The 48,892-nt window shown below is 69.6% G+C and carries 44 protein-coding genes and 1 pseudogene; 26 read left to right on the top strand and 19 right to left on the bottom strand.

Features of this window, described 5'->3' with window-relative positions; genetic code table 11:
• The first annotated feature begins 537 nt into the window (after nucleotides 1-537).
• Both EJK15_RS35370 and mgrA read left to right on the top strand, forming a co-directional pair.
• Nucleotides 538-2,628 (top strand): S9 family peptidase, encoded by a 2,091-nt coding sequence (locus tag EJK15_RS35370; RefSeq protein WP_138714830.1) that lies wholly within the window; start codon nucleotides 538-540, stop codon nucleotides 2,626-2,628.
• A complete protein-coding gene (gene mgrA, locus EJK15_RS35365; RefSeq protein WP_138714829.1) occupies nucleotides 2,625-3,620 on the top strand; it encodes an L-glyceraldehyde 3-phosphate reductase in 996 nt (331 codons plus the stop codon). The genes EJK15_RS35370 and mgrA overlap by 4 nt, the downstream gene beginning before the upstream one ends.
• Before the next feature lie 31 nt (nucleotides 3,621-3,651).
• Here mgrA and EJK15_RS35360 read toward each other — a convergent pair whose 3' ends face one another.
• On the bottom strand, nucleotides 3,652-6,027 hold the full coding sequence (locus EJK15_RS35360) for a lysylphosphatidylglycerol synthase transmembrane domain-containing protein (protein WP_138714828.1): 2,376 nt from the start codon (nucleotides 6,025-6,027) through the stop codon (nucleotides 3,652-3,654).
• 234 nt (nucleotides 6,028-6,261) lie between these two features.
• On the opposite strand from EJK15_RS35360, the gene EJK15_RS35355 reads away from it, so the two are divergent.
• On the top strand, nucleotides 6,262-8,280 hold the full coding sequence (locus EJK15_RS35355) for a molybdopterin-containing oxidoreductase family protein (RefSeq protein ID WP_138714827.1): 2,019 nt from the start codon (nucleotides 6,262-6,264) through the stop codon (nucleotides 8,278-8,280).
• Here EJK15_RS35355 and EJK15_RS75020 read toward each other — a convergent pair.
• Entirely contained in the window at nucleotides 8,255-8,716 is a 462-nt protein-coding gene (locus EJK15_RS75020; protein WP_240777422.1) for a GNAT family N-acetyltransferase, read from the bottom strand. The genes EJK15_RS35355 and EJK15_RS75020 overlap by 26 nt on opposite strands.
• 57 nt (nucleotides 8,717-8,773) lie before the next feature.
• Nucleotides 8,774-9,205: pseudogene (locus EJK15_RS75015) on the bottom strand (GNAT family N-acetyltransferase); the annotation flags it as partial.
• Between the two features lie 75 nt (nucleotides 9,206-9,280).
• Between EJK15_RS75015 and EJK15_RS35345 the strand changes: the two are divergent.
• Nucleotides 9,281-9,730: a hypothetical protein gene (locus tag EJK15_RS35345; protein WP_171074706.1), complete on the top strand. Its 450-nt coding sequence runs from the start codon at nucleotides 9,281-9,283 to the stop codon at nucleotides 9,728-9,730.
• A 15-nt stretch (nucleotides 9,731-9,745) separates the two neighbouring features.
• On the opposite strand, the gene EJK15_RS35340 is transcribed toward EJK15_RS35345, so the two are convergent.
• Together EJK15_RS35340 and EJK15_RS35335 are read right to left on the bottom strand one after the other, a co-directional pair.
• A complete protein-coding gene (locus tag EJK15_RS35340; protein WP_138714825.1) occupies nucleotides 9,746-10,129 on the bottom strand; it encodes a VOC family protein in 384 nt (127 codons plus the stop codon).
• Nucleotides 10,130-10,246: 117 nt separating this feature from the next.
• Nucleotides 10,247-11,047 carry a class I SAM-dependent methyltransferase gene (locus tag EJK15_RS35335; protein WP_240777419.1) on the bottom strand — a complete coding sequence of 267 codons (801 nt, stop codon included), beginning with the start codon at nucleotides 11,045-11,047 and terminating at the stop codon, nucleotides 10,247-10,249.
• Nucleotides 11,048-11,150: 103 nt separating this feature from the next.
• Between EJK15_RS35335 and EJK15_RS35330 the strand changes: the two genes are divergently transcribed.
• Complete coding sequence (locus tag EJK15_RS35330) at nucleotides 11,151-12,956, top strand: acyl-CoA dehydrogenase (RefSeq protein WP_138714823.1); 1,806 nt, start codon at nucleotides 11,151-11,153, stop codon at nucleotides 12,954-12,956.
• A gap of 169 nt (nucleotides 12,957-13,125) precedes the next feature.
• A complete protein-coding gene (locus EJK15_RS35325) occupies nucleotides 13,126-13,389 on the top strand; it encodes a hypothetical protein (RefSeq protein ID WP_240777418.1) in 264 nt (87 codons plus the stop codon).
• Here the strand turns inward: EJK15_RS35325 and EJK15_RS35320 are convergent.
• Entirely contained in the window at nucleotides 13,386-13,679 is a 294-nt protein-coding gene (locus EJK15_RS35320; protein ID WP_138714822.1) for a Dabb family protein, read from the bottom strand. The two genes, EJK15_RS35325 and EJK15_RS35320, sit on opposite strands and share 4 nt — an antisense overlap.
• A gap of 80 nt (nucleotides 13,680-13,759) precedes the next feature.
• On the opposite strand from EJK15_RS35320, the gene EJK15_RS35315 reads away from it, so the two are divergent.
• Genes EJK15_RS35315 through EJK15_RS35305 form a run of 3 tightly spaced genes read left to right on the top strand, consistent with a single transcriptional unit; the run spans nucleotide 13,760 to nucleotide 16,582 of the window.
• The gene (locus EJK15_RS35315; RefSeq protein WP_240777417.1) at nucleotides 13,760-14,491 is read left to right on the top strand and encodes an NUDIX hydrolase; all 732 of its coding nucleotides are present in this window, start codon (nucleotides 13,760-13,762) and stop codon (nucleotides 14,489-14,491) included.
• Nucleotides 14,492-14,507: 16 nt separating this feature from the next.
• Nucleotides 14,508-15,401 carry a hypothetical protein gene (locus tag EJK15_RS35310; RefSeq protein ID WP_138714820.1) on the top strand — a complete coding sequence of 298 codons (894 nt, stop codon included), beginning with the start codon at nucleotides 14,508-14,510 and terminating at the stop codon, nucleotides 15,399-15,401.
• Entirely contained in the window at nucleotides 15,398-16,582 is a 1,185-nt protein-coding gene (locus EJK15_RS35305; protein WP_138714819.1) for an adenylosuccinate synthetase, read from the top strand. The genes EJK15_RS35310 and EJK15_RS35305 overlap by 4 nt, the downstream gene beginning before the upstream one ends.
• A gap of 55 nt (nucleotides 16,583-16,637) precedes the next feature.
• Here the strand turns inward: EJK15_RS35305 and EJK15_RS35300 are convergent, their stop codons facing one another.
• From EJK15_RS35300 to pdhA, 3 genes are all read right to left on the bottom strand, one after another.
• Entirely contained in the window at nucleotides 16,638-18,113 is a 1,476-nt protein-coding gene (locus EJK15_RS35300) for a dihydrolipoamide acetyltransferase family protein (RefSeq protein WP_138714818.1), read from the bottom strand.
• A gap of 13 nt (nucleotides 18,114-18,126) precedes the next feature.
• Nucleotides 18,127-19,107, bottom strand: a complete 981-nt coding sequence (locus EJK15_RS35295) for an alpha-ketoacid dehydrogenase subunit beta (RefSeq protein ID WP_138714817.1) — start codon at nucleotides 19,105-19,107, stop codon at nucleotides 18,127-18,129.
• A gap of 66 nt (nucleotides 19,108-19,173) precedes the next feature.
• Nucleotides 19,174-20,265: a pyruvate dehydrogenase (acetyl-transferring) E1 component subunit alpha gene (gene pdhA, locus EJK15_RS35290; protein WP_138714816.1), complete on the bottom strand. Its 1,092-nt coding sequence runs from the start codon at nucleotides 20,263-20,265 to the stop codon at nucleotides 19,174-19,176.
• A gap of 226 nt (nucleotides 20,266-20,491) precedes the next feature.
• Between pdhA and purS the strand changes: the two genes are divergently transcribed.
• The 4 genes from purS (at nucleotide 20,492) to purL (ending at nucleotide 24,412) form a co-directional block, all read left to right on the top strand.
• Nucleotides 20,492-20,737: a phosphoribosylformylglycinamidine synthase subunit PurS gene (gene purS / locus EJK15_RS35285; protein WP_138714815.1), complete on the top strand. Its 246-nt coding sequence runs from the start codon at nucleotides 20,492-20,494 to the stop codon at nucleotides 20,735-20,737.
• 221 nt (nucleotides 20,738-20,958) lie between these two features.
• Nucleotides 20,959-21,345: an ATP-binding protein gene (locus EJK15_RS35280; protein ID WP_138714836.1), complete on the top strand. Its 387-nt coding sequence runs from the start codon at nucleotides 20,959-20,961 to the stop codon at nucleotides 21,343-21,345.
• 140 nt (nucleotides 21,346-21,485) lie between these two features.
• Complete coding sequence (purQ, locus tag EJK15_RS35275) at nucleotides 21,486-22,166, top strand: phosphoribosylformylglycinamidine synthase subunit PurQ (RefSeq protein ID WP_138714814.1); 681 nt, start codon at nucleotides 21,486-21,488, stop codon at nucleotides 22,164-22,166.
• Nucleotides 22,163-24,412, top strand: coding sequence for a phosphoribosylformylglycinamidine synthase subunit PurL (gene purL, locus EJK15_RS35270; protein WP_138714813.1), 2,250 nt, complete (start codon nucleotides 22,163-22,165; stop codon nucleotides 24,410-24,412). Before purQ ends, purL begins: the two co-directional genes overlap by 4 nt.
• A 52-nt stretch (nucleotides 24,413-24,464) precedes the next feature.
• Here the strand turns inward: purL and EJK15_RS35265 are convergent, their stop codons facing one another.
• Entirely contained in the window at nucleotides 24,465-25,271 is an 807-nt protein-coding gene (locus EJK15_RS35265) for a collagen-like protein (RefSeq protein WP_240777415.1), read from the bottom strand.
• A gap of 195 nt (nucleotides 25,272-25,466) precedes the next feature.
• Between EJK15_RS35265 and EJK15_RS35260 the strand changes: the two genes are divergently transcribed.
• Genes EJK15_RS35260 through EJK15_RS35250 form a run of 3 tightly spaced genes read left to right on the top strand, consistent with a single transcriptional unit; the run spans nucleotide 25,467 to nucleotide 29,702 of the window.
• The gene (locus tag EJK15_RS35260; RefSeq protein ID WP_240777414.1) at nucleotides 25,467-27,491 is read left to right on the top strand and encodes an adenylate/guanylate cyclase domain-containing protein; all 2,025 of its coding nucleotides are present in this window, start codon (nucleotides 25,467-25,469) and stop codon (nucleotides 27,489-27,491) included.
• A 33-nt stretch (nucleotides 27,492-27,524) separates the two neighbouring features.
• Complete coding sequence (locus EJK15_RS35255; RefSeq protein ID WP_138714811.1) at nucleotides 27,525-28,187, top strand: Crp/Fnr family transcriptional regulator; 663 nt, start codon at nucleotides 27,525-27,527, stop codon at nucleotides 28,185-28,187.
• A 45-nt stretch (nucleotides 28,188-28,232) separates the two neighbouring features.
• Nucleotides 28,233-29,702 (top strand): MFS transporter, encoded by a 1,470-nt coding sequence (locus tag EJK15_RS35250; RefSeq protein ID WP_138714810.1) that lies wholly within the window; start codon nucleotides 28,233-28,235, stop codon nucleotides 29,700-29,702.
• On the opposite strand, the gene EJK15_RS35245 is transcribed toward EJK15_RS35250, so the two are convergent.
• Both EJK15_RS35245 and EJK15_RS35240 read right to left on the bottom strand, forming a co-directional pair.
• Nucleotides 29,663-30,409 (bottom strand): methylenetetrahydrofolate reductase, encoded by a 747-nt coding sequence (locus EJK15_RS35245; protein ID WP_206061278.1) that lies wholly within the window; start codon nucleotides 30,407-30,409, stop codon nucleotides 29,663-29,665. The genes EJK15_RS35250 and EJK15_RS35245 overlap by 40 nt on opposite strands.
• A 10-nt stretch (nucleotides 30,410-30,419) precedes the next feature.
• The gene (locus EJK15_RS35240; RefSeq protein WP_240777421.1) at nucleotides 30,420-31,058 is read right to left on the bottom strand and encodes a TetR/AcrR family transcriptional regulator; all 639 of its coding nucleotides are present in this window, start codon (nucleotides 31,056-31,058) and stop codon (nucleotides 30,420-30,422) included.
• A gap of 72 nt (nucleotides 31,059-31,130) precedes the next feature.
• On the opposite strand from EJK15_RS35240, the gene EJK15_RS35235 reads away from it, so the two are divergent.
• Nucleotides 31,131-32,531 (top strand): MFS transporter, encoded by a 1,401-nt coding sequence (locus EJK15_RS35235; protein ID WP_138714807.1) that lies wholly within the window; start codon nucleotides 31,131-31,133, stop codon nucleotides 32,529-32,531.
• Here the strand turns inward: EJK15_RS35235 and EJK15_RS35230 are convergent.
• Both EJK15_RS35230 and EJK15_RS35225 read right to left on the bottom strand, forming a co-directional pair.
• Nucleotides 32,492-34,372, bottom strand: a complete 1,881-nt coding sequence (locus EJK15_RS35230; protein ID WP_138714806.1) for an ABC transporter ATP-binding protein — start codon at nucleotides 34,370-34,372, stop codon at nucleotides 32,492-32,494. The genes EJK15_RS35235 and EJK15_RS35230 overlap by 40 nt on opposite strands.
• 35 nt (nucleotides 34,373-34,407) lie before the next feature.
• The gene (locus tag EJK15_RS35225; RefSeq protein ID WP_206061277.1) at nucleotides 34,408-36,480 is read right to left on the bottom strand and encodes a PhoX family protein; all 2,073 of its coding nucleotides are present in this window, start codon (nucleotides 36,478-36,480) and stop codon (nucleotides 34,408-34,410) included.
• Nucleotides 36,481-36,609: 129 nt separating this feature from the next.
• Here EJK15_RS35225 and EJK15_RS35220 point away from each other — a divergent pair, with 129 nt between their 5' ends.
• Complete coding sequence (locus tag EJK15_RS35220; protein ID WP_138714833.1) at nucleotides 36,610-37,032, top strand: sterol carrier family protein; 423 nt, start codon at nucleotides 36,610-36,612, stop codon at nucleotides 37,030-37,032.
• A 23-nt stretch (nucleotides 37,033-37,055) separates the two neighbouring features.
• On the opposite strand, the gene EJK15_RS35215 is transcribed toward EJK15_RS35220, so the two are convergent.
• Nucleotides 37,056-38,102 (bottom strand): DUF4190 domain-containing protein, encoded by a 1,047-nt coding sequence (locus EJK15_RS35215; protein WP_138714805.1) that lies wholly within the window; start codon nucleotides 38,100-38,102, stop codon nucleotides 37,056-37,058.
• 142 nt (nucleotides 38,103-38,244) lie between these two features.
• Between EJK15_RS35215 and EJK15_RS35210 the strand changes: the two genes are divergently transcribed.
• The 4 genes from EJK15_RS35210 (at nucleotide 38,245) to purM (ending at nucleotide 42,065) form a co-directional block, all read left to right on the top strand.
• Nucleotides 38,245-38,652: a MarR family winged helix-turn-helix transcriptional regulator gene (locus EJK15_RS35210; RefSeq protein ID WP_138714804.1), complete on the top strand. Its 408-nt coding sequence runs from the start codon at nucleotides 38,245-38,247 to the stop codon at nucleotides 38,650-38,652.
• Nucleotides 38,653-38,749: 97 nt separating this feature from the next.
• Entirely contained in the window at nucleotides 38,750-39,496 is a 747-nt protein-coding gene (locus EJK15_RS35205) for an SDR family NAD(P)-dependent oxidoreductase (protein ID WP_138714803.1), read from the top strand.
• Between the two features lie 51 nt (nucleotides 39,497-39,547).
• Entirely contained in the window at nucleotides 39,548-40,984 is a 1,437-nt protein-coding gene (purF, locus tag EJK15_RS35200) for an amidophosphoribosyltransferase (protein ID WP_138714802.1), read from the top strand.
• A 55-nt stretch (nucleotides 40,985-41,039) separates the two neighbouring features.
• Nucleotides 41,040-42,065 carry a phosphoribosylformylglycinamidine cyclo-ligase gene (gene purM, locus EJK15_RS35195; RefSeq protein WP_138714801.1) on the top strand — a complete coding sequence of 342 codons (1,026 nt, stop codon included), beginning with the start codon at nucleotides 41,040-41,042 and terminating at the stop codon, nucleotides 42,063-42,065.
• Nucleotides 42,066-42,093: 28 nt separating this feature from the next.
• Here the strand turns inward: purM and EJK15_RS35190 are convergent, their stop codons facing one another.
• Nucleotides 42,094-42,639, bottom strand: a complete 546-nt coding sequence (locus EJK15_RS35190; protein WP_138714800.1) for a CGNR zinc finger domain-containing protein — start codon at nucleotides 42,637-42,639, stop codon at nucleotides 42,094-42,096.
• An 86-nt stretch (nucleotides 42,640-42,725) separates the two neighbouring features.
• Here EJK15_RS35190 and EJK15_RS35185 point away from each other — a divergent pair, with 86 nt between their 5' ends.
• Nucleotides 42,726-43,604, top strand: coding sequence for an alpha/beta fold hydrolase (locus tag EJK15_RS35185; RefSeq protein ID WP_138714799.1), 879 nt, complete (start codon nucleotides 42,726-42,728; stop codon nucleotides 43,602-43,604).
• A gap of 51 nt (nucleotides 43,605-43,655) precedes the next feature.
• Here EJK15_RS35185 and EJK15_RS35180 read toward each other — a convergent pair whose 3' ends face one another.
• Together EJK15_RS35180 and EJK15_RS35175 are read right to left on the bottom strand one after the other, a co-directional pair.
• Nucleotides 43,656-43,886 (bottom strand): DUF3073 domain-containing protein, encoded by a 231-nt coding sequence (locus EJK15_RS35180; RefSeq protein WP_138714798.1) that lies wholly within the window; start codon nucleotides 43,884-43,886, stop codon nucleotides 43,656-43,658.
• 151 nt (nucleotides 43,887-44,037) lie between these two features.
• The gene (locus tag EJK15_RS35175; RefSeq protein WP_138714797.1) at nucleotides 44,038-45,117 is read right to left on the bottom strand and encodes a Glu/Leu/Phe/Val family dehydrogenase; all 1,080 of its coding nucleotides are present in this window, start codon (nucleotides 45,115-45,117) and stop codon (nucleotides 44,038-44,040) included.
• Between the two features lie 107 nt (nucleotides 45,118-45,224).
• On the opposite strand from EJK15_RS35175, the gene EJK15_RS35170 reads away from it, so the two are divergent.
• Entirely contained in the window at nucleotides 45,225-46,091 is an 867-nt protein-coding gene (locus tag EJK15_RS35170) for a DUF8083 family protein (RefSeq protein ID WP_138714796.1), read from the top strand.
• A 323-nt stretch (nucleotides 46,092-46,414) separates the two neighbouring features.
• The gene (bldC, locus tag EJK15_RS35165) at nucleotides 46,415-46,618 is read left to right on the top strand and encodes a developmental transcriptional regulator BldC (protein ID WP_013133571.1); all 204 of its coding nucleotides are present in this window, start codon (nucleotides 46,415-46,417) and stop codon (nucleotides 46,616-46,618) included.
• A gap of 199 nt (nucleotides 46,619-46,817) precedes the next feature.
• Here bldC and EJK15_RS35160 read toward each other — a convergent pair whose 3' ends face one another.
• Entirely contained in the window at nucleotides 46,818-47,468 is a 651-nt protein-coding gene (locus tag EJK15_RS35160) for a TetR/AcrR family transcriptional regulator (RefSeq protein ID WP_240777413.1), read from the bottom strand.
• A gap of 156 nt (nucleotides 47,469-47,624) precedes the next feature.
• Here EJK15_RS35160 and EJK15_RS35155 point away from each other — a divergent pair, with 156 nt between their 5' ends.
• The gene (locus tag EJK15_RS35155) at nucleotides 47,625-48,674 is read left to right on the top strand and encodes a LacI family DNA-binding transcriptional regulator (protein ID WP_240777412.1); all 1,050 of its coding nucleotides are present in this window, start codon (nucleotides 47,625-47,627) and stop codon (nucleotides 48,672-48,674) included.
• The last annotated feature ends 218 nt before the right edge of the window (nucleotides 48,675-48,892 follow it).

Raw genomic sequence — 48,892 nt, 5'->3', positions numbered from 1 at the left:
AATGCTTGGAAAATCAATCACCTGGCCAACACCCACCAACCGATGGATGTCAACCAAAGGAATCCGTCAAATCAATGACGGGGTTGTGCATCATGCACTGGCTTTTAACACACTGTTGAGTTCTCAAGAAACGGACGCGTACATCCCCACTAGAATCTCTTCCGAGACCCTCGCACGGAGGCGTTCATTTCGTTTTGTTTCGCTCTGTTGTGTCTTAATTCTTTCAGCCGTTCAAGTTCCTGTCAAATTGACCGGACTTGCTCGACCTGCGGGAATTAAGCCACGCCCCGCTTCCGGGACAACCCCTCTAACTTACCAGGCCTTTGACCGATTAGCGAACCGATCTTCAGACTGCCGTGCCAGAAGGGATTGCCGACAACCACGACACAACACACGCCAATGTCACCGGAGTGAAGGAGGAGGGTTGCGCCGCACCGTGTCGGCTTCTAAAGATTAGCAGCGCCCTCGACCACTCGGGACGGGTTCGTCATCATCCATGGCCACAGAACGATCACGGCCGGAACATAGACTCCCCACGTGAGCAGCTACACGCCGCCAGTGGCGAAGAAGGTCCCGACTGAGCGTACGCACCATGGCGACACCGTCATCGACGAGTACGCATGGCTGAGCAACAAGGAAGATCCAGATACGAAGTCCTATCTGGAGGCGGAGAACGAGTTTCTCAAACAGCAGACCGCTCACCTCGCCGACCTCCAGGAGCAGGTGTTCCAAGAGATCAAGGGCCGCACGCAGGAAACCGACCTGTCGGTGCCGAGCCGCAAGGGCAAGTGGTGGTACTTCAGCCGCACCGAGGAGGGCAAGCAGTACGGGGTCTCCTGCCGCGTCCCCGCGGACGGCGACACGCCCCCGGCGATCACCCCGGGCGTCCGGCTCGACCGCGAGCAGACGGTCCTGGACGGCAACGAGCTCGCCGGCGACAGCCCGTTCTTCTCGGTCGGCACCAACTCCGTCACCCCCGACGGCACGATGCTGGCCTACTCCACCGACTACAAGGGCGACGAGCGGTTCTCGCTGAGGTTCAAGAACCTCGAGACGGGCGAGCTACTGCCCGACGAGATCGCGGACATCTTCTACGGGGGCGCCTGGGCGGCCGACGGCTCGGCGTTCTTCTACACGCGCGTCGACGACGCCTGGCGCCCGTACCAGGTCTACCGGCACACCCTCGGCACCCAGGAGGACGTCCTGGTGTACGAGGAGCCCGACGAGCGCTACTGGGTCGGCATCGGGCTGACCCGCAGCGAGCGGTATCTGGTGCTGGGCGCGGGCAGCAAGATCACCAGTGAGGTGCGGGTCCTCGACGCCAACGACCCCACGGGCGAGTTCCGGACCGTCCGGCCCAGGACGACCGGGGTGGAGTACAGCGTCGAGCACGCGGGCGACTTCTTCTACATCCTGCACAACGAGAACGCCGAGAACTTCGAGCTGGCCACGGCCCCGCTCGACGACCCGGGCGCCTGGACCCCGCTGATCGCCCACCGGGACGACACCAGGCTCCTGGAGATCGACGCGTTCTCCGACCACGCCGTGGTGCACTTCCGCCGTGACGGACTGACCGGCCTGCGCGTCCTGCCGTACCCGCGCACGATCGAGGCGTGGCGCGAGCGGATCGAGGCGGCCGAGCAGAACGCGTACGAGATCGACTTTCCCGAGCCTCTCTACGATGTCGGGCCCGCCGGCAACCCCGAGTTCACGACGAGGCGGCTCCGGCTGGCGTACACGAGCATGGTCACCCCGCCCAGCGTGTACGACTACGAGCTGGACACGCACGAGCTGATTCTGCTCAAGCGGCGCCCGGTCCTGGGCGGCTACGACCCGGCCGACTACGAGCAGTTCCGCGAGTGGGCCGTGGCCGAGGACGGGACGAAGATCCCCGTGTCGATCGTGAAGCGGAAAGACTCCGGCAAGCCCGCCCCGACCGTGCTGTACGGGTACGGCAGCTATGAGACCTCCATCGACCCGAGCTTCTCGATCGCGCGGCTCTCGCTGCTCGACCGCGGGTTCGTCTTCGCCGTCGCGCACGTCAGGGGCGGCGGCGAGATGGGCCGCCGCTGGTACGAGGACGGCAAGCTGACCAGGAAGCGCAACACGTTCACCGACTTCGTGGCCGCGGCCAGGCACCTGACGGCGACCGGCTGGAGCGAGCGGATCATCGCCAGGGGCGGCTCGGCGGGCGGCCTGCTGATGGGCGCGGTGGCGAACCTGGCACCGGAGGAGTTCGCGGGCGTGGTGGCCGAGGTGCCGTTCGTGGACGCGCTCAACACCATTCTGGACCCGTCGCTCCCCTTGACCGTGATCGAATGGGACGAGTGGGGCGACCCCCTGCACAACCCTGATGTGTACGCCTACATGAAGAGCTACACGCCGTACGAGAACGTGGACGCCCGGCCGTACCCGCCGATCCTGGCGATCACGAGTCTGAACGACACCCGCGTCCTCTATCACGAGCCGGCAAAGTGGATCGCCAGGCTGCGGTCGACCGCGCGGGGCGGCCCCTTCCTGCTCAAGACGGAGATGGGGGCCGGGCACGGCGGGCGGAGCGGGCGCTACGACGCCTGGCGCGAGGAGGCGTTCGCGCTCTCCTGGATCATCGAAAGGGGCACGTCATGACGTATCAGGCCGACGACCGGCGATATGAGCGCCAGCCGTACAACCGCAGCGGCCGCAGCGGGCTGAAGCTGCCCGCCGTCTCGCTGGGCCTGTGGCACAACTTCGGCGACAACCGGCCGATCGAGAACTCCCGCGCGATCCTGCGGCGCGCGTTCGACCTCGGGGTGACGCACTTCGACCTGGCCAACAACTACGGCGTCCCGTACGGCTCCGCGGAGAAGAACTTCGGCCGCATCCTGCGCGACGACTTCGCGCGCTACCGGGATGAGCTGATCATCTCCACCAAGGCCGGCTACGACATGTGGCCCGGCCCGTACGGCGAGTGGGGCTCGCGCAAGTACGTCCTGGCCAGCCTGGACCAGTCGCTCGAGCGCATGGGCCTGGACTACGTCGACATCTTCTACAGCCACCGCCCCGACCCGGGGACGCCCCTGGAGGAGACCATGGGGGCGCTGGACCGGGCGGTGCGCTCGGGCAAGGCGCTGTACGCGGGCATCTCCAACTACTCGGCCGAGCAGACCACCCAGGCCGCGCGGATCATGCGGGAGCTGGGCACGCCGCTGCTCATCCACCAGCCGTCCTACTCGATGATCAACCGGTGGATCGAGGACGGGCTGCTGGACGCGCTGGAGGAGGCGGGGATGGGCTGCATCGTGTTCTCGCCGCTGGCGCAGGGCCTGCTGACCGACCGCTACCTCGACGGCGTGCCGGCCGACTCGCGGGCGGCCACCAGTCGCTTCCTGAGCGAGGAGAAGATCGACCGGGACCTGGCGCGCGACCTCAACGAGATCGCGAGGGGCCGGGGGCAGACGCTGGCTCAGATGGCGCTGTCGTGGACGCTCAGGGACCCGAGGGTGACGAGCGTGCTGATCGGCGCGAGCAGCGTGCGGCAGCTGGAGGACAACGTGGCCTGCGTGGACGGCCCGGACTTCACCGAGGACGAGCTCCAGGCCATCGACAAGATCACCGGTCCGGCTTCGTCGGCCCGATGATCACGATGCTGCCTCCAATGGTTCGCTCCGCTCACAGGGCGTCGTGCCGCTGGAGGTAGGTGAAGGAGGCCCACCCGGGCAGCACCGGCAGCCAGAACGTGAGCAGCCGGTGCAGCAGCACGGCCGACGTGGCCACCGGGTGGGGCACCCCCGCCGCGATCAAACCCACGATGAGGGCGGCCTCGACCGCGCCGAGGCCGCCGGGCGTGGGGGCGGCCGAACCGATCGCGTTGGCCGTGAGGTAGACGACGGCGACGGCGGTGAAGCTGATCTCGCCGCCGAACGCCGCCACGGATGCGTGGAGGCAGACCACGAACGCAATGGTGATCATGAGGGTGCCGACGCACGCCTCGACCATCTTGCGGGGCGACTGGAGCACGTCGAGCAGCCGGGGCAGCACGTTGGAGAACAACTGGTGCAACCGCGTGGTGAGCATCCTGCGCAGCGGCGGCACTCCGAGCAACACGACGACCAGCAGCGCCACCGCCAGCAGCGCTCCGACGAGCTGGCGCGACGGCGTGAAGGAGGTGGCGGTGCTGGAGCCGGTGATGTAGGCGAACAGCAGCAGCAGCCCGATGTGGAAGACCAGCATGATGAGCTGGGAAGCGCCCACGCTGGCCATCGCGCTCGCCGGCGAGATGCCGCGTTTCTGCAGGTAGCGCGTGTTGATCGCGATGCCGCCCACGGCGGCGGGCGCCACTAGCTTGACGAACGAGGACGCGAACTGCACGAGCACGGTGCGCCACAGCCGTAGCGGCTCGGGGACGAACCCGCGCAGCATCAGCGCGGCCGCCACGAAGCTGACGAACGAGGCGACCAGCGCGAGCCCCGACCAGGCCCAGTTGGCCGTGGTGAGCACCTTGTAGACGTCCACCTGGCTGAGCTGGGAGAGCACGATGTACGCGGCGATCGCGCTGGCGATGATCGTGATCAGCGTGCGCGGCCGGAACCGTTCGAGGCGGACCTCCTCGACCTTGCCCTGCGGCTTGAGCGCGACGATGTGCTCGCGGATCTCGGGCAGCAGCTGCTTGTTCTTGACCACGGCCGCCCGGGTCTCACGGGTGAGCGCGATGCGCTGGAGCAGTGGCAGGGCGGCGGCCAGCGCGTCGGGGCCTATCACGGCCGTCGCGGCGCGGACCGAGCGCTCGGGGCCGACCCGCAGCGCCAGGTAGGTGACCAGCTGCGCGACGTCGAGCCGGAGCAGCAGGTCGCCGGCAGCGATCTCGCCGCTGCGCGCGTCGGTCAGCACCACTTGGCCGGCCCGGTCGAGGTGGATGCTGTCGCCGGTGAGCCGCCGGTGCGCCAGGCGCTGGATCTGCAGCAGCTCTACCTGCTCCCAGATCTGGGCCAGCAGGGCGTCGTCGATCTCCGCGTCGGGCACCTCGTCGAGGGGACGCGTCTCCAGGTGCTCGTAGGCGAGCAGCGCGGCCTCAGTGCCGATCTCGCTGGTGCCGAGCAGCCGGGGGGTGCTCGCGCCGGCCGCCTGGGCGGCGTACGCCATGAGCGCCTCGCGCTCCAGCTCGGCTCTGAGCGATCTGATCGCGCGGCGCCTGGTCTCGGAGTTGAGCCGGATGCGCCGCCACAGCCGGTACGGCAGCCCGGCCACCTGCCGGTCGCGGTCGAGCACGGTGACGTCGAGGCTGGAGCCGTCCCTGAGCCCTATGGCGTAGCGGCGGCTACCCTGGTAGTCGTCCTCGACGCGGCGGGCGGAGACCACGGAGAACGAGAGCTTGCGCAGCGCGGCCACCACGGCGCTGCCCGGCGGCCGGGTGTTGGGGCTGCCGACGCCGTACAGGGTGGCGTAGCCGATGGCCATGCCGACCACCACGGTCACGATGGCGCTCGGCAGGGTGATCTGCCTGCCGGAGAAGAACGCCAGGATGTACAGGGCGACCGTGGTCCACATCAGCATCCGCCACGTGGGGCGGCGGGAGATGCGGACGGCGGTGGCGTACGCGATGACGGAGGTGAGCAGCGTGTTCAGCGGCTCGATGTCGCGGTCGCCGGTCAGCAGCACGCGCAGGTCGTCGAGGTTGCCGCCGACGAGCCACTGGCCGAGCAGGAACGAGCCGGCCATGCCGATGATCGCGGCGATCAGCCCTTCGGCGACGCGCAGCCCGTCGCGGTGGAAGACCCGCTCGACCGCGAACGCCGCGGGCACCACGAGGACGGCCGCGCCGCCGAGGAACGCCGCGATCCGGCTGAGCAGCGGTACGAGCTCCGCGCCCTCCTTGACGTCCTGCTCGAGTCCGATGAGCGTCTGCTTGGCGACCAGAGCGAGCAGGATGACCGCGCCGAGCACGATGAGCGTGGCGATGAAGCGCAGCAGGTCGGAGGGGCGGCGGAGGCGCTGGGGCAGGAGCGGCTCTACTACGTAGACGTCGGTTTCCGCGCGTGACTCAGGCACGGCTGGATCCCCCTCCGCGAGGTCCTCCGTGTCATCTCGTTCCCTGATTTCGGCCACTGACAGCGATTCTGCACCTTCCCGGCCGGACCGTGCGATCTTTAACTTCCAGTGTCCTCAAACGTGCCCACAGTCGTCGCACCGGGTCGCCGACAGGCTGCGCACGCAGATTACACGGTGGGGCTCCAGCCGTTCACCCCCGTTTTCCGCTGGAGCCTGCCACGTAAACTATTTCGCATGTCGGGCGAATTGCGAATTTTGGGGGCATGTCCGCTGGACTGCCCGGACACCTGCTCCTGGATCGTCACCGTCGACAATGGCAAGGCCGTCAAGCTCCGTGGCAACCCCGACCATCCCTACACCAGGGGCGCGCTCTGCGTGAAGGTCAACCGCTACCTGGAGCACACGCAGGCGGCCGACCGCATCCTCCACCCGCTGCGCCGCACCGGGCCGAAGGGCTCCGGCCAGTTCGAGCGGATCACGTGGGACGAGGCGCTGGAGGAGATCTCGGTACGGCTGCGCGGCATCGTCGAGCAGCACGGCGGCGAGGCGATCTGGCCGTACCTGGGCACCGGCACGCTCGGCTACCTGCAGGGCTGCGAGGGCGTGGCGGGCCGGCGCTTCTGGAACGTGCTCGGCGCCTCCAAGCACTGGCTCAACATCTGCTCGGCGGCCGGCAGCAGCGGACTCAACCGCACGAACGGCACCGCGGCCGGCATGGACCCGGAGAACTTCGCACTCGCCAAGCTCGTCCTGCTCTGGGGCACCAACACGCTGACCACCGGCCATCACCTGTGGAAGTTCATCCAGGACGCCCGGGCGAACGGCGCGCACGTGGTCGCCATCGACCCGATCCGCACCAGGACCGCCGACCAGGCCGACGAGTACCTGGCCATCAAGCCGGGCACGGACGCGGCGCTCGCGCTCGGGCTGCTCAACGTCGTGCTCGCGGAGAACGCGCAGGACGAGGAGTTCCTGGCCGGGCACACCGAGGGCTGGGAGGAGTTCCGCCAGGAGATCCTGCGCCACCCGGTCGGGAAGGTGGCCGAGATCACCGGCATCCCGGCCGCCGCCATCCACAGCCTGGGGATGAGGCTCGCCCGCACCCGGCCGACCGCCATCCGCGCCACGCACGGCCTCCAGCGGCACGCGGGCGGCGGCGCCGCGATGCGCACGATCGCCACGATCCCCGGCGTCACCGGCGACTGGCGGCACCCGGGCGGCGGCGTCGCGTTCTCGACCAGCGGCCATGTCCACCTCGACGTCGACATGCGCGACGACCTGCTGGCCAAGCCGGTCCGCACGCTGGTCATGACCAAGCTGGCATCCCAGCTCGACGACGTGAAATGCCTGTGGGTGTACGCGGCCAACCCCGTGGGCTCGACCCCCGACGCGAACGCGATCAGGCGGCAGCTCGCCCGCGAGGACCTGTTCACGGTCGTCATGGAGCAGTTCCCGACCGACACCGTGGACTACGCCGACATCGTGCTGCCCGCGACCATGCAGACCGAGCACTACGACCTGCACGCCGGGTACGGGCACATGTACCTGCTGTGGAACGAGCCCGCCGTGGAGCCGCCCGGCGAGTGCCTGTCCACGACCGAGACGTTCCGGCGGCTGGCGGAGCACATGGGGATGACCGAGCCCGCGCTGTTCGACTCGGACCTGGAGCTGGCCGAGCAGCTGCTGTCCAGCGGGCATCCGTCGCTGGAGGGCATCACGCTCGACCGGCTGCGCAAGGAGAGCTGGGTGCGGATGAACTACCCCAAGCCGTTCGCGCCGTTCGCCGACGGCTTCCCGACGCCGTCGGGGCGGCTGCGCTTCCCGCGGGCCGGCCAGGCGTACGTCCCCTCCTACGTGACGCGGACGGCGGGGCGGTCGGCGTACCCCTTGGCGCTGGTCACGCCCGCGTCGCACACGTTCCTCAACACGATCTTCGGCAACAACCCCGAGCTGCGGCGCCGCGCCAAGGACCCGGTGGTGCTGGTCAACCCGGCCGACGCGGCGGCGCGCGGCCTGGTGGCCGGGCAGCGGGTACGGGTGCACAACGACGGCGGCGAGTTCCTGGCCGACGTGGAGATCAGCGATCGGGTGGCGGCCGGGGTGGTGGCCGCGCCGAAGGGGCGCTGGCCGAAGCTCAGCCCCGGCGGCGCCAACGCGAACGCGGTCGTGGCGGAGCGGGACGCCGACATGGGCAAGGGCCCGGGCTATCACGACAACCTGGTCGAGATCACCCCTGTCCAAGAGACAGCTTGAAGCCCTCGTGGGAGGCCGTGAAACCGAGCGAGCCGTAGAAGCGGTGCGCGTCCGTACGTGACTTGTCGGACGTGAGCTGCACCATGGCGCAGCCGCGCTCCCGGGCCCTGCCGATGGCCCAGTGGATCATCTCGCGGCCGAGCCCCTGGCCGCGCGCGGCGGCGCCGACCCTGACGGCCTCGATCAGGCACCGCTCGGCGCCCAGCCGCGACAGCCCGGCCAGGTACGTGAGCTGCATCGTCCCCACCACCTTCCCGTCGCGCTCGGCCACGATCAGCTCGTCGTAGGGGTTGGCGTCGATCCGGTCGAAGGCCGCCAGGTAGCGCTCGTCGGCGGGGTCGCCCTCGCGGGTGGCGCCGAGCGGGTCGTCGGCCAGCATCGCCACGATCGCCGGCACGTCCTCCTTGCGCGCCCGGCGGAAGATCAGCGACAGCATGTACTGCGACTCCATGAGGGCGGGATTGGACGGCAGCGCCATGACCTCGCCGGTCGGGACGAAGCCCTTGCCGGCGTAGAGCGTACGGGCGGCGTGGTTCTGGTCGACCGCCCAGAGCCGCACCTCCTTCGCCTCGGTGGTCCGCGCCCAGGCGACCGCCTCGTCCACCAGCAGGGAGCCGACGCCGCGCCCGCGCGCCTCCGGGGCCACCCACATGGAGATCAGGTGGGCGTGGGACTCCTCCAGGCGCACGCACACCAGGCCCACATCGGCCCCATCGGGCTCCTCGGCCACCCACCACCGAGAGCCGGTGTTCTGCAGCCGTTCCGCCCATTTTCCTGGCGGGAAGTCGGCCTCCTTGCCGTAAGAGGAGCCGAACGCGTCCGGCGAGTCCTGGAGCGCCCGCAGCCGGACGGACCGCAGCCGCTCTCCGTCTCCCGCGCCGAGTTGCACAATGCTGATTTCCCGCTGTGGGTGACTGCCCGCCATGCTCAAATCATGTCAGGGACAGCTCAGGGTCCGTCCCCGATGCCGTCAGGGGGCCACAAAAGCCACGATTGGCACATGAACGAAATCAGTCGACGCGATGAGGTCTCGCTTTCGGGCGCCGCCCTGCGTGGTGCTCCTTGGAAGGCCGCCGCCATCGGTGGCGGCGCCGTGACCGCGGCCAGCTTCGGGATGGGCCTGCTCACCGGGGGCGGCGATCTGGTGTGGGCGCTGGGCCTCGGCATCAGCCTGTTCGCACTGATCGCCGCGGTCGGGGCGGTCTCCAAGCCGGACGAGGGCGACCGGGTGACCCGCCAGGCCCGCCTGTGGTCGCTGCGGCACCCGTGGAAGTCCGCGCTGCTGCCCGCGGGCATCACGGCGGTGCTGGACTACCCGGTTCAGCTGGTGCTGGACGGTGAAGGGGTGTTCGGCTCGGCCGTGGACGCGCTGTGGCACGGCGCGCTGGTCTACCTGATCGCCAGCATCCTGACGCTCACGATGCAGGGCCGGGCGCGCTCGGCCCGGTGACCCCGCCCGCGAATGTCAGGCCTGCGCCTCCCGCTCGGCCTGGCTCCGGCACACGCAGAACTCGTTGCCCTCGGGATCGAGCATCGTCACCCAGCCGCTGCCGTCGGGCTGGCGCAGGTCGGCATGAACCGTCGCGCCCAGCCCGATGAGCCGCTCGACCTCCTCGTCCCGCGTCCTCCCGTTGGTCCCGTTGACGTCGAGGTGGACCCGGTTCTTCCCGCTCTTGCCCTCGGGCACGCGGATGAACAGCAGGAACGGGAACCGCTCGGTCCGCAGCATGACCTCCTCGTCGCCCGGCTTGTCGCCCTCGCCCAAGGGCAGCCCGGTGGCCTTGCTCCACCAGCTGGCGATCTCGTACGGGTCGGCGGCGTCGATGGTGATGGCGTGGATTTCGATCATGGGGATACCCAACCCGACACCACCAAAGACGTCAAGATGGTGTCTGTCGGCAAGAAACCTGCCACCCCACTCTCGTGCCTGGTCAAGGCCGTAGCGGCAGTCCGCTTCGCGGGTTTCTCATCGGTCCCACCAGATGGTGACCCACCGGTCGCGCGGCATCGGCCACATGCCGAGCTCCAGCACCGTCACCGCGACCTCCTCCGCCCTGGACGGATCGAGGCAGGCGCGCCGGCACGCGCTGGCCGCCAGCTCCTCCAGCGACGTGAAACGTTCCAGAGGGGCTTCCCTCTCCTCCACGTGCACGGCGAAGCCGAGCGCCGCCGCCAGCGCCACGCAGTCCTCCGCGATGGGCCGCACCGGCCGGCTGATGCCGTGGAATTCCTCCCACAGCGGGGTCAGCCAGCTCATGGGATGGCGGTGCGGCAGCTCCAGCACGACCCGCCCCTTCGTGTGGGCGTCGAGAGCCCGCAGGAAGCCGGCCAGATCCGGGACGTTGTAGACCACGTGGGCGGCGATGGACACGTCGGCCACCGGCACCCGGTCCGCCACGTCCGGCCAGCGCCCCTCGATCGCCGTGACGGGGACCCCGAGCTTGTCCGCCCTGAGCGTGAGCCCCTCCAGCATGGGAGCCGAGGTGTCCACCGCGTAGAGGTGCCCGATGCGTCCGCGCAGCGGGAGCGACGACGCGCCGGGGCCCGAGCCCACGTCGAGGAGCGTGCCCCCGTCGGGCAGCGCCTCGGACAGGCGGGTCATCGTGGGCCCGTCGTCGGGCTCGGCCAGCGCCCGGTCGGTACGGGTGCCGAACCGTTCCGGTGAGTGGCTCCACGGATCCACAGGAGCCCTGGCCATGATCTCCTCGGGGATGGCCCAGGATTCCAGTCGCTCTCGCCATCTGGCGGCGAGTTCTTCGGCGTCCATGGAGACGAGCATGCCATGCATGGCGAGGGTTACCCGTGGGTAGCATTTCAGAGTAAGGTTACTCACCAGTACACACGACCTCGGTTCAAGGAGATCGGCACCCATGGGCCACTACAAGAGCAACGTGCGTGACCTGGAATTCAACCTCTTCGAGGTCTTCGGGCGACGCGAAATCCTCGGCACAGGGCCCTTTTCTGAAGTGGACGAGGATGTCGCCCGCAGCATTCTCGACGAGGTCAACAGACTGGCCACCGAGGTCCTCGCGGACTCCTTCGAGGAGGGCGACAGGCATCCGCCGGTGTTCGACGCGGCGACCGGCAGCGTCAAGATGCCCGAGGGCTTCAAGAAGTCGTTCAAGGCGCTGGTAGACGGCGGCTGGGCGCACCTGGACCTGCCCGCCGAGCTGGGCGGCCCCGGCATCCCGCGGACCCTGGCCTGGGCCACGGCCGAGATGGTGCTCGGCGCGAACCCGGCGCTCTACATGTACGGCGCGGGCCCGAACTTCGCCTACACGCTGTGGAAGGTCGGCAACGAGGAGCAGAAGCGCTTCGCCGAGCTGGCCATCGAGCACAACTGGGGCGCCACCATGGTGCTCACCGAGCCGGACGCCGGCTCCGACGTGGGCGCCGGTCGGGCGAAGGCCGTGCGGCAGCCCGACGGGACCTGGCACATCGAGGGCGTCAAGCGCTTCATCACCAGCGCCGAGCACGACATGACCGAGAACATCTTCCACCTCGTGCTGGCCCGCCCCGAGGGCCACGGCCCCGGCACCAAGGGGCTGTCGATGTTCCTGGTGCCGAAGTACCACGTGGACCTGGAGACCGGCGAGCTCGGCGAGCGCAACGGCGTCTACGTCACCAACGTCGAGAAGAAGATGGGCCTGAAGGTCTCCACGACCTGCGAGCTCACCTTCGGCGACAAGCATCCCGCGGTCGGCTGGCTGGTCGGCGACGTGCACGAGGGCATCAAGCAGATGTTCATGGTGATCGAGCACGCCCGCATGATGGTCGGCACCAAGGCCATCGCCACGCTCTCCACCGGCTACCTGAACGCCCTGGAGTACGCCAAGGCCCGGTTGCAGGGCGCGGACATGACGAGGATGACGGACAAGACCGCCCCGCGGGTGTCCATCACCCACCACCCGGACGTGCGGCGCGAGCTCATGCTCCAGAAGTCGTACGCGGAGGGCATGCGGGCCCTGGTGCTCTACACGGCCACGTTCCAGGACGCCATCCTGATCGACCCGGACGACCGGCACGCGGAGCAGATGAACGACCTGCTGCTGCCCCTCGTCAAGGGCGTCGGCTCAGAGCGGTCGTACGAGCTGCTCTCCCGCTCGCTGCAGACCCTGGGCGGCTCCGGCTACCTGCAGGACTACCCGATCGAGCAGTACATCAGAGACGCCAAGATCGACTCCCTGTACGAGGGCACGACCGCGATCCAGGGCCTCGACCTGTTCTTCAGGAAGATCCTGCGCAACCAGGGCGCGGCGCTCGGCTCGCTGCTCGGCGAGATCGGCGAGTTCGCCGGGTCCGAGGCGGGCAACGGCCGGCTCAAGGAGGAGCGCAAGCTGCTCGCCGAAGCCGCCGCCGAGGTCAAGTCCATGGGCGACACCATGGCGGGCTGGGCGCTCGGCTCGCTGGAGACGCCCGCGGAGGTCTACAAGGTCGGCCTCAACACCACCAGGTTCCTGCTGGCGCTGGGCGACCTGGTGATCGGCTGGCTGCTGCTGCGCCAGGCCGAGGTGGCGCTGGCCCGGCTGGCCGAGGGCGAGGACCCGTTCTACCTGGGCAAGGTCGCGGCCGGCTCGTTCTTCGCCAAGACCGTGCTGCCCCGGCTGTCCGCCGAGCGGCGCGTGCTCGCCTCCACCGGGCAGGAGCTGATGGAGCTGCCCGAAGAGGCCTTCTAGACGCTGCCCCCGCGGCGGTCACCGCAGAACGCCCGCCCTCGTGCGGGCGTTCTGTCGTGAACGACACAGTCAGCGGGGTTCCAGACGGGTAACATGATCACGTACAACGGCGGCGAGCCCTGTCGTGCCCGGCGTGAGATCGCACGGGTGTGATCAACGTTAGCCGGGTATGACCGTGGGCGTACTCGCCATTTGCCTGGAGGCCGTCATGGGTGTCGGAGTCAGCATCTTCTTCCTCACGCTTGGCGCCATCCTGAAATTCGCGATCGAGCCCGATGTGTTCGGCCAGAGCGTGCACATGGACATCATCGGCGTCATCTTCATGATCGTCGGTGGCGTGGGCGTGGTGTTGAGCATCGTGCTGGCCCCGAAGCGGGGACGCACCTCTGACGACAGGCTGATGCACCGGGAGAACAACCCGCCGGAGATCTAGACGCTCAACTGCACGGCGGCGCGGGCGGCCAGGATGGGCTTGATGTGCTGGGCGATCACGGCCTGGTGCTGCGGGTGGTCGCGGTAGACCAGGTAGTCGTCGACGCTGTCGAAGTCCGCCACCACCGCGTATTCGTAATTGCCCTGGTTGATGCCGGCGTCCGCGCCCACCGTGTAGGAGCGCAGCTCCTGGATGACTCCGGGCAGCTTGCGCAGCTCGGCCGTCACCGTGGCCTTCTGCTCGTCGGTCGCGTCCTCGGTCCACGTGAACAGCACGATGTGGCGAATCATGGGGAAACCCTATCGACATTCCTTCACGACCAGAGTTATTCTCATATCGAGATTGACTCAAGCTGAGAAGGACTGCTTCTGTGGAGGATTTCCTCGCCGAGTACAACCCGCGGCTCTACGCCCCGGTCGCGGTCACGGTCGACGTGGTGGCGCTGACCATCCGCGGCCGGCGGCTGCACGTCCTGATCGTCGAGCGCGGCGTGGAGCCGTACGCGGGCGCGTGGGCGCTGCCCGGCGGGTTCATCAGGCCGGACGAGGACCTGGCCGAGGCGGCGGTGCGCGAGCTGGCCGAGGAGACCGGCGTGGCCACCAGGCCGGCGCACATCGAGCAGCTCGCCAGCTACGGCAGCCCGGGCCGGGATCCGCGGATGCGCGTGGTGTCGATCTCGTACCTTGCCTTCGCCCCCGACCTGCCCGACCCGCAGGCCGGCACGGACGCGGCCGCGGCCGTCTGGCACCCGGTGGACGACGTGCCGCCGCTGGCCTTCGACCACACCCGCATCCTGGCCGACGGGGTCGAGCGGGCCCGGTCGAAGCTGGAGTACACGCCGCTGGCCACGGCCTTCGCAGGCGAGCTGTTCACCATCTCCGACCTGCGGCTGATCTACGAGACCGTGTGGGGCACGCCGCTGCACGCGGGCAACTTCCACCGCAAGGTCCTGTCGGTGCCCGGGTTCGTCGAGGGCACCGGCGAGACCACCGAGACGGGCGGCCCCAAGGGCGGGCCGCGCGCCAAGCTCTACCGCGCCGGCGACGCGCGGCTGCTCCATCCCGCGCTGCTGCGACCGGCGCGCGAGGACGAAATCCGATGACTCCGAGGAGAAACCCATGGGCAGCGGAATCTGGTCCACCGACGTCTACAGCTCGGCCGCCCACTACCGCGCGGCCACCGGCCGCAGCGCGTTCGCCTACAGCGACGAGGGCGCCCGGGCCGCCCATCCCGACCTCGACCCGTACGGCGTCACGCGCGAGAGCCGCGACTCCGCCGAGCACCCGAACTCGCTGGCCATCTCCGTCCTGTTCGACGTGACGGGCTCGATGGGGCGGGTGCCCCGCATCCTGCAGAGCAAGCTGCCCGACCTGCTCGGGCTGCTGCTGCGCAAGCGGTACGCCACCGACCCGCAGGTCATGTTCGGCGCGATCGGCGACGCCACCTGCGACCGGGCGCCGCTGCAGATCGGCCAGTTCGAGTCCGACAACCGCATGGACGACCAGCTCGGCCTGATCCTGCTGGAGGGCGGGGGCGGCGGGCAGATGACCGAGTCGTACGAGCTGGCCATGTACTTCATGGCCCGGCACACCTCGATCGACTGCCACGAGAAGCGGGGCAAGCGCGGCTACCTGTTCATCATCGGCGACGAGATGCCCTATCCCCGCCTCTCCGCGCGGGCGGCCAGGGACGTCATCGGAGACCGCCTGCCCGGGCGGCTCGGTGTGGCGGACATCGTGGCCGAGCTCACCAGGAAGTACGACACCTACTTCATCGTGCCCCGCGGGGCCAGCCACGCCGGCAACCGCGAGGTGCTGAGCACGTGGCGGTCCCTGCTCGGCCAGAACGTGCTGGAGCTCGACGACCTCGGCGCCGTTTGCGAGACCATCGCGCTCACGGTCGGGCTCGGCGAGAACGCGATCGACCTGGACGAAGGACTGGAGGACATCGCCGAGCTGGGCTCCACGGCCGGCGACTCCGTGTCGAGGGCGCTGGGTGAGCGGCGGATATGACGGATCATGTGATCGTCGTCGACCTCGGGTACGGCGACGCCGGAAAGGGCACCGTCGTGGACTGGCTGTGCGCCACGCGGGACGTGCGCGTGGTGGTGCGGTTCAACGGCGGCGCCCAGGCCGGGCACAACGTGGTGCTGGCCGACGGGCGGCACCACACGTTCGCGCAGTTCGGATCGGGGACGTTACGGGGGGTGCCGACGCATCTGTCGCGGCACGTCGTCGTCGATCCGCTCGCGTTGTCCGCCGAGGCGGAGCAGCTGGTACGGCTGGGCGTGCCCGATCCGTACGGGCTGATCACCGTGGACCGGGACGCGCTGCTCGCGACGCCGTACCACGCGGAGGCCGGGCGGCGGCGGGAGCGGGCGCGCGGGGAGGAGCGGCACGGGTCGTGCGGGATGGGCGTCGGCGAGACGATGGCGTACTGGCTGGAGCACGGGGCGATGGCCCCGCGCGCGGGTGATCCGCCCGGTGTGCTGACGCGCAAGCTGCGGGTGCTGCGGGAGGCGCTCGGCGTCGAAGGGCCGCCTGTGGAGGACTGCGTGGCCGTCTACCGGGCGTTCGCGGAGCGGGTGAGGCTCGTGGGCTCGTCCTTCGTGCAGCGGCTCGTCTCGGCGGGGCCCGTGGTCTTCGAGGGGGCCCAGGGGGTGCTGCTGGACGAGGACTGGGGGTTCGATCCGCACACGACGTGGAGCACGACCACGTTCCGCAACGCGGAGGAGCTGCTCGATGGGGTGGGGGCGATGCGGCTCGGGGTGCTGCGGACGTACACGACCAGGCACGGGCCCGGGCCGCTGGTGACCGAGGATCCGACGCTGGAGCTGCCCGAGCGGCACAACGCGGCCGGGCCGTGGCAGGGGCCGTTCCGGGCGGGGCACTTCGACGCGGTCGCGCACCGGTACGCCGCCGACGCGGCCGGCGGGGTGGACGCGCTCGCGCTCACCCACCTCGACGTGCCGGTTTCGCGGATGTGTGTCGCCTACGATCCCCCGGTGTCCTTCGAGCGTGACATGGAGCGCACCGGGCGGATGATGCGGGCGCGGCCGGTTTATGAGGAGGGTGTATCAGATTGGGGCGCCGCGGTCTCATACGTCATGGGAGCGCCCGTGTGGATCGAGTCGCACGGGCCCACCGCGGAGAGCAAGCGCGGTCTCAGCGCTCTCTTGCCGGATCCGCGGTGATCGCCGGGAGAGGGGTCCTCCCGGCGGTCACCGCCTTTCTCCGGAGCCCTCTTCCCTAGCTCCACGCCATTATGCGGAGCGGGTCCTCCAGCATGTCGCCCACGTCGCGCAGGAACCGCGAGCCCAGCTCGCCGTCCACGATCCGGTGGTCGAAGGAGAGCGACAACGTCGTTGCCTTGCGGACCGCCAGCTCGCCGTCCACCACCCACGGCGTGTCCCTGACCTGGCCGAAGGCGAGGATGGCGGCCTCGCCCGGGTTCAGGATGGGGGTGCCGGTGTCCACGCCGAACACCCCGACGTTCGTGATCGTGATCGTGCCGCCGGACATCTCGGCCGGCTGGGTGCGACCTGCCCGCGCCGTCTCCGTCAGCTCGGCCAGGTGCCTGGCGAGGTCCGGGAGGGTCAGGGCGTGGGCGTTCTTGATGTTGGGCACCACCAGGCCCCTCGGGGTGGCGGCGGCAATCCCGAGGTTCACGTAGTGCTTGACGATGATCTCCTGGTTCTTCTCGTCCCAGGTGGAGTTGATCATCGGGTGGCGGGCGGCCGCTGTCAGGACGGCCTTGGCCACCAGGAGCAGCGGGGAGACCTTGACGTCGGCGAAATCGGGGAGGGCGCGCAGGCGGTGCACCGCCTCCATGGTCCTCGTCACGTCGATCTGGAGGAACTCGGTGACGTGGGGGGCCGTGAAGGCACTGGCGACCATGGCCTGGGCCGTCATCTTGCGGACGCCCTTGACGGGGATGCGCTCTTCCAGCTGTTGCGGCTGTTCGAGGGCCGGCTTCCCGGCCGCGGGAGCCTCCGACGCCGCGTGGACGTCCTCGCGGGTGATCGAGCCCTGGGGTCCGGTGCCGGTGACCTGCGTCAGGTCTACGCCCAGGTCCTTGGCCAGCTTGCGTACCGGGGGCTTGGCCAGCACGGCCACTCGGCCCGCCACCGTGGGCGGTGGGGCGGGTGCGGCCGGTGCGCCCGCCGCGGCGTCGGTGTCCGCGGCAGCGCCTGGCGAAAGACCCGCGACCGGCGCGCTCGGCGCAGGTCCACGCGGTGGGCCGTCCACCCCCACGCGTGACGGGCTGGCCACGGGAGTCTCGGGCGAGGGCTGCTTGCGGGGGCGGCGCTTGGTGGCGCCGGTTTTGACGCCGTAGCCCACCAGGACCGCCTGGCGCTTCTCCTTGGGGGCGGGGGTGCCGTGAACGCCCGGTTCGACGGCGCCCTCCTCCGGCGGCTTGGGAACCATGTCCTTGGCGAGGGCCTTGCCCCGGTCGGCCGGAACGCCTCCGGGCGTGGCGGCCTCCTCACCGGTGTCCACGGCGATGATCGGGACGCCCACCTCGACCGTCCGGCCCTCCTCGGCCAGCAGGCCGGTCACCACCCCGTCCCACGGGATGGGGAGCTCGACGATGGACTTCGCCGTTTCGATCTCCACGACGATCTGGTTGACCTTGACGGCGTCGCCCGCCTTGACGTGCCAGCGGACGATCTCGGCCTCGGTCAGGCCCTCCCCGACGTCCGGGAGCTTGAACTCGCGTCGCATGCGGAGCCCCCTCTCAGTACCCGAAGGTGCGGTCGACGGCGTCGAGCACCCTGTCCAGGTCGGGCAGGTAATGCTCCTCCAGCTTCGACGGGGGGTAGGGCGTGGAGAAGCCGCCGGCCCGCAGGACGGGCGCCTCCAGGTGGTAGAAGCACCGCTCGCTGATCCTGGCCGCGAGCTCGGCGCCGAAGCCGCTGTTGACGGGCGCCTCGTGGACGACCACGACCCGCCCGGTCCGGCGTACGGAGTCCATCACCAGTGGCTCGTCCAGCGGGTTGAGCGAGCGCAGGTCGATCACCTCCAGCGAGCGCCCGTCGTCCTCGGCGGCCGTGGCCGCCTCCAGGCACGTCTTGACCATGGGGCCGTACGCCAGCAGCGTGACATCCGTCCCCGGGCGCACCACCTTGGCCGCATGCAGCGGCGTCCACCAGTCGGTGGAGGTGGTGTCGATCTCGGCCTTCTCCCAGTAGCGGCGCTTGGGCTCGAAGAAGATGACCGGGTCGTCGCTGCGGATGGCCTGCTGGATCATGGTGTACGCGTCGGCCGGGTTGGAGCAGGCGACGACGCGCAGCCCGGCGGTGTGGGTGAAGTACGCCTCGGGGGACTCGCTGTGGTGCTCGACCGCGCCGATGCCGCCGCCGCACGGGATGCGTACGACGACCGGGAGCTTGATCGCGCCCAGCGCGCGCATCGGCATCTTGGCCAGCTGCGTGATGATCTGGTCGGCGGCCGGGAAGACGAAGCCGTCGAACTGGATCTCGCACACCGGCCGGTAGCCGCGCAGCGCCAGCCCGATCGCGGTGCCGATGATGCCGGACTCGGCCAGCGGCGTGTCGATGACCCGGTCCTCGCCGAAGTCCTTCTGCAGGCCGTCGGTGACGCGGAAGACGCCGCCCAGCTTGCCGACGTCCTCGCCCATGATGAGGACCTTGGGATCTTCCTCCATGGCCTTGCGCATGCCCTCGTTGAGCGCCTTGGACAGGCTCAGAACGGTCATCTCGCCTCCTTCGCCGGTGGCGAGATGACGGTCATGCTGCGTCTGATGGTGGTGCCTTCGCTTCGCTCAGTCACGGAACCCCTCCAGGTACGCGGCGAACTGGGCGCGCTCCTGGTCGATCAGGGCGTGGGGCTCGCTGTAGACGTGGTCGAAGATGTCCAGCGGCTCCGGGTCGGGCATGGCCAGGCAGCGCCTGCGCAGGTCGGCTCCGAGCTGGTCGGCCTCCCCGTCGATCGAGTCGAAGAACGCCTGGTCGGCCAGCTCGTTCCGGAACAGGTAGGCCTTCACCCGCTCGATCGGGTCCTTGAGCTTCCACGCCTCCAGCTCGCTGGCCACGCGGTAGCGCGTCGGGTCGTCGGTGGTGGTGTGCGCGCCCATCCGGTACGTGAACGCCTCGATGAGCGTCGGCCCCTGCCCGGTGCGCGCCGCCTCCAGCGCCTTCCGCGTGACCGCCAGGCAGGCGAACACGTCGTTGCCGTCCACCCGGATCCCCGGGAAGCCGAAGCCGGACGCGCGGCGGTAGAGCGGGATGCGGGTCTGCTTCTCCAGCGGCTCGGAGATGGCCCACTGGTTGTTCTGGCAGAAGAACACGACCGGCGCGTTGAACACGCTGGCCCAGATGAACGACTCGTTCACGTCGCCCTGCGAGGTGGCGCCGTCGCCGAAGTAGGCGATCGTGGCGGAGTTGGCGTCGTCGCGCTGGATGCCCATGGCGTACCCGACCGCGTGCAGCGTCTGGCTGCCGATCACGATCGTGTAGAGGTGGAAGTTGTGCTCCTTCGGGTCCCAGCCGCCGTGGTTCACGCCTCTGAACAGGCCGAGCAGCTTCACCGGGTCCACGTCGCGGCACCAGGCCACGCCGTGCTCGCGGTAGGTGGGGAAGGCCATGTCCGCATCGGTCAGCGCGCGGCCCGAGCCGATCTGGGCCGCCTCCTGGCCCAGCAGCGAGGCCCAGATGCCGAGCTCGCCCTGGCGCTGCAGCGCCACGGCCTCCAGGTCGATGCGGCGGACGAGCACGAGGTCGCGGTAGAGCGACCGGACGTCATCCGGGGTCAGGTCGATGTCGTAGTCGGGATGCTCGACCCGCTCTCCCTCGGGGGTGAGCAACTGGACGAGCTCCGGGGGTGCTTCAGCACCACGAGAGGCGTCGACTGTCACGTGCCACTCCTGTGCGATCGGGGCCGGCGCGATGGGGTTGCCACCTTAGGCCAGCCTTCTGTGCGACGAACCATGTGGTGGTGGTTCGTACGCGTTTGGGGACATCGTGGCAGACGTCACAGCCCTGCGCGCAAGCCCCATGTCCTCCCCGTTCCCGTTGTGTTGGCAGCCACACGCCACCGGTAGGCTTGCTTTCCCAACCCCACCCTCATGCAGGAGGAACGCAGTGGCGCGCGTCATCGTGGACGTCATGCTGAAGCCCGAGATCCTCGATCCGCAGGGCCAGGCGATCGCCAGGGCGCTGCCCAGGCTCGGTTTCTCCGGCGTCTCGGCCGTACGACAGGGCAAGCGCTTCGAGGTCGAACTGGACGGCCCGGCCGACGAGGCGGCGCTCGCGGAGGTCCGCAAGATGGCCGAGACCCTGCTGGCCAACACGGTGATCGAGGACTACAGCGTCCGGGTTGAGGAGTAGCAGGGAGATTTGATCCACGGATTTACCCCTGGCCGCTTAAAGCCCGGTTCCGGCGTGCCACAATGCCACGGGCATGCCAACACTGAATAACAACAACGTGATTTTGCGGTTAGCCCCGTTTTCACAGGGAAACCTACTCCAGGTGACATTCTGGCGCCCGGAGGAGTCCGGTGGATATTGAGTTCTCGTTGGCACTGCCTCGGGATGCGATCGGCATACCGATGGTCAGGCGAGTGCTAGGCGATGCCATGCGTTCACTCAACGTGAGCGAAACCTGCATCGCCGACATGCTGCTCGCCGTCTCCGAGGCATGCTCCAATGCGGTGCGGCACGGGGGGCCCGCGAACCGCTACGAGGTCACGGCGTCGATCGGCTACGGCAAGTGCGACGTGCGTGTGGCGGACAACGGCGACGGGGTGCCGTCGATTCCGCCGCACTTCCCCCCTCCTGACACAGAGAACGGCCGCGGCCTGCTGATCATGCGCTCCGTGGTCGACGAGATCTCCTTCGGCATCACGCCCGGCCGTGGCACCACGGTCCACCTGCGCAAGCGGCTCGACTGGGACGAGGGCGCCGACGCCCGCCCGCGGGAGCTCGCAGCCGTCTGACCTGGACCTCCGGCCGACGTACGAGCCGATGCGGACCACGTGACAGCACCCGATAACCTGATTACACCGCCGCAGACCACTGTCCGATCCCGAAGAGACGGTGGCGCGTGCGCGCGCATTCCTCGAAGGGGACGACTGTCATGAGCGCTGCCCGTGTGGGCGTAGTCACGTTTCCAGGAACTCTCGACGACCAGGACGCCGCCAAGGCCGTACGCCTCGTGGGCGCGGAGGCGGTCCCGCTGTGGCACGCCGACCACGACCTGAAGGGAGTGGACGCCGTGTTCCTGCCCGGCGGCTTCTCCTACGGCGACTACCTGCGCTGCGGCGCCATCTCGCGGTTCGCGCCGCTCATGGAGGAGCTCGTCCCGGCCGCGCGGGCGGGGCTGCCCGTGCTCGGCACGTGCAACGGGTTCCAGATCCTGTGCGAGGCGCACCTGCTGCCGGGCGCGCTGACCCGCAACGGGTCGCTGCACTACATCTGCCGTGACCAGAAGGTCAGGATCGAGCAGACCGCGACGGCGTGGACGAACGCGTTCGAGCCCGGCCAGGAGATCGTGCTGCCGATCAAGCACGGCGAGGGCCGCTACGTGGCCTCCGACGACACGCTGGCCGCGCTGGAGGCGAACGGCCAGGTGGTCGTGCGCTATGTCGGCAACCCCAACGGGTCGCTCAACGACATCGCGGGCATCCGGAACGAGGCGGGCAACGTGGTCGGCCTCATGCCGCACCCGGAGCACGCGGTCGAGGAGCTGGTCGGCGCCCCGAGCACCGACGGCCTCGGCTTCTTCACCTCCATTCTCAAGAAGCTGGTGAACGTATGACCGATAGCGTGAAGCGGGCCGCGGAGACGCCCGAGGAGCCGATGCCCTTCGCCGAGCTGGGGATGAAGCAGGACGAGTACGACCGGGTCAAGGAGATCCTGGGGCGCCGTCCGACCGGCTCCGAGCTGGCGATCTACAGCGTCATGTGGTCGGAGCACTGCTCGTACAAGTCGTCGAAGGTGCATCTCAAGCAGTTCGCCACCAAGGCGCCCAAGTCCGAGGCGCTGCTCGTGGGCATGGGCGAGAACGCCGGCGTGGTGGACATCGGCGACGGCTGGGCGGCCACGTTCAAGATCGAGTCGCACAACCACCCGTCTTACGTCGAGCCGCACCAGGGCGCCGCCACCGGCGTCGGCGGGATCGTGCGCGACATCATGTCGATGGGCGCGCGCCCGATCGCGGTCATGGACTCGCTGCGCTTCGGCGCCGCCGACGCCGTGGACACCCGCCGGGTGCTGCCCGGCGTGGTCGAGGGCATCAGCCACTACGGCAACTGCCTGGGCCTGCCGAACATCGGCGGCGAGGTCGTCTTCGACCCCTGCTACATCGGCAACCCGCTGGTCAACGCCCTGTGCGTGGGCCTGCTCCGCAAGGACCAGATCAAGCTGGCCACCGCGCCGGGGCCGGGCAACAAGGTCGTGCTGTTCGGCGCGTCCACGGGCCCCGACGGCATCGGCGGGGCCTCCGTGCTGGCGTCGGCGACCTTCGAGGACGAGTCGCACGCCAAGCGGCCCGCCGTGCAGGTGGGCGACCCGTTCATGGAGAAGCTGCTCATCGAGTGCTGCCTGGAGCTGTACGCGGCCGACGTGGTCGTCGGCATCCAGGACCTCGGCGCGGCCGGCGTCTCGTGCGCCACGACCGAGCTGGCCGCCAAGGGCACCGGCGGCATGCGCGTCGACCTCAACCTGGTCCCGCTCCGCGATCCCTCGCTCGTGCCCGAGGAGATCCTCATGAGCGAGTCGCAGGAACGGATGATGGCCGTGGTCCGGCCCGACGACATCCCCGCGTTCATGGCGATCTGCGAGCGGTGGGACGTCCCCGCCACCGTCATCGGCGAGGTCACCGACACAGGGCGTCTGGTGATGACGTGGGACGGCGAGGTCATCGTGGACATCCCGCCGGGCACCGCCGCCGACGAGGGACCCGTCTACGAGCGCCCCTACCACGAGCCGGCCGGGCAGACCGCGCTCAACTCCGACACCCCCGACCGGCTCGAGCGGCCCGCCGACCTGCGGGCCACCCTGCTCAAGCTGCTCGCCTCGCCCAACCTGGCCTCCAAGGAGTGGGTGACCTCCCAGTACGACCGCTACGTCCGCTCCAACACCGTGCTGGCCCAGCCGGCCGACGCGGGCATGCTGCGGATCTCCGAGGTCATCGCAGGGGCTGAACCGACGACCCGCGGCATCGCGCTGGCCACCGACGGCAACGGCCGCTACGCCAAGCTGGACCCGTACGCGGGGGCGCAGCTCGCGCTGGCCGAGGCGTACCGGAACGTGGCCGTGACCGGCGCCAAGCCGCTGGCCGTGACCAACTGCCTCAACTTCGGCTCCCCCGAGGACCCGGAGGTCATGTGGCAGTTCGCCGAGGCCGTGCGCGGCCTGGCCGACGCCTGCAGGACCCTTGGCGTGCCGGTGACCGGCGGGAACGTCTCCTTCTACAACCAGACGGGCTCGACGGCCATCCATCCCACGCCGGTGGTGGGCGTGCTCGGGGTCATCGACGACGTGGCCAAGCGGGTGCCGTCCGGGTTCGTCGCGGAGGGACTGCGGGTCGTGCTGCTCGGGGACACCCGCGAGGAGTTCGGCGGCTCGGAGTGGGCCCACGTCGAGCACCGCCACCTCGGTGGGTTGCCGCCGCACGTGGTCCTGGAGGCTGAGCGGGCACTGGCGACCGTGCTGGTGGAGGCGGCCAGGCGGGGGTTGCTCGAGGGGTCGCACGACCTGTCGGACGGCGGGCTGGCGGTGGCGCTGGCCGAGTCGTGCCTGGCGCGGGGCGTGGGCGCTTCCGTGGCTCTTCCCGGTGCCGCCTTCACCGACCTGTTCAGCGAGTCGGCCTCGCGGGCGCTGGTCGTGGTGCGGCCGGAGGCGTACGACGAGTTCGCGTCGCTGTGCGGGCGGCATGATGTGCCGTGTTATGGGCTCGGGTACACCGGGGGCGCTTCATTGGTGGTCGAGGACGTGTTCGAGGTGCCGGTCGAGGAGCTGCGGGAAACACACTCGGCGGCGCTTCCCGCGCTGTTCGGCTGACGGCTCTTCCGGAGGGCCGGTACGGGGTTCCCGTGCCGGCCCTTCTCGTGAGTTACGCCTTCTTCATGCAGACCACGTAGACGGTGCCGTCGACCTCGGTGCCGTTGTTGCCGCCCCCGTTAGTCTTCTGGTCGGGCGTGGGGGTGCCGGTGACGCCGGAGGAGTCCTTGTTGCCGTTGTCGTCCTTGGTCACGCTCACGGTCCAGCCGTTGCCGCTCGGCATGCTGCTCATGACAACGGCGTTCTTCAGTTCGCTGAAGCTGAACCCACCGCCGGTCGCCATGGAACCGTAGTGACAGGAGGCCGTCGCCGAGCCGAGCGATTTCAGGGACGCGGTCTTGGTGTAGGTCGTGTAGGTGGCGCCGCTACCGGGCTCGCCCTTGTCGCCCTTCGGACCCTGGTAGCCGCGGTCGCCCTTCGGGCCCTGAGGGCCGGTTGCGCCGTCCTTGCCGGGCAGGCCGTTCTTGCCGTCGTCGCCCTTCGGGCCCTGGTCGCCCTTCGGGCCCTGCTCACCCTGCTTGCCCTGAAGGCCTGCGGGACCTGTCTCGCCCTTAGGGCCCTGCGGGCCGATCGGGCCCGGCTTGCCCTGCGGGCCCTGGTCGCCGTCGTCGCCCTTCGGGCCGGCCGTGACGCTCGTCGTGGTCTCGGTGCCGCCGATCAGGATCCTCACTTCCGTGGTCCTGCACTTCGTCGTCGGGTTGACGATGCGGGCGTAGCGGGACTTCTTGTGCACGCAGGCGTGCACTTCGCCGCCCGCCGACGAGGCGGTGGCAACGCCGCCGACGGCGAGGAGCGAAGCGGCGAGCGCGCCGACTGTGGCGAGAGTGAGAGTACGCCCACCACGAACCTTGATGGCCACGGCTGTCCTTCCAGGGAACGAGTGTTGCTCATGTTGTTCATGAGATTCACGTTTCAAACGTTCCAAGGGGTGACAAGAACTACGTAACGTATTTATCACAGAACATAGAGTTACTGACGGTTTGACCGATTGTCTCCGACTTAGGTGTGTAAAACGACGCATTGGCGGTGGGGATCTCCCATGGATAATCGGTCTGTGCCAACCGCCGAGCCCACCTCGTACCTTCCGCCCGCCACGCAGCCGGTCCGTGGCGTGGTCTGGGGGATCCACCTGGTCCTGCCGCTGCTTGCCCTCTGGCTGCTTCTCGCCGAACCGAAGGCCAACGTTTTCTGGCACCACAACCCCAGCCACTTCTGGATGATCCTCACGGTGGCCGGGATCAACGTGGTGCTCGGCATCATGATCAGCGAGGCGTCGCGGCGGCGCCAGGACGCCAGGCTGTTCCTGGTGTCCATGGTCTTCCTGAGCAGCGCGGGCTTCTTCTTCATGCACGGGCTGGCCACGCCGACGATCATCCTGCAGAAGGGTTCACTGGGGTTCGACCTGGGCCAGCAGGCAGGGCTCTCGATCGCGGCCGTGTTCGCGTTCGCCTCCGCCCTGCCGCTGGGCGAGCGGGCGGCCAAGAGAGTGCTGGACTCGCAGCACTTCGTCCGGGCGGCGCTCCTCGGCTTCATGATCCTTTGGGGGCTCGCGTCGCTGATCCCCGGGCTGACGTCGCTCAGCGAGCCGCCGAACGTGGCGCCGGTCCCCTGGTTCGTCTGGGCGTCCATTCCCGGTCTCGTCCTGTACGGCGCGGCGAGCGTGATGATGTTCCTGCTGCACCGGCGACGCCCGTCGGCCATGCTGATCAGCCTCATCACCGCGTACGCGCTGCTGGCCGAGACCATGATCGCCGGGATGTCGCAGCTCAACTGGCACCTGTCCTGGTGGGAGTGGCACCTGCTGCTCACCCTGGCCTTCGTCTTCGTGGCCTACAGCGCATATCTGCAGTTCAGGCGCGAGGGGTCGAGCGCGGGACTGTTCGACTCGGTGGCGCTGTCGGCGACCGTGCGGCGCATCCGGCAGGACTACGACCGGGCGCTGGAGGAGCTGGTCGAGCACGTACGGCGGGGCGAGCCGCTCGCCGCGACCCGGCTGTCGGGCAAGTTCCGGCTCAACGAGGGCCAGGCGGCGGTACTCGACCGGGCCGGCGAGGCGCTGGCCAGTGAGCGCGAGCTGTCCGAGCGCCTGGCCTCGCTGGTGGACGTCAGCGCCCAGACCAAGGTGGGCCTGCCGGAGCACGAGCTGCTGGCCAGTTCGCTGGAACGGGTGCGGCAGGCGTTCGGCGACGTGAAGATCGCCCTGGTCGCGGAGGGCAAGACGCAGATCGGCTCCCGCGTCTACGCGTTCACCGGCGGCGACCCGATCAGGCGCGAGCACCTGCTGGCCTTCCCCCTGACCGTGAAGGGCAAGCTCGCGGGCGTGCTGGAGGTGCCCGTCGGGCGGACGCGCCACGACGAGGCGCTGGCCTCGACCCTGGCCGGGCAGCTGTCCATCTCCCTGGAGAACGCCCGTCTCTACCAGGAGTTGCACACGCTGTTCCACCAGTACATGTCGCCCGACGTGGCGCACGCGCTGCTGGCCGACCCCGCGCAGGCGGCGCTGGGCGGTGAGCTGAGGGAGCTGACCGCGCTCTTCGCCGACCTCAAGGGCTTCACGACGTTCTCGGAGAAGGTCACGCCCGGCGAGATCGTCGAGATGCTCAACCGCTACCACACGGCCGCCGTCCCCTGCATCCTCAACAACGGCGGCACGGTCGTGCAGTTCGTCGGCGACGCGTTGCTGGCGCTGTTCAACGCCCCCGCCATGCAGGCCGGGCACGCCAGGGCCGCGTGCAAGGCGGCGCTGGAGATGCAGCGGGCCGCGGCCGAGGTGGCCGAGGAGATGGCCTGGAAGCGGGTGGACGACGTCCCGTGGCCGACGTTCCGGATCGGCGTCAACACCGGTCCCGCCCTGGTCGGCAACATCGGCAGCCCTGAGCTGCGCGGATTCAACGCGATGGGTGACTGCGTGAACGTGGCCGCCCGGCTTGAGGGCATCGCCGAGCCGGGGACGGTGGTCATCGGGGAGACGACGCTCAGGCAACTGGGCGGCGGCGCTTCGGTGACACCTCTGGGGCGGCTCAGCCTCAAGGGGAAGGAAGAGCTCGTGGCGGCGTACATTCTGCAGGAAATGACGTAGAAGGGTGGTCCCTGTACCGACATAATCGGGCGCATGGATCCAGAGCCCGGTGAGTTCCTGTCCCTGCTCACCGACGAGGAAGTGCAAGCCCTGCGCGCGGTCGGCCGGATCCGGCGCTGGGACCGCGGCACGGCGGTGATGAGCGAGGGCGACACGTCCGACTGGGTGCTCGTGCTGCTCGAGGGCCGGGTCAAGGTGTCGTCGCACACCAGCAGCGGGACCGAGGTGGTGCTCGCCGTACGCGGCCCCGGAGGGCTGCTCGGCGAGCTGTCGGCCATCGACGGGTCCCCGCGCTCGGCCACGGTGACCGCGCTGGAGCCGATCGCCGGCATCGTGGTGCGCGACTTCCCCACGTTCCTGGAGCAGCACGGGCGGATCGCCGTACTCCTCATGCAGCTCGTCAGCGGGCGGCTGCGGGACGCGGACCGCAAGCGCATCGAGTACGGCGCGTTCGACACCACGGGACGGGTGGCGACGCGGCTGCTGGAACTGGCCGAGCGGTACGGGGAGAAGACCAACAGCGGGGTACGCGTGGCGCTGCCGCTGTCACAGGACGAGCTGGCGGGGTGGACGGGCTCCTCGCGGGAGGCCGTCAGCAAGGCATTGCGCACGCTGCGCGACCGCGGGCTGATCGAGACCGGCAGGCGCCGCGTGGTGATCCACGACCTCGACGGGTTGCGCAAGCGTGCCAGGTAACCCCCATCACAAGACGGACGTACGCCGTACGTCATAGTGGAGGGCATGGTCGCGGTCATCCCCAAAGACGACAGCCGCCTCCGCTATGCCTGGCGCGTGTGCTCGGTCACCAGCCTGGGGCTGATCCTCATCGGCATCGCCGGCAGCACGCTCAACGTCGCGCTGCCGACGGTCGTGCGGCACTTCCAGGCCAGCGCGCTCGAGTCCGGGTGGATCCTGCTGGCGTTCCTGCTGGTCAACACGGCGAGCCTGGTGTTCTTCGGCCGGGTGGCGGACCTGCTGGGCAGGCGGGAGGTGTACCTGGCGGGGTTCGCGCTGTTCACCCTGGCCTCGCTGCTGGCCGGGCTGTCGCCGGACGTGTGGTTCCTGATCGCGATGCGTGTGGTGCAGGCCGTCGGCGCGGCGATGATCCTGGCGAACGGCACTGTGATCATCGCGGACGCGTTCCCGCCCGACCGGCTCAGCCAGGGCATGGGCGTCTACATCGGCACGCTGTCGGTGGCACAGCTGGCCGGGCCCACGCTGGGCGGGCTGATCGCGGAGACCGCGGGCTGGCAGTGGATCTTCTGGGTGAACGTGCCCGCCGGGCTGATCGCGCTCGGCTGGGGCGCGGTGATCTTACGCAAGATGCCCAGGCGGCCGAAGGAGCCGGTGGACGCGCTGGGCAACGTGCTGCTGTTCGCGGCGCTGTCGGCGCTGCTGCTGGCGCTTTCCGAGGCGGGCTCGGGCGGGCTGTCGAGCCCTGTGGTGCTGACCGGGGCGGCGGTGTTCGCGGTGCTGGTGCCGCTGATCGTGGTCGCCGAGCGGCGCTCCGCGAACCCGGTGCTGGACCTGCGGCTGTTCGGCGGGCGGCTGCTGGCGTACGCGAACCTGGCGTCGTTCTGCAACGCGCTCGCCCGGTCGGCGCTGATCCTGGTGGTGGCGCTGTACTTCCAGGCGGTCAGGGGGCTGGACGCCTCCGAGGCGGGGCTGAGTGTGCTGCCGGTGCCGGTCGGGATCGGGCTGGCCTCGCCGCTCGTGGGCATGCTGGGGCGGAAGGTGTCGCCGTACGCGCTGTCCATCGGTGGGGCGGTGCTGAGCGCGGCCGGGCTCGGCACGCTGATGCTGACGGCCGATCCCGGTACGCCGTACTGGGTGATCGGGATCGGCCTGTTCGTCGCCGGCTGCGGCAGCGGGACATTCCTGACCGGCAACACCACGCAGGTCATGCGGGCGCTGCCGGTCGGAAGCCTGGGCGTGGTGAACGGCTTCCGCGTCATGATCATGAACATCGGGGTCGTGATCAGCGTCGGCCTCTCGCTCAGCGTCCTGACCAGCTCCGTGGGGCCGCAATTACGGAACCAGGTGTACGCGGGCACGCTGTCCAAGCTGTCGCCGGTGGCGGTGGGGCAGCTCATGGACGGCTTCCAGCGCGCCTACGCGGTGCTGTTCGCGGTGGCACTGGCAGGCGCGCTGCTGGCTGCCCTGGCGTGGCCTCAGAGGGCGGCGGCCAGCCTGGACTCCACGTCGCGGTAGCGGGAGACCGGGATGAGGTGGACGCCGGTGAAGGCGCCGGAGTCGCGGAGGGCGAGGACCTGCTCGCAGGCCGCCTCCACGCCCGCCATGCGGTCCGCGGCCACCCTCTGGATCAGGTCCTCAGGGATGGCGATGTCCGGGATCGCAGCGGCCAGGGTTCGGGCGTGGCGCTCGCTGGCCAGCACCATGACGCCCGCATAGACGGGCACGTCCACCGGGTGGGCCTCGCGCCAGCGCAGCTGGGCCTCCAGCGAGAAGCTGACCTGGGAGAACAGGAAGTCGGCGGTACGCTTCCATGCCGGCAGCGGACGAAGCCCCGCAGCCGCGCCGAGCCGGAAGCCCGGCGAGAACTCCCTGGCCTCCTCGATCATCGAGCGGACCGTCAGGTCACTGGTGCGATTGCCGCTCGTCGGCTTGTCCCCGTAGACGAACAGGAACTGGTCAACCCCGTACGCCGCCGCCGTCAGCAGGTCGCGGCGGAAGCCGAGCAGGTTGCGGTCGCGCGAGTTGAGGCAGGCGATGCCGCGTCCGCCCATCGACTCGACCTCGTGCGCCACGGCCACGCTCGACACCGTCGCGCGGCCGATGTGGTTGTCGGGGATGAGGAACGAGTGGGCGATCTTGCCCAGCGTGCCGATCTGGTGCCTGACGTGCTTCAGATCAGGCTTGGTCGGGGGTTCGATCTCGCAGATCAGCTCGAAGGTCACGATCAGGACCCTAACGGGTGGCCGCCAGCGCCTCTATGCCGCTGAGCACGAGGTCGACGCCGAACGTGTCGTACAGCTCCGGGTCCATGCCCTCGACCAGCGGTCCTGCCATTTCCACCAGGTTGGGGTACGTCTCGGTGGGCAGGGACTGCAGGCCGAGCCGCTTGGCTCTGACGGCGAGCTCCTTACCGGGCCGGACGTGCACGGGGGCGTCGGCGATGGCTATGGCGCTCTGCAGCAGGTACTTGGTGATCAGGCAGCTCTCCTCGACGCTGAACCCGGCGGTGCGGGCCAGCCTGAGCGCCTGGTCCCACACGGCCAGGAAGTTCGGCACCTCGACCGGGTCGATCTGCTCGATCACGTTCTTCGCGCAGGGGTGCGTACGCAGCGTCCTGATCAGACCCTCCATCAGGTCACGCAGCTGGGCCTGCCATGGGCGCTCGTCGGCCGGTTTGGGCGCGAATCCGCCGATCAGGTGGTCGGCCATGCCGACGATCAGCTGATCCTTGTTCTTGAAGTGCCAGTAGAGGGCCATCGGGGTCACGCCCAGGTCCGTGGCCAGGCGTCTGATCGTCACGGCGTCGAGTCCCTCGGCGTCGCCGATCTCCAGAGCGCGCTCCGCGATCGCCTGCGCGGTCAGTTTTCCCATCACAGTTGACAACTATACGACGTACAAGTTCAACTATACGGCGTACAAGTACAACGTATAGGAGGACATGGCATGCGATGGTGGGCGTTGGTCGCGGTGACCTTGGGCACCTTCATGACCTACCTGGACAACAACGTGGGCAACGTCGCGTTGCCGACGATCCAGCGGGAGCTGGGGCTGACGATCTCCGGACTGGAGTGGATCGTGAGCTCGTACATCCTGGTCTTCGCCGGGCTCATGCTGGCCGGCGGGCGGCTGGCGGACGTGTTCGGGGCCCGGCGGGTGTTCCTCGGCGGATTGGCGATCTTCACGGTGTCGTCGCTGGCCGCCGGGCTCGCCACCAGCGGGGCGGTGCTGATCGCCGCGCGGGCGGTGCAGGGCGTGGGGGCGGCGCTGCTCACGCCGACCGCGCTGGCGCTGATCAGCCAGATCTTCCCCGATCCGGGCGAGCGCGGCCGCGCCGTGGGCATCTGGAGCGCCTCGGGGGCGCTGTCCATGGCGCTCGGGCCGGCGGCGGGCGGCTTCATCAGCGAGCACCTGCACTGGGGCTGGATCTACCTGATCAACGTGCCGATCGGGGTGGTGACGTTCGGGCTCGCGCTGTGGGCGATCAGGCCGGCGTTCGCGAGGGTGCGCCACAGCCTCGACCTGGCCGGGCTGGCCACCTCGGCGATCGCGCTCTTCGCGCTGACGTACGCGCTCATCGAGGGCGGCGGGGCCGGCTGGACCTCGCCGGAGATCCTGGCCGCCTTCGGCGTGTTCGCGGCGGCGGCCGTGGCGTTCGTGCTGGTCGAGACGCGCGCTGCGGAGCCGATGATCGTGATGTCGCTGTTCGGGTCGCGGACGTTCACCGGCGGCCTGCTCACCAGCGGGATCTGGTCGTTCGGCGTGTTCGGCATCTACTTCTTCAGCGCGCTCTGGCTGCAGAACGTGCTCGGCTTCTCCCCCACCGAGGCGGGCGGCTCATTCGTGCCGATGGCTCTGGTCATGGCCGTCGTCGCGATCCTCTCCCAGCGGATCAGCGCGCGGCTCGGCATCGGCCGCACGGTGGCGCTGGGGATGGCGTTCATGAGCGCGGCGATCTACCTGCTCTCAGGGGTCGGCGCCGACGGCGACTACGCGGACGTGGCGCCCTGGTTCATCCTGTACGGCCTCGGCGCCGGCCTGCTGGTGCCGCTGACGGCCGCCATCCTCAGCGGGATGCCCAAGGACAGGTCCGGCGTGGCCTCGGGCATGCTGAACGTCTCACGCGAGGTGTTCGGGCTGCTCGGCATCACCGTACTGGGGGCGATCCTGAACTCCAGGCAGAGCGCCAGCGACCAGCCGCCGCTGCCGGCCTTCCTCGACGCCTATCAGTTCACGCTGGTCGTCGCGGCGGCGGTGGTGCTGGCGGGGATCCCGGTCGCGCTCTATGCCCTGCGATCCCCTGAGCGTCAGGCGGCGGCCTCCGTCACCGTGGGGTCCTCGAACTGAGTGCGGTACAGCTCCTCGTAGCGGCCGCCGGCGGCGAGCAGCTCGGTGTGGGTGCCGCGCTCGGCCACCCTGCCGTCCTCGATCACCAGGATGAGGTCGGCGGCGCGGATCGTGGAGAGCCGGTGGGCGATCACCACGGCGGTCCTGCCCTCGAGCGCCTCGCCGAGCGCCGCCTGCACGGCCGCCTCCGAGGTGGAGTCGAGCGCCGCCGTGGCCTCGTCCAGGATCACCACCCTGGGCCTGGCCAGCAGCAGCCGGGCGATCGTCAGGCGCTGGCGCTCGCCGCCCGACAGGCGGTAGCCGCGCTCGCCCACCACCGTGTCGAGCCCGTCAGGGAGCGATGCGATCAGCGTCGCCAGCCTGGCCCTGGTGAGCGCGTCCCAGATCTCGTCCTCGGTCGCCTCCGGCCTGGCCAGCAGCAGGTTCGCCCGGATCGACTCGTGGAACAGGTGGCCGTCCTGGGTGACCATGCCGAGCGTGTCGCGGATGGCGTCGAAGGTCAGGTCGCGCACGTCCACGCCGCCGAGCCGCACCGCGCCCGAGTCGACGTCGTACAGGCGGGGCAGGAGCTGCGCGATCGTGGACTTGCCGGCGCCCGACGAGCCGACGAGCGCCACCATCTGGCCCGGCTCGGCCCGGAACGAGACGCCGTGCAGCACCTCGGCGCCGCCGCGTGAGTCGAGCACGGCGACCTCCTCAAGGGAGGCGAGCGAGACCTTGTCAGCCGACGGGTAGGCGAAGCGCACGTCGTCGAACTCGACCGAGACCGGCCCGTCGGGCACCTTCCCGGCGTCCGGCCGCTCCTGGATGAGCGGCTCGAGGTCGAGCACCTCGAAGACGCGCTCGAAGCTGACGAGCGCGCTCATCACGTCCACGCGAGCGCTGGCCAGCGCGGTCAGCGGGGCGTACAGGCGGGTGAGCAGCATGGCCATCGCCACGACCGCGCCGGGCGCGAGCTGGTCACGCAGCGCGTAGAAGCCGCCGAGGCCGTACACCAAAGCCAGCGCCAGCACCGAGACCAGGGTCAGCGCGGTGACGAAGGCCGACTGGGTCATGGCGGAGCGCACGCCGATGTCCCGCACCCGCCTGGCCCGGCTCGCGAACTCGGACGACTCGTAAGCGGGCCGGCCGAACAACTTCACCAGCGTCGCGCCCGGCGCGGAGAAGCGCTCGGTCATCTGCGTGCCCATGGCCGCGTTGTGGTCGGCCGCCTCGCGGCGCAGCCGGGCGATCCGGTGCCCCATCCGCCGGGCGGGCAGCATGAAAACGGGCAGGAGCAGCAGCGCGAGCAGCGTGATCTGCCAGGAGATGCCGATCATCGCGATGAGCGTCAGCATGAGCATCACGACGTTGCCGACCACGCCGGACAGGGTGTCGGTGAACGCCCGCTGCGCCCCGATCACGTCGTTGTTCAGCCGGCTGACCAGCGCGCCGGTGCGGGTCCTGGTGAAGAAGGCGATCGGCATCCGCTGCACGTGGTCGAAGACGGCCGTGCGCAGGTCGAGGATCAGGCTCTCGCCGAGGCCCGCGGACAGCCACCGGTTCACCAGCCCGAGCCCCGCCTCGACGACGGCCAGGCCCGCGATGGCGATCGCCACCACGACGACCACCTCCAGCGGCTCCGCGCTGAAGATCGCATCGATCACCCGGCCGGCCAGCAGCGGAGTGGCCACGGCCAGGCCCGACAACACCACGCTGAGCAGCACGAACAGCGCCAATCTCCGGCGGTGCGGGCGGGCGAAGCCGCCGATACGCCGGAGCGTCGCCCTCGACAGGGGGCGGCGCTCCGGGTTGTTGTTCATCGAGTACAGCTGGTGCCACGCGGTCACTTCCATGCTCATGGCATGGAAGGCTAGTTCCTCAAGTTAAGTTGAGGTCAAGCGCCGATCTTCGCGCCCTTGGCGTGCCACGCCACCGCGACCGACGGGCGCGGCTGGTCGCCGTCGGGCCAGCGGCTGACCGGGTTCTCCGGGGACGCGCCGTCGATCTCGCCCGGGTGCTGCACCGCCACGAACACGCTGCGCTGGTCCTGGGTGATCAGCGGGCCGCAGGTCTCGGCGCCGATGGGGACCGTGAGGAACTGGCGCAGGTAGCCGCGCTCCTTGCCGCGGACGGGCATGACGAACAGGCCGTCGTTGGTGCCGAGCGCGTTGCCGTCCGTGGAGATCCACAGGTTGCCGTCGCGGTCGAACGCCAGGTTGTCCGGGCACGAGATCGGCGAGACCTTGGTCTTGTCGAAGCCGGCGAAGTAGGTGGCGGCGTCGTTCGGATCGCCGCAGACCAGCGGCAGCGACCAGCCGAACGTCTTCTCCGCCGCGTCGTTCCGCTTCTCCACGATCTCCAGGACGTGGCCGTGCTTGTTGGAGGGGCGGGGGTTGGCCTCGTCCACCTGGGCGGCGGTGCGGTTGCTGTTGTTGGTCAGCGCCACGTACACGGCGCCGGTGACCGGGTTGCGCTCGACGTCCTCGGGGCGGTCCATCTTGGTCGCGCCCGCCTTGTCGGCGGCCACCCGGGTGTAGACGAGGACCTCTTGAGCGGTCATGCCGTCCACGAACGACTTGTCGCCCGAGACCAGCGGGATCCACTCGCCGGCGCCGTCGAACAGGCCGTCGGAGGGCAGCTTGCCGGATCCGTCGATCTCGGCGGCCGGGCTGTCACCGGTGAACTTGGCCACGTACAGCGTGCCCTCGTCCAGCAGCGCCCTGTTGTGCCGGTCGAATCCGGGGATGTAGCGGTTCTTGGAGACGAACTTGTAGACGTACTCGAAGCGCGCGTCGTCGCCCATGTACGCGACCAGGCGGCCGTCACGGGACAGCGTCGTGGTGGCGGCCTCGTGCTTGAAGCGGCCGAGCGCGGTGCGCTTGATCGGCGTGGAGTCGGGGTCGAACGGGTCGATCTCCACGATCCAGCCGAACCTGTTGGCCTCGTTCGGGTGCTTGGCCAGGTCGAAGCGCTCCTCGACGCGGTCGAACCGGCGACTGCTCGACGGGGTGCCGTTCGTGAGCGTGTAGCGGGTGGCGTACGGCTTCTGCGCGGCGGGCACCTTGTCGGCGTTGACGAAGTACTGGTCGAAGTTCTCCTCGGCGGTCAGCACCGTGCCCCACGGGGTGGTGCCGCCCGCGCAGTTGTTCAGCATGCCGACGGGGGTGAGCCCCTTGGGGTCGGCGGCCGTCTTGAACAGGTCGCTGCCCGCGGCCGGGCCGCTGAACTTCATGGGGGTCTGAGCGGTGATGCGCCGGTTGTAGCGGCGGCGGCCCTTGGTGACCAGCTTCCACTCGCCGGCGCCGCCCGCGCGCTCGATCTCCACGACCGAGCCGCCGTGCGCGGCCAGCGCGATCTTGATCTGCTCCTCGGTCGCGGCGGCGCCGCCGGCGTAGCCGCGGAACATCAGGCTCTCGTCGGTGTACTCGTGGTTCACCCAGAGCAGCCCCCGGTCGCGGCCCATCGGGAACAGCGTCACGAAGTCGCAGTTGTAGCCGAACTGCTTGTTCTGGGCGTCGGCGGACTGGTTGTCGAAGTCGAAGTCCGGCGCGCCGGGCAGCACCGGGTCGCCCCAGCGCACCACCACGGAGGAGCTGTAGCCGTCGGGAACGCGCAACGCGTCTTCCTTGTTCGGCGCCACGGGGGTGAAGCGGAGGTCGCCGCTGCCGCCGCTGGGCCGGCCACTGGTGGTCGCGGCGGACTCGGGGTCGGCGGCGAGCGCCGGGGCCGCACCGGCCACGCCCACGCCCGCCACGAGAGCGCCCAGCGCGCCCGCCCGCAGCATGCCGCGGCGCGACAGCGCCTCCTTCACCACATCGCCGAAGTAGGCGTTGCCGGCGGTGTTGGCCACATCGTGCGCGCACGCGTTGCCGCAGCGGAACTGGCAGGTCAGCGCGGATCGGCCGCCTTTATGGGGGGTGGAAACCAACGGCAGCAGCCGCCGCCCGTCCCCGATGAGTTTCGCCACAGGTCCTCCATATTTGTGCGCGGTTGTACGGCCGGGAGGCTACGGTCACCGTCGAAACCCCAGGTGAACGATGATCTCCATCTTGATGAACGCTTCCCGGGAGACAATGGTGGTGTGCCACCACGCAAGATGGACCAGGAAAAGCTGAGATCGGCCCTGGACGGCCAGCTCGTCGCCCTCGACGAGCCCCCCTACGACGGGCCCGCGGCCGCTCTGCCCGACGCGCTCGTCACGGCCGTGCTGGCCGCCTACGACCGGGGGCTGCGGCCGGAGCGCGACGCGGCCCGGCAGGCCGTGCGCTACCTGCTCGACAAACTGGCGACCGCCGCGCCCGGCCGGACCGTCGAGGTGCGCGTGCCGCCGTACGCCGCCGTCCAGGCGATCGCCGGGCCCCGCCACACGCGCGGCACCCCGCCGAACGTCGTCGAGACCGACGGGCGCACGTGGATCGAGCTCGCGCTCGGCCGGCTGACGTGGGACGAGGCCATGGCCAAAGGCGCGATCTCCGCCAGCGGATCCCGCGCCGACCTGTCAGAGCACCTGCCGCTCTAGCTCTCGCGGCTCCTGCCGCTCTTCTAGCGGCCGCCGCTCATCCAGGGGAACCTGTCCTCGAAGCAGCGATCGGCGAGCTCGCCGGGCAACTGGGCGCATTCCTGGACCACGTTCCAGAACCAGATGGCCACGATCGCGAAGAGGACCAGGGACAGGACGCTGATCACGATGCCGGCGATGGCGCGGCCCTTGCCGGCGCGCCTGGCGAGCGCCACGCAGCCGAACACGATCGACAGGATGGCGGTGATCACGCCCGTGAAGCAGACGAACACGAGGAAGGGGCTGGCCACGCCGAGCACGAGCGCGGCCGTGGCCAGGCCACTGCCGGTCCTGTCCTGCTGGGCGTGCTGGTAGGGGGCGCCCGGCTGGGCGTACGGCGGCGGCGGGCCGTAGCCGGGCGGGCCGCCGTACGGGCTGGACGGCGTGGTGCCGGGCACCACGGGCGGCTCTTGTGAGGGGGCGGCATAGGTTCCGTACGGGGTGAAGGGCGGCTGCTCGCCATGGGCGCCCTGGCGGGGCTGCTCGTACCGGGACGGCGTCGGCCTGCCGGGCCCCTCCTCCTTCGGCGCGCCCTCCCAGCCCGGGTACGGCGGGGTGGCGCCCGGGATCGGGTACGCCTGGGTCGTCCCGGCGTCGCCCTCCGCCGGCTCGGGGATCTCGGGCGCGGTGGGCAGGTCGGGATGCTCGGGCTCGCCGCCCGGCCGCGGCTCGTGCGTGGGCGGCACGTCGGGCCGCGGGACCGTGGGCGGCGCCGGCGCGATGGGCTCCTCCTCCTCACGCCCCGGCGGCTCTTCCCCGGGCGCCGGAATGATCGTCGGCTCTCCGGGCGCCGGCTCCTCCTCCGGGGCCGTGCCGCCGGTTGGGCCGGCGCCGGGCGGGCCGCCCGCCGACCACCCCGGCGGGGTCTCGTCCCCGCCCGTCGGCCCGCTCTCGTACGGCCGGGGCTCGGGCGGGGGTTCCTCCCGCTCCGCCTGACCCTCGCTCCACCACGCGGGCTTGCCTTCTTCCGTACGGTCCTCGCGCGGTTCCCGCCCCGGGCGGGGCTCGTTCGGATCCCCAGATTTGGTCACGTGTGCGTCTCCCGACGGGTTTGCATGCCGGATACTTCACCCTTTCGCGGAGGGCGGCGGCTAAACCACGCGACACGGTAAGAGAACGCTCATCCTTGGGTCACCATGCGCCAAAGCGGCAGGCGGCGGGCAAGATGAGGGCATGCTGGACGAGACCCTGTCGTACGCACTGATCAAACTCATGAAGACCCAGCGCAACCAGCTGGCCGCCGCCCTGGCACCGCTCGGGCTGCACGTGGGACAGGAGATGCTGCTCAACCAGTTGTGGCGGGAGGACGGGCTGACGCAGGGCGAGCTCATCGCCAGGCTCGGCGTCGAGCCGCCGACCGTGACGAAGACCCTCCAGCGACTGGAGCGGGCCGGCTTCGTGTACCGGGCGCCCGACCCCGACCGCCCGCGCGTGGGCCGTGTGCATCTCACCGACGCGGGCAAGGCGCTGCGCGAGCCGGTGGAGGAGATCTGGAGCCGGATGGACGAGGACCTCCAGCGCGGCCTCGACGACGCGGAGCGCGAGCTGCTGGCCCGCCTCGTCCGCGCCAGGCGCCCCTAACCTTTTCACTTCGAGCGAAACACCCTTGCAGAGTCGCCCGCCCATGCAGTTAGCTGGCTAATTAGTCGGCTAATTCACGATTGAGAAGGGCATTTCCATGCATGTGCTCATTACCGGCGGTTCGTCGGGCATCGGCGCCGCGACCGCGCTCGCCTACGCCCAGAACGGCGCCCGCGTCACGATCACCTACAACTCCGGCGCGGACCGGGCGGCCGAGGTGGTCAAGCGCATCGAGGAGGCGGGCGGCGAGGCGGCGGCCGTACATCTGGACCTGGAGGACCACGCGACGATCGCGCCCGCCGTCGCGCAGGCGGGGCCCGTGGACGCGCTCGTGGCCAACGCGGTCCGCTGGGGCACGATCATGCCCAACAGCGTGGCCTTCGAGGAGGTGCCGGCGGCGGAGTGGTCGGCGGCCCTGCACGCCAACGTCGTCGGCAACGCGCTGCTCGTCCAGGCCGTGCTGCCCGAGATGAGACGGCGGAAGTTCGGGCGGATCGTGTTCGTGTCCTCGGGCGCGGCCGAGGAGGGACAGCCGGGGCCGGGACCGTACGGCACCGCGAAGATGGCCCTGCACGGCATGGCCCGCGCCCTCGCCTGGGAGGCCGGCCGGGACGGCGTCCTGGTGAACGTGGCCGTCGCCGGGCTCACGATCACCGGCGTCGCCCGCCCCATTCCGCAACAGGTCCTGGACGGCATCGCCGCCCGCACGCCCAGCCGCAGGCTGTCCACGGCCGAGGACATGGCCGCACTGATCGTCTTCCTCGGCTCCGAGGCCAACCACAACCTCACCGGGGAGGTGCTCCGCGACGGATCCAATGCGGGCAGGTCATCGCACGCTCTGTGATATCGCACCCGAGTGCGCGAGCACGGAAGCGCTCAACCTAGACTGAGTCGTGTGCTGAAGGGCGACGGCCGACTCGGCCATGACCTGGACTCCCAAGATCGCGCACCCAAGGACGCCTGTGGCGTCTTCGGGGTTTGGGCTCCAGGCGAGGAAGTTTCCAAGCTCACCTACTACGGGCTGTATGCGTTGCAGCACCGCGGCCAGGAGTCCGCGGGCATCGCGGTCAGCGAGGGGAGCCGCATTCTCGTCTACAAAGACATGGGCTTGGTCGCCCAGGTCTTCGACGAGTCGGTGCTCGGCACCCTGCGCGGCCACCTGGCCATCGGCCACTGCCGCTACTCCACGACCGGATCGAGCGTGTGGGAGAACGCGCAGCCCACGCTGAGCTCCACCGACGTCGGTGGGCTCGCGCTCGCGCACAACGGCAACCTGATCAACACCCCGGAGCTGGCCCAGCGCCTGACTCCGGGCTCCACCAGGGCCACCACCGACACCGAGGTCCTGACCACGCTGCTGGCCCAGGACCGCACCCGCTCCATCGAGGACTCTGCCGCCGAGCTGCTGCCGCAGGTCAAGGGCGCCTACTCGCTCGTCTTCATGGACGAGACGACGCTCTACGCCGCCCGCGACCCGCAGGGCATCCGCCCGATGGTGCTCGGCCGTCTCGAGCGCGGCTGGGTGGTGGCCTCGGAGACGGCCGCGCTCGACATCGTGGGCGCCACGTTCGTCCGCGAGATCGAGCCCGGCGAGCTGCTCACCATCGACGAGCGCGGCGTCAGGTCCCGCCGCTTCGCGCTGGCCGAGCCGAAGGGCTGCCTGTTCGAGTACGTCTACCTCGCCCGCCCCGACACCACCATCGCGGGCCGCGGCGTGCAGGTCACAAGGGTCGAGGTCGGCCGCGTGCTGGCCCAGGAGCACCCGGTGGAGGCCGACCTCGTCATCCCCACGCCGGAGTCCGGCACCCCGGCCGCCGTCGGCTACGCCCAGGAGAGCGGGATTCCGTACGGGCAGGGGCTGGTCAAGAACTCCTACGTGGGGCGCACGTTCATCCAGCCGTCCCAGACCATCCGCCAGCTCGGCATCCGGCTGAAGCTCAACCCGCTGCGCGAGGTCGTCGAGGGCAAGCGGCTGGTGGTCGTGGACGACTCGATCGTACGCGGCAACACCCAGCGGGCCATCGTCAAGATGCTGCGCGAGGCCGGGGCCCGCGAGGTCCACGTACGCATCTCCTCGCCTCCCGTGGCCTGGCCGTGCTTCTACGGCATCGACTTCGCCACCAGGGCCGAGCTGATCGCGGGCTCGCTGACGGTGGAGGAGATCCGGGCCTCGCTCGGTGCCGACTCGCTCGGCTACATCTCCTTGGAGGGCCTCACCAAGGCCACCACCATCCCCGCCGAACGCCTCTGCAGGGCCTGCTTCGACGGCTCCTACCCCATCCCCATCGACCAGGACAACGTGGGCAAGTTCGTGTTGGAGAGCAAAGCGTGAGCGAGCGAACCTTCAGACACGGCACTGTGCTCGCGCTGCCGGCGAAGGAGGCTGCGTGAGCACGTACGAGGCCGCCGGGGTCGACATCGAGGCCGGCGAGCGTGCCGTCGACCTGATGAAGAACAAGGTGGCGCGGTCGCGGCGGCCGGAGGTGGTCGACGACGCCAGCGGGTTCGCGGGCCTCTTCGACGCCTCGGCCCTGCTGCGCTACGAGCGCCCGCTGCTCGCCACCTCAACCGATGGCGTGGGCACCAAAGTCATGATCGCCCAGCGGTACGGCAAGCACGACACCATCGGCATCGACCTGGTCGGCATGGTTCTCGACGACCTGGTGGTGTGCGGGGCCGAGCCGCTGTTCATGACCGACTACATCGCCTGCGGCAAGGTGGTGCCCGAGCGCATCGCCGAGATCGTCGGCGGCGTGGCCGAGGGCTGCCGCCTGGCCGGGGCCGCGCTGGTGGGCGGCGAGACGGCCGAGCACCCGGGGGCGATGGGGCCGGACGAGTACGACCTGGCGGGGGCCGGCACCGGGGTCGTGGAGGCGGCCGCCATGCTCGGGCCCTCCCTCGTCCGGGAGGGCGACGTGGTCCTGGGGCTCGCCTCGTCCGGAGTGCACTCCAACGGCTACTCGCTCGTACGCCACATCCTGCGCGAGGCCTCGCTGTCGCTCGACACGGTGCTGCCGGAGCTGGCGCGGCCGCTCGGCGAGGAGCTGCTGGAGCCGACGCGCATCTACTCGCTCGACTGCCTGGAGCTGACCCGGTCGGCCGAGGTCCATGCTTATGCGCACATCACCGGCGGGGGGATCGAGAGCAACCTGTCGCGGTCGCTGCCCGGGCACCTGGACGCCCTGCTGGACCGGTCGTCGTGGACCCCTCAGCCGATCTTCGGGGTGCTGGCGGAGTACGGGCGCGTGGCGCAGAAGGACATGGACCGGACGTTCAACCTAGGCGTGGGCATGGCGGCCATCGTCGCCCCTGACGCGGCCGACGCCGCCGTCCGCCTGCTTGGTGACCGCGGGTTGCCCGCCTGGGTCCTGGGCGAGATCGTCCCCGGCACCGGCCGGGCCAACTACCGGTAACCGCCCCCGCGAGGTGCCGGTGCGGTGGTCAGGTGGGCTTGTGGCGTTGGTAGTAGCGGGCCACGCGGACGCGGTTGCCGCAGAGGTCCGGTGAGCACCACCGGCGGCGGGGGTGGGCCGGCAGGAAGAGCATGCGGCACTGCGGGCCCTCACAGGGCCGGATCCGGCCGGCTGCCGGGTCCGTGAGCAGTTCGGTGGCCGCCTCGGCGAGCTGGGCGAGCAGGCGGGCCAGGTCGTCGCCGTCGCGGCGGGTGCCCGTTCTGAAGGTGCCGTCCCGCCACTCCAGGACGCGGTAGGGCGGCGCGGCACGGGCCGCCTCGTTCAGCGCGGTGACCGCTGCGGGCGGCGGCGGCGCGCCCTCCCGGACCGCGTTCAGCGCCGACTCCACGTGGCCGCGCAGCCGGCGAACGGCAGCCAGGCCGGCGGCCGTGAGCGGGCCCGCGGGCGCGGCGAGCCGGTCGGCCTGGAGGGCGAGCCACGTCTGGAAGTCCCCGGGCGCGTCGAGGGCGTCGAAGTCGCGGGCGCGCGTGTTGACCAGGTCCAGCGCGAGCGGCTCGCCGATCAGGAGCTCCATGACGACTAATGGTACATCCGATGATTGACGCATTAGTCGGCACACCGCTATAACTAATGCATCATCGACCAGGAGAGGCATTAGACATGGACGTTCCCCAGGTGCGGCACGGGTTCGTGGACGTGGACGGCGTGCAGGTGTTCTACCGGGAGGCCGGGCCCGAGGACGGGTTGCCCGTGCTCCTGTTGCACGGGTTCCCGTCGGCGTCACACCAGTACAGGCGGTTGATGGATGCGCTGGGCACCCGGTATCGGATGATCGCTCCGGACTATCCCGGGTTCGGGCACACGGAGGCGCCCGATGACTTCGTCTACTCCTTCGACCGGCTCGCGGACGTCGTCGAGGGGTTCGTGCAGAAGATCGGGATTGAGCGTTTCGTGTGGTACGCGTTCGACTTCGGCGGGCCCGTCGGGTTCAGGATGGCGACGCGGCATCCCGAGTGGATCGCCGGGATGATCGTGCAGAACGCCAACGCCTACGAGGAGGGGCTGTCAGAACTGGCGCGGAAGACGATCCATGCCCCGGCCGAAGACCTTGGCGACCTGTTCACCCTGCCCGTCACCCGCAGCCAGTACGTCGGCGGCACGACCGATCCCGCGGCGGTGTCACCCGACGGGTGGACGCTCGACCAGCACTTCCTCGACCTTCCAGGACGAAAGGAAGCGCAACTCGCCCTCGCGCTCGACTACCGCAACAATGTCGCGCTCTACCCCGAATGGCAGGCATGGCTGCGCGAGCACCGGCCGCCCACGCTGATCGTCTGGGGACGCAACGACGTGTTCTTCCCCGAGCCCGGCGCGCACGCGTACACACGTGACGTGCCGGAGGCGGAGGTGCACGTGTTCGACACCGGGCACTTCGCGCTGGAGGAGAAGCTTCCGGAGATCGCGCCGCTCATTGCCGACTTCCTCAGCAGGCAAGCTGACGAAAGCCCCACGGTTGCCCGTGGGGCCCGACGAGTGTGAGCGAGGATCCGGCACTCGCCGGGCCCTCGGCCACGTCAACCAGGAGTACGGCTACCGACGGCCGGACGTACGGCCATCGTCGTCGTCCTCGGCGCCATAGTCATCGGCGTAATCGGCATAGCGATCCGCCAGCTCATCGTTGAGGTCGTCGGCGTCGTCATTGCGGCTGGGATCTCCGACCCCGAGTTCGTCGCGAAGACGCTCAAGATCCGTGCCGCCGCTGTTGTACTTCAGCTGGCGAGCAACCTTGACCTGCTTGGCCTTTGCTCGGCCGCGCCCCATTGGCTCGACCCCCTCGTGTGGGGTCGTCCCCGACCCCTCGTCGCTAACGCACCACACACTGACGCCGCCTGACTTTGGACGTCAGCCTATCGTTCGCCTATTACCGTACCTGTTTTGTGCCCAGCTCGGTACGCCGTATGGGCGTGGGGCGTCAGCCGCCCAGCCAAATGGCCCGAATACGCCCGACTTCCGACATTCTGCGCTCAGCTAGCCTATCCGCTGCGACCGCGGGAGGAACGCCCTCATCGGCCGCGATCGAGAAGATCTTCAGAGTCGTGTCGTAGATCTGGGCCGCTTTGGACCTGGCCCGATCCATGTCGAAGCCGCCGATCTCGTCGGCGACCTGGATCACACCGCCCGAATTGACCACGTAGTCCGGCGCGTACAGGATCCCGCGCTCGGCGAGCTGCTTCTCCACCCCGGCGTGGGCCGGCTGGTTGTTGGCCCCGCCGCACACGATCTTCGCCTTCAGCCGGGCCACGGTGTCGTCGTCGAGCGCGCCGCCCAGGGCGCACGGGGCGAAGACGTCGATGTCGGCGGACGTCAGGGCCCGGGCGTCGGGGAGGACGTCGACGCCCGGGTGGCGCAGGCGTACCCGCTCGACGGCCTTGGGGCTGACGTCGCAGATCACGACCTCGGCACCGTCCTCGCACAGGAGATCGACCAGGCGGTGGCCCACCTTCCCGACCCCTTCGACACCGACCCGCTTGCCGTGCAGCGACGGCGTGCCGTACACGCGCTCGGCAGAGGCGCGCATGCCCTGGAACACGCCGAACGCCGTGAGGATGGAGGAATCCCCCGCACCGCCGTTCGCGACCGTGCGGCCGGTCACGAAGCGCGACTCGCGGGCGACGATGTCCATGTCCTCGCTGTAGGTGCCGACGTCGCAGGCGGTGATGTAGCGCCCGCCGAGCGACTCGACGAACCTGCCGTACGCGCGCAGCAGCGCCTCGCTCTTGTCCTGGGCCGGGTCGCCGATGATGACGGCCTTGCCGCCGCCATGGTCGAGGCCGGCCAGCGCGTTCTTGTAGGCCATGCCCTTGGCCAGGTTGAGCACGTCGGCGAGGGCCGCCTGCTCGCTCTCGTACGGATAGAACCTGGTGCCTCCCAGGGCTGGGCCGAGTGCGGTGTTGTGGATGGCGATGATGGCCCGCAGGCCGCTCTGCTCGTCGGCGCAGAACACGACCTGCTCGTGGGCGTCCTTGTGGGACGAGCCGAAGACGTCGGTCACGGTAGTGACTCCCTGTCCGGTCCGCCGCACCGTCGCGGCGGAGATCACCTCACAGAGTAGTAAGCCACAACGGTGCATGCAGGGTCGCTTCGTGACACGATGCCTCCGTGCTGCCCTATGCCGCCTACCTCCGCGTCTATGAGCCACTGACCGCGTTCGCCGAGTCCGAGCGCAAGGTGTGGGCCGACTACGCCGACTCACGGGACCGCCCGCGCCGTGCGAACGCGCTCAATGCGGAGCACGGCGAGTCGGTGATGCGCCTGCTCGGCATGCCCCCTCAACCCGTTCCCGCTCAGGAGAGCTCCAACGCCTATCTGCGGCGCGTTGAGGATCGTTTGTACGTGTGTCCCTGGCAGTCGCGTTTGCGTTCGTGGCTGGCGTTCTCAAGGCTTCGTGGGACCACTCCTGTGAAGGTGATGGACCATCTCGTGCCCAAGGGCGTCGCCGAGCAGACCGCCGACGACTTCGACCGGTTCAAGCGGAAGGCCGGCTCGTCGGCGTTGCGGACCCACATTCGCACTACGGCGTGGCATGTGCCGCCGTCGTGGTTCGTGCCGTTTGATGGGAACGAGCGCTGGCTGGTGCTCGGCTCCGCCACTCCGGGACAGGACGTGAAGACCACCGCTACCGGACGCAACCTCATCTACGTCACCTCCATGGCGCAGGCCAGGAGGCGGGCGGCGCGGGCGCTCAACGTGCTGCGCAGGCATCTGGGCGACGTGGCGGCCAACTTCGACGTGGAGGACATCGCCAGGTGGCTGGAGGAGTTCCACCCGCATTCGCTGGTCGAGCTCGACTATGGCGGGCTGGTGCACCTCATGGACGACGACGCGCTGCAGGCGGACCAGTCGGTGGCGGAGCTCGCGGCGGCTCTGACGGGCCTGGACACGGGTCAAGAAGAACTTGCCTACGCCATGTACCAGAGGGTGATCCTGCGGTGGAAGTCAATGCAACAGCTGGAATCTGCCAACTGAGCCCCAATACGGCCGTCTGACCTGCATGAGTAGGTCACGTCTCACGGCTGCTCTCTTCTGCGAACTGAGTAGTTTGCCGTTTTCACTGCGATACCACGAACCGTGTCGCTAGAATCACCGAGCGTGACATGGCCACCGGGGCGGGCAGTTGGGTCGAAGAAGGGCTCGCCAATCGCTCTGCGTGGCGGTATGGTCACATCGGGTGATGCCGCATATGGCTCAGAAAAGCCGCACGCTCTGCGCCATAGGTGGACATCCGTGACACGCGCAAAAGGCAGTCACAGGATCGCGAAGCCGGTCCACACGGAGGAGAGGCCGCACAAATGTCAGCTCGTACACCCGAGGCCGAGCCACTGCTTACGCCCGCTGAGGTCGCGACCATGTTCAGGGTCGACCCCAAGACCGTCACGCGGTGGGCCAAGGCGGGCAAGTTGACGTCGATTCGCACCCTCGGCGGTCATCGGCGTTACCGGGAGACCGAGGTTCGCGCACTGCTCGCGGGCATTCCGCAGCAGCGCTCCGAGTAACAGGGGGTCGTCACGAACCTCAGGGGGGTTTGAGAGGTGGACCTGGCTAGCACTGGGGCCCGGTCCACCACTGATTCATGGCGATCTCATGCCGACTTCTAAGACCGCTGTGTCCGCTGTGACGACATGACGTCGCATGGAAAGTTGGCGCCGCCCGCCCGGCGCCATCCTTTCCTCCCCCGCGTCGGCCACCGAGCCTTCACGCCATGCGCTCGAGCAGGCCGGCCACGTCGTTGTCATAGGTGGCGGCGACTCTGAGCAGCGCCACCATGTGATCGACGAGCATCCGCTCGAGCGTCGGACGCTCGATGTCGCGGTGCTCCAGCCAGTCGAGGCCGGCCGTCTCCACGGAGGCGATCCACGACCGCAGCGTCGTGCGCAGCACCGGGCTCGGCTCCTCCACGCCCATCTGCTTCTGGATGAGGCGGAAGAGCCTGCGCCGGACGCCGTCCACGATCTCGCCGACCTCGCCCGTCCTGTTGGCGGGGCCGCCGCGCAGCAGCGCGGCGAATCCGGCCGCGTGCTCCTCGACGAAGTCGAAATAGCGCTTGAGCCCGGAAGCCAGCTCGTCGATCGGGCTGCCGCCCTCCTGCGGGCGTAGCCGGGACTCCAGCTGCTCCGCCGCGCTCTTCAGCGCGGCCACGTAGAGCTCCTGCTTGCCGCCGAAGTAGTGGTAGACCAGGGCCCGCGAAGCGCCCGCCGCCGACGCCACGTCGTCGATCGAGACATCCTCCGCGTCGCGGGTGCTGAACAGCTCGAGAGCGGCCGCCATGAGCTCTTCGCGACGACGGTCCACGCTGAGCCTGCGCCGCGCCGGCCGTGCCGTCTCGGCTGACTTCCCGGATGTCACACCTGCACAGTATCCGACCCCCTTGCCGGTAGCTGACGTGTGCTTATCCGGTCAAGGCCGGCTTCTGTGCCTCAATCCGTGACGGAGGCCGTACCCTGCGGCGAACTCGATCGTTTGGTGAGACAGGTGCCCATATCCGCATCGCGGGGGAGACACATGTCAGGACCGCCCGTCAACACTCCGACCATCACTGAGCTCAGAGAGGTAGATACCCTGCCTCGGCCCAGACCGACCATCCGCAACGTCGCCGAGCGAGCCGGCGTCTCGAAATCGCTGGTCTCTCTCGTGCTGCGCGGATCCCCGCACGTGAGCGAGCACCGGCGCCAAGCGGTGCTGCAGGCTGCCCGCGAGCTCGGCTACCGGCCGAACGCGGTCGCGCGCAGCCTGGTCGAAGGCCGTACACACCTCGTCGGCGCGCTCGTCGCCGACCTGCACAACCCGTTCTACGCCGAGTTCCTCGACGGCCTGCAGGAGAGCCTGCACGGCGACGGCCTGCGCATGCTGATCGGGAACAGCCAGTGGGACCCGGCGTTCGAGGACGAGGCCGTGGAGGCCTTTCTCGAGCTGAGGGTCGACGGGCTGGTCCTGCTGGGCATCGCGCCGACCAGCGAGACGCTGATCGAGGCCACCGCCTACACCCCCACCGTCGTCGTAGGGGAACGTGACATCGAGCTCGACGGCGTCGACATCGTGGTCGACGACGACCAGCTCGGCGCCCGCCTGGCCATCGATCACCTGGTCGAGTTCGGCCACAAGCGCATCGCGCACATCGAGGGATCACGCTCGTCGCGCTGCGAGGGGTACCTCGTGGCGATGCGCAGGCACTCGCTGGCGCCGTACATCATGGTCGAGGCCGCGGACTCCTCGGAGGACGGCGGCCGGGAGGCGGCGATCGCGCTGCTGACCCGGGACCCCAGGCCCACGGCGATCTTCGCCGCCAATGACGTGGTCGCGCTCGGCGTGCTCTCCGCCGCCGACGAACTGGGCCTGCGCGTTCCGGAGGACCTCTCGGTGATCGGGTACGACAACACGCACCTGTCCGCCTCCCGTCACATCTCGCTGACCTCGGTCGACCAGCCCCGGCGCACCATGGGCAGGTCGGCGGCCGCGATGCTGAGCGACAGGATCGGGGACCCGGCGAAGGTCGCGCGCCTGCGTGAGATCCGCCCCGAGCTGATCGTGCGGCGCAGCACGGGTCCCGCCTAAGAGAGGTCCAAACCTGGGTCAAGCCGTGTGGCGGCGCGGCCGCACGGCGGTTAACTCGGCAGGGTCATGCTAATTGTGGCCGGATCCGTTCCGGTCACGATCTGATCCGGGGGAACAGTCATGCGTGATCCGGAACTGGTGTCCTGCGCCCAGCGCGCGGCGGCCGAACTCGAGCGCGCCTGGGGGCACTGGCGGGCGGCTGTCTCTTATACCCATCT

The sequence above is a fragment of the Nonomuraea basaltis genome (assembly GCF_005893125.1).
In the GTDB taxonomy this organism is placed as follows: domain Bacteria; phylum Actinomycetota; class Actinomycetes; order Streptosporangiales; family Streptosporangiaceae; genus Nonomuraea; species Nonomuraea basaltis.
The sequence above is the reverse complement of the archived record's forward strand: the minus strand, read 5'-3'. Positions and strand labels throughout refer to the sequence as shown.

Coding starts and splice junctions, on each gene's coding strand:
- mgrA (WP_138714829.1), top strand. CDS start 2,625: ATGACGTATCAGGCCGACGACCGGCGATATGAGCGCCAGCCGTACAAC.
- EJK15_RS35355 (WP_138714827.1), top strand. CDS start 6,262: ATGTCGGGCGAATTGCGAATTTTGGGGGCATGTCCGCTGGACTGCCCG.
- EJK15_RS75020 (WP_240777422.1), bottom strand. CDS start 8,716: ATGCTGTCGCTGATCTTCCGCCGGGCGCGCAAGGAGGACGTGCCGGCG.
- EJK15_RS35345 (WP_171074706.1), top strand. CDS start 9,281: ATGAACGAAATCAGTCGACGCGATGAGGTCTCGCTTTCGGGCGCCGCC.
- EJK15_RS35340 (WP_138714825.1), bottom strand. CDS start 10,129: ATGATCGAAATCCACGCCATCACCATCGACGCCGCCGACCCGTACGAG.
- EJK15_RS35335 (WP_240777419.1), bottom strand. CDS start 11,047: ATGGACGCCGAAGAACTCGCCGCCAGATGGCGAGAGCGACTGGAATCC.
- EJK15_RS35330 (WP_138714823.1), top strand. CDS start 11,151: ATGGGCCACTACAAGAGCAACGTGCGTGACCTGGAATTCAACCTCTTC.
- EJK15_RS35325 (WP_240777418.1), top strand. CDS start 13,126: ATGACCGTGGGCGTACTCGCCATTTGCCTGGAGGCCGTCATGGGTGTC.
- EJK15_RS35320 (WP_138714822.1), bottom strand. CDS start 13,679: ATGATTCGCCACATCGTGCTGTTCACGTGGACCGAGGACGCGACCGAC.
- EJK15_RS35310 (WP_138714820.1), top strand. CDS start 14,508: ATGGGCAGCGGAATCTGGTCCACCGACGTCTACAGCTCGGCCGCCCAC.
- EJK15_RS35305 (WP_138714819.1), top strand. CDS start 15,398: ATGACGGATCATGTGATCGTCGTCGACCTCGGGTACGGCGACGCCGGA.
- EJK15_RS35300 (WP_138714818.1), bottom strand. CDS start 18,113: ATGCGACGCGAGTTCAAGCTCCCGGACGTCGGGGAGGGCCTGACCGAG.
- EJK15_RS35295 (WP_138714817.1), bottom strand. CDS start 19,107: ATGACCGTTCTGAGCCTGTCCAAGGCGCTCAACGAGGGCATGCGCAAG.
- EJK15_RS35280 (WP_138714836.1), top strand. CDS start 20,959: ATGGTCAGGCGAGTGCTAGGCGATGCCATGCGTTCACTCAACGTGAGC.
- purQ (WP_138714814.1), top strand. CDS start 21,486: ATGAGCGCTGCCCGTGTGGGCGTAGTCACGTTTCCAGGAACTCTCGAC.
- purL (WP_138714813.1), top strand. CDS start 22,163: ATGACCGATAGCGTGAAGCGGGCCGCGGAGACGCCCGAGGAGCCGATG.
- EJK15_RS35255 (WP_138714811.1), top strand. CDS start 27,525: ATGGATCCAGAGCCCGGTGAGTTCCTGTCCCTGCTCACCGACGAGGAA.
- EJK15_RS35250 (WP_138714810.1), top strand. CDS start 28,233: ATGGTCGCGGTCATCCCCAAAGACGACAGCCGCCTCCGCTATGCCTGG.
- EJK15_RS35240 (WP_240777421.1), bottom strand. CDS start 31,058: ATGGGAAAACTGACCGCGCAGGCGATCGCGGAGCGCGCTCTGGAGATC.
- EJK15_RS35235 (WP_138714807.1), top strand. CDS start 31,131: ATGCGATGGTGGGCGTTGGTCGCGGTGACCTTGGGCACCTTCATGACC.
- EJK15_RS35230 (WP_138714806.1), bottom strand. CDS start 34,372: ATGAGCATGGAAGTGACCGCGTGGCACCAGCTGTACTCGATGAACAAC.
- EJK15_RS35220 (WP_138714833.1), top strand. CDS start 36,610: ATGGACCAGGAAAAGCTGAGATCGGCCCTGGACGGCCAGCTCGTCGCC.
- EJK15_RS35210 (WP_138714804.1), top strand. CDS start 38,245: ATGCTGGACGAGACCCTGTCGTACGCACTGATCAAACTCATGAAGACC.
- EJK15_RS35205 (WP_138714803.1), top strand. CDS start 38,750: ATGCATGTGCTCATTACCGGCGGTTCGTCGGGCATCGGCGCCGCGACC.
- EJK15_RS35190 (WP_138714800.1), bottom strand. CDS start 42,639: ATGGAGCTCCTGATCGGCGAGCCGCTCGCGCTGGACCTGGTCAACACG.
- EJK15_RS35185 (WP_138714799.1), top strand. CDS start 42,726: ATGGACGTTCCCCAGGTGCGGCACGGGTTCGTGGACGTGGACGGCGTG.
- EJK15_RS35180 (WP_138714798.1), bottom strand. CDS start 43,886: ATGGGGCGCGGCCGAGCAAAGGCCAAGCAGGTCAAGGTTGCTCGCCAG.
- bldC (WP_013133571.1), top strand. CDS start 46,415: ATGTCAGCTCGTACACCCGAGGCCGAGCCACTGCTTACGCCCGCTGAG.
- EJK15_RS35155 (WP_240777412.1), top strand. CDS start 47,625: ATGTCAGGACCGCCCGTCAACACTCCGACCATCACTGAGCTCAGAGAG.